Annotated in this window: 53 protein-coding genes, 1 tRNA gene and 1 other RNA gene (2 of these 55 only partly in view); 26 read left to right on the plus strand and 29 right to left on the minus strand. The window is 35.8% G+C overall.

Going from position 1 to position 57671, the window contains the following annotated elements; translation table 11 throughout:
* Together ICG50_RS05250 and ICG50_RS05255 are read right to left on the minus strand one after the other, a co-directional pair.
* Positions 1-2395: the 5' portion of a DUF8202 domain-containing protein gene (locus ICG50_RS05250; protein ID WP_187659860.1), read on the minus strand. The gene continues 791 nt to the left of window position 1, outside the view; 2395 of the gene's 3186 nt are visible here — the first part of the coding sequence; its start codon is at positions 2393-2395; the stop codon falls past the left edge of the window.
* 298 nt (positions 2396-2693) lie between these two features.
* Positions 2694-2767 (minus strand) — tRNA-Met (locus ICG50_RS05255).
* A gap of 143 nt (positions 2768-2910) precedes the next feature.
* Here ICG50_RS05255 and ICG50_RS05260 point away from each other — a divergent pair.
* Both ICG50_RS05260 and ICG50_RS05265 read left to right on the plus strand, forming a co-directional pair.
* Positions 2911-3303: an START-like domain-containing protein gene (locus ICG50_RS05260; RefSeq protein WP_187659861.1), complete on the plus strand. Its 393-nt coding sequence runs from the start codon at positions 2911-2913 to the stop codon at positions 3301-3303.
* A gap of 49 nt (positions 3304-3352) precedes the next feature.
* A complete protein-coding gene (locus tag ICG50_RS05265) occupies positions 3353-4189 on the plus strand; it encodes an aminotransferase class IV (RefSeq protein WP_187659862.1) in 837 nt (278 codons plus the stop codon).
* Here ICG50_RS05265 and ICG50_RS05270 read toward each other — a convergent pair.
* The 5 genes from ICG50_RS05270 to ICG50_RS05290 form a co-directional block, all read right to left on the minus strand.
* A complete protein-coding gene (locus ICG50_RS05270) occupies positions 4186-4746 on the minus strand; it encodes a YqgE/AlgH family protein (RefSeq protein WP_187659863.1) in 561 nt (186 codons plus the stop codon). The two genes, ICG50_RS05265 and ICG50_RS05270, sit on opposite strands and share 4 nt — an antisense overlap.
* Positions 4747-4867: 121 nt before the next feature.
* Positions 4868-5170 (minus strand): HU family DNA-binding protein, encoded by a 303-nt coding sequence (locus ICG50_RS05275; RefSeq protein ID WP_158592531.1) that lies wholly within the window; start codon positions 5168-5170, stop codon positions 4868-4870.
* Positions 5171-5316: 146 nt separating this feature from the next.
* The gene (gene fmt / locus ICG50_RS05280; RefSeq protein ID WP_187659864.1) at positions 5317-6264 is read right to left on the minus strand and encodes a methionyl-tRNA formyltransferase; all 948 of its coding nucleotides are present in this window, start codon (positions 6262-6264) and stop codon (positions 5317-5319) included.
* Between the two features lie 2 nt (positions 6265-6266).
* The gene (locus ICG50_RS05285) at positions 6267-8159 is read right to left on the minus strand and encodes a RecQ family ATP-dependent DNA helicase (RefSeq protein ID WP_187659972.1); all 1893 of its coding nucleotides are present in this window, start codon (positions 8157-8159) and stop codon (positions 6267-6269) included.
* Positions 8160-8246: 87 nt separating this feature from the next.
* A complete protein-coding gene (locus ICG50_RS05290) occupies positions 8247-8783 on the minus strand; it encodes an AAA family ATPase (RefSeq protein WP_187659865.1) in 537 nt (178 codons plus the stop codon).
* 284 nt (positions 8784-9067) lie between these two features.
* On the opposite strand from ICG50_RS05290, the gene ICG50_RS05295 reads away from it, so the two are divergent.
* The 4 genes from ICG50_RS05295 (at position 9068) to ICG50_RS05310 (ending at position 12273) form a co-directional block, all read left to right on the plus strand.
* Entirely contained in the window at positions 9068-9352 is a 285-nt protein-coding gene (locus tag ICG50_RS05295) for a DUF493 family protein (RefSeq protein ID WP_187659866.1), read from the plus strand.
* The gene (locus tag ICG50_RS05300; RefSeq protein ID WP_187659867.1) at positions 9352-10065 is read left to right on the plus strand and encodes a DUF4290 domain-containing protein; all 714 of its coding nucleotides are present in this window, start codon (positions 9352-9354) and stop codon (positions 10063-10065) included. Before ICG50_RS05295 ends, ICG50_RS05300 begins: the two co-directional genes overlap by 1 nt.
* A gap of 81 nt (positions 10066-10146) precedes the next feature.
* Positions 10147-11457 carry a UDP-N-acetylglucosamine 1-carboxyvinyltransferase gene (gene murA / locus ICG50_RS05305; protein ID WP_187659868.1) on the plus strand — a complete coding sequence of 437 codons (1311 nt, stop codon included), beginning with the start codon at positions 10147-10149 and terminating at the stop codon, positions 11455-11457.
* 48 nt (positions 11458-11505) lie between these two features.
* Positions 11506-12273 (plus strand): sulfite exporter TauE/SafE family protein, encoded by a 768-nt coding sequence (locus tag ICG50_RS05310; protein ID WP_187659869.1) that lies wholly within the window; start codon positions 11506-11508, stop codon positions 12271-12273.
* Here ICG50_RS05310 and ICG50_RS05315 read toward each other — a convergent pair whose 3' ends face one another.
* The 4 genes from ICG50_RS05315 to ICG50_RS05330 form a co-directional block, all read right to left on the minus strand.
* The gene (locus ICG50_RS05315) at positions 12274-12633 is read right to left on the minus strand and encodes a hypothetical protein (RefSeq protein ID WP_187659870.1); all 360 of its coding nucleotides are present in this window, start codon (positions 12631-12633) and stop codon (positions 12274-12276) included.
* A gap of 62 nt (positions 12634-12695) precedes the next feature.
* Positions 12696-15158: a DUF5686 and carboxypeptidase regulatory-like domain-containing protein gene (locus tag ICG50_RS05320; RefSeq protein WP_187659871.1), complete on the minus strand. Its 2463-nt coding sequence runs from the start codon at positions 15156-15158 to the stop codon at positions 12696-12698.
* 18 nt (positions 15159-15176) lie between these two features.
* Positions 15177-15590: a type II 3-dehydroquinate dehydratase gene (aroQ, locus tag ICG50_RS05325; RefSeq protein WP_187659872.1), complete on the minus strand. Its 414-nt coding sequence runs from the start codon at positions 15588-15590 to the stop codon at positions 15177-15179.
* Positions 15591-15662: 72 nt separating this feature from the next.
* Positions 15663-16199 carry a porin family protein gene (locus ICG50_RS05330; protein WP_187659873.1) on the minus strand — a complete coding sequence of 179 codons (537 nt, stop codon included), beginning with the start codon at positions 16197-16199 and terminating at the stop codon, positions 15663-15665.
* 364 nt (positions 16200-16563) lie between these two features.
* Here ICG50_RS05330 and ICG50_RS05335 point away from each other — a divergent pair, with 364 nt between their 5' ends.
* The 4 genes from ICG50_RS05335 to ICG50_RS05350 all read left to right on the plus strand — a co-directional run bounded on the left by ICG50_RS05335 (position 16564) and on the right by ICG50_RS05350 (position 19275).
* A complete protein-coding gene (locus tag ICG50_RS05335; RefSeq protein WP_187659874.1) occupies positions 16564-17103 on the plus strand; it encodes a porin family protein in 540 nt (179 codons plus the stop codon).
* A gap of 115 nt (positions 17104-17218) precedes the next feature.
* Positions 17219-17839: a porin family protein gene (locus ICG50_RS05340; protein ID WP_187659875.1), complete on the plus strand. Its 621-nt coding sequence runs from the start codon at positions 17219-17221 to the stop codon at positions 17837-17839.
* Positions 17840-17914: 75 nt separating this feature from the next.
* Complete coding sequence (gene xerD, locus ICG50_RS05345; RefSeq protein WP_187659876.1) at positions 17915-18814, plus strand: site-specific tyrosine recombinase XerD; 900 nt, start codon at positions 17915-17917, stop codon at positions 18812-18814.
* A 65-nt stretch (positions 18815-18879) separates the two neighbouring features.
* Positions 18880-19275 carry a response regulator gene (locus tag ICG50_RS05350; RefSeq protein WP_187659877.1) on the plus strand — a complete coding sequence of 132 codons (396 nt, stop codon included), beginning with the start codon at positions 18880-18882 and terminating at the stop codon, positions 19273-19275.
* Between the two features lie 45 nt (positions 19276-19320).
* On the opposite strand, the gene rny is transcribed toward ICG50_RS05350, so the two are convergent.
* From rny to ICG50_RS05370, 4 genes are all read right to left on the minus strand, one after another.
* The gene (rny, locus tag ICG50_RS05355) at positions 19321-20883 is read right to left on the minus strand and encodes a ribonuclease Y (RefSeq protein ID WP_187659878.1); all 1563 of its coding nucleotides are present in this window, start codon (positions 20881-20883) and stop codon (positions 19321-19323) included.
* Positions 20884-20933: 50 nt separating this feature from the next.
* Positions 20934-21041: non-coding RNA, 6S RNA (gene ssrS, locus ICG50_RS05360), on the minus strand.
* Positions 21042-21091: 50 nt separating this feature from the next.
* Entirely contained in the window at positions 21092-21388 is a 297-nt protein-coding gene (locus ICG50_RS05365) for a cell division protein ZapA (protein ID WP_187659879.1), read from the minus strand.
* Positions 21389-21391: 3 nt separating this feature from the next.
* Positions 21392-21682, minus strand: a complete 291-nt coding sequence (locus ICG50_RS05370; RefSeq protein WP_187659880.1) for a hypothetical protein — start codon at positions 21680-21682, stop codon at positions 21392-21394.
* A 190-nt stretch (positions 21683-21872) separates the two neighbouring features.
* Between ICG50_RS05370 and ICG50_RS05375 the strand changes: the two genes are divergently transcribed.
* The 3 genes from ICG50_RS05375 to ICG50_RS05385 are packed head-to-tail and all read left to right on the plus strand — an operon-like array spanning position 21873 to position 26811.
* Positions 21873-23570, plus strand: a complete 1698-nt coding sequence (locus tag ICG50_RS05375; protein WP_187659881.1) for a M23 family metallopeptidase — start codon at positions 21873-21875, stop codon at positions 23568-23570.
* Positions 23571-23579: 9 nt separating this feature from the next.
* Entirely contained in the window at positions 23580-26057 is a 2478-nt protein-coding gene (locus tag ICG50_RS05380; protein ID WP_187659882.1) for a TonB-dependent receptor, read from the plus strand.
* A gap of 37 nt (positions 26058-26094) precedes the next feature.
* Complete coding sequence (locus ICG50_RS05385) at positions 26095-26811, plus strand: hypothetical protein (protein WP_187659883.1); 717 nt, start codon at positions 26095-26097, stop codon at positions 26809-26811.
* A 6-nt stretch (positions 26812-26817) separates the two neighbouring features.
* Here ICG50_RS05385 and ICG50_RS05390 read toward each other — a convergent pair whose 3' ends face one another.
* The 5 genes from ICG50_RS05390 to ICG50_RS05410 all read right to left on the minus strand — a co-directional run bounded on the left by ICG50_RS05390 (position 26818) and on the right by ICG50_RS05410 (position 32659).
* A complete protein-coding gene (locus ICG50_RS05390) occupies positions 26818-27519 on the minus strand; it encodes a hypothetical protein (RefSeq protein WP_187659884.1) in 702 nt (233 codons plus the stop codon).
* A gap of 68 nt (positions 27520-27587) precedes the next feature.
* Positions 27588-29414, minus strand: coding sequence for an ABC transporter ATP-binding protein (locus tag ICG50_RS05395; RefSeq protein WP_187659885.1), 1827 nt, complete (start codon positions 29412-29414; stop codon positions 27588-27590).
* Positions 29414-31141 carry a phospho-sugar mutase gene (locus ICG50_RS05400; RefSeq protein WP_187659886.1) on the minus strand — a complete coding sequence of 576 codons (1728 nt, stop codon included), beginning with the start codon at positions 31139-31141 and terminating at the stop codon, positions 29414-29416. The genes ICG50_RS05395 and ICG50_RS05400 overlap by 1 nt, the downstream gene beginning before the upstream one ends.
* Before the next feature lie 30 nt (positions 31142-31171).
* Positions 31172-32131: a glycosyltransferase family 2 protein gene (locus tag ICG50_RS05405; RefSeq protein ID WP_187659887.1), complete on the minus strand. Its 960-nt coding sequence runs from the start codon at positions 32129-32131 to the stop codon at positions 31172-31174.
* The gene (locus ICG50_RS05410) at positions 32132-32659 is read right to left on the minus strand and encodes a DUF4199 domain-containing protein (RefSeq protein WP_187659888.1); all 528 of its coding nucleotides are present in this window, start codon (positions 32657-32659) and stop codon (positions 32132-32134) included.
* A gap of 224 nt (positions 32660-32883) precedes the next feature.
* Here ICG50_RS05410 and ICG50_RS05415 point away from each other — a divergent pair, with 224 nt between their 5' ends.
* The 3 genes from ICG50_RS05415 (at position 32884) to mtaB (ending at position 35877) form a co-directional block, all read left to right on the plus strand.
* Positions 32884-33135, plus strand: coding sequence for a type B 50S ribosomal protein L31 (locus ICG50_RS05415; protein WP_187659889.1), 252 nt, complete (start codon positions 32884-32886; stop codon positions 33133-33135).
* Between the two features lie 114 nt (positions 33136-33249).
* Positions 33250-34425 carry a GlmU family protein gene (locus ICG50_RS05420; RefSeq protein ID WP_187659890.1) on the plus strand — a complete coding sequence of 392 codons (1176 nt, stop codon included), beginning with the start codon at positions 33250-33252 and terminating at the stop codon, positions 34423-34425.
* Positions 34426-34548: 123 nt separating this feature from the next.
* Positions 34549-35877: a tRNA (N(6)-L-threonylcarbamoyladenosine(37)-C(2))-methylthiotransferase MtaB gene (mtaB, locus tag ICG50_RS05425; RefSeq protein WP_187659891.1), complete on the plus strand. Its 1329-nt coding sequence runs from the start codon at positions 34549-34551 to the stop codon at positions 35875-35877.
* On the opposite strand, the gene ICG50_RS05430 is transcribed toward mtaB, so the two are convergent.
* Together ICG50_RS05430 and ICG50_RS05435 are read right to left on the minus strand one after the other, a co-directional pair.
* Positions 35874-36215: a hypothetical protein gene (locus tag ICG50_RS05430; protein ID WP_187659892.1), complete on the minus strand. Its 342-nt coding sequence runs from the start codon at positions 36213-36215 to the stop codon at positions 35874-35876. The two genes, mtaB and ICG50_RS05430, sit on opposite strands and share 4 nt — an antisense overlap.
* Positions 36216-36294: 79 nt before the next feature.
* On the minus strand, positions 36295-36606 hold the full coding sequence (locus ICG50_RS05435; protein WP_246448720.1) for a GNAT family N-acetyltransferase: 312 nt from the start codon (positions 36604-36606) through the stop codon (positions 36295-36297).
* A gap of 68 nt (positions 36607-36674) precedes the next feature.
* On the opposite strand from ICG50_RS05435, the gene ICG50_RS05440 reads away from it, so the two are divergent.
* Both ICG50_RS05440 and ICG50_RS05445 read left to right on the plus strand, forming a co-directional pair.
* Complete coding sequence (locus tag ICG50_RS05440) at positions 36675-37343, plus strand: alpha/beta hydrolase (protein ID WP_187659893.1); 669 nt, start codon at positions 36675-36677, stop codon at positions 37341-37343.
* A gap of 63 nt (positions 37344-37406) precedes the next feature.
* Complete coding sequence (locus ICG50_RS05445) at positions 37407-38300, plus strand: lytic transglycosylase domain-containing protein (protein ID WP_187659894.1); 894 nt, start codon at positions 37407-37409, stop codon at positions 38298-38300.
* 118 nt (positions 38301-38418) lie between these two features.
* Here ICG50_RS05445 and ICG50_RS05450 read toward each other — a convergent pair whose 3' ends face one another.
* Positions 38419-38934 (minus strand): DUF2892 domain-containing protein, encoded by a 516-nt coding sequence (locus tag ICG50_RS05450; protein WP_187659895.1) that lies wholly within the window; start codon positions 38932-38934, stop codon positions 38419-38421.
* 156 nt (positions 38935-39090) lie between these two features.
* Between ICG50_RS05450 and rpmH the strand changes: the two genes are divergently transcribed.
* Together rpmH and carB are read left to right on the plus strand one after the other, a co-directional pair.
* Entirely contained in the window at positions 39091-39252 is a 162-nt protein-coding gene (gene rpmH / locus ICG50_RS05455; RefSeq protein ID WP_008464848.1) for a 50S ribosomal protein L34, read from the plus strand.
* A gap of 247 nt (positions 39253-39499) precedes the next feature.
* Positions 39500-42352: a carbamoyl-phosphate synthase large subunit gene (carB, locus tag ICG50_RS05460; RefSeq protein ID WP_187659896.1), complete on the plus strand. Its 2853-nt coding sequence runs from the start codon at positions 39500-39502 to the stop codon at positions 42350-42352.
* 55 nt (positions 42353-42407) lie between these two features.
* Here the strand turns inward: carB and ICG50_RS05465 are convergent, their stop codons facing one another.
* Complete coding sequence (locus ICG50_RS05465) at positions 42408-42809, minus strand: DUF2721 domain-containing protein (protein WP_187659897.1); 402 nt, start codon at positions 42807-42809, stop codon at positions 42408-42410.
* A gap of 109 nt (positions 42810-42918) precedes the next feature.
* Positions 42919-44820, minus strand: coding sequence for a molecular chaperone HtpG (gene htpG / locus ICG50_RS05470; protein ID WP_187659898.1), 1902 nt, complete (start codon positions 44818-44820; stop codon positions 42919-42921).
* Positions 44821-44995: 175 nt separating this feature from the next.
* On the opposite strand from htpG, the gene ICG50_RS05475 reads away from it, so the two are divergent.
* The 4 genes from ICG50_RS05475 (at position 44996) to ICG50_RS05490 (ending at position 48316) form a co-directional block, all read left to right on the plus strand.
* A complete protein-coding gene (locus tag ICG50_RS05475; RefSeq protein ID WP_187659899.1) occupies positions 44996-45469 on the plus strand; it encodes a lipocalin family protein in 474 nt (157 codons plus the stop codon).
* Positions 45470-45476: 7 nt separating this feature from the next.
* Positions 45477-46172: a YiaD family glycine zipper/OmpA-like lipoprotein gene (locus ICG50_RS05480; protein ID WP_187659900.1), complete on the plus strand. Its 696-nt coding sequence runs from the start codon at positions 45477-45479 to the stop codon at positions 46170-46172.
* A 158-nt stretch (positions 46173-46330) separates the two neighbouring features.
* Entirely contained in the window at positions 46331-47002 is a 672-nt protein-coding gene (locus ICG50_RS05485) for a TetR family transcriptional regulator C-terminal domain-containing protein (RefSeq protein ID WP_187659901.1), read from the plus strand.
* Entirely contained in the window at positions 47003-48316 is a 1314-nt protein-coding gene (locus ICG50_RS05490; protein WP_187659902.1) for an ABC1 kinase family protein, read from the plus strand.
* 82 nt (positions 48317-48398) lie between these two features.
* On the opposite strand, the gene ICG50_RS05495 is transcribed toward ICG50_RS05490, so the two are convergent.
* A complete protein-coding gene (locus tag ICG50_RS05495; RefSeq protein WP_187659903.1) occupies positions 48399-49799 on the minus strand; it encodes a hypothetical protein in 1401 nt (466 codons plus the stop codon).
* A 158-nt stretch (positions 49800-49957) separates the two neighbouring features.
* Between ICG50_RS05495 and ICG50_RS05500 the strand changes: the two genes are divergently transcribed.
* The gene (locus tag ICG50_RS05500) at positions 49958-50893 is read left to right on the plus strand and encodes an ABC transporter ATP-binding protein (protein WP_187659904.1); all 936 of its coding nucleotides are present in this window, start codon (positions 49958-49960) and stop codon (positions 50891-50893) included.
* 16 nt (positions 50894-50909) lie between these two features.
* Here ICG50_RS05500 and ICG50_RS05505 read toward each other — a convergent pair whose 3' ends face one another.
* Positions 50910-53321, minus strand: coding sequence for a prolyl oligopeptidase family serine peptidase (locus tag ICG50_RS05505; protein ID WP_187659905.1), 2412 nt, complete (start codon positions 53319-53321; stop codon positions 50910-50912).
* Between the two features lie 213 nt (positions 53322-53534).
* Here ICG50_RS05505 and ICG50_RS05510 point away from each other — a divergent pair, with 213 nt between their 5' ends.
* On the plus strand, positions 53535-54542 hold the full coding sequence (locus ICG50_RS05510) for a 3-oxoacyl-ACP synthase III family protein (RefSeq protein ID WP_187659906.1): 1008 nt from the start codon (positions 53535-53537) through the stop codon (positions 54540-54542).
* A gap of 82 nt (positions 54543-54624) precedes the next feature.
* Here ICG50_RS05510 and ICG50_RS05515 read toward each other — a convergent pair whose 3' ends face one another.
* Positions 54625-57075 (minus strand): TonB-dependent receptor, encoded by a 2451-nt coding sequence (locus tag ICG50_RS05515; protein WP_187659907.1) that lies wholly within the window; start codon positions 57073-57075, stop codon positions 54625-54627.
* 168 nt (positions 57076-57243) lie between these two features.
* A protein-coding gene (locus ICG50_RS05520) for a choice-of-anchor L domain-containing protein (protein ID WP_187659908.1) crosses the window boundary here: on the minus strand, positions 57244-57671 show its 3' end. 4186 nt of this gene lie beyond the right edge of the window; only the last 428 of its 4614 coding nucleotides appear in the window; its start codon lies beyond the right edge, outside the window; it ends in the stop codon at positions 57244-57246.

Raw genomic sequence — 57671 nt, forward strand, 5'->3', positions numbered from 1 at the left:
TAATAAATTTTCTTTGACCGTTATTGAATATAATCGTTCCGCCTGTTTCAGAACCTGTAACAAAAAAGCCTTGACCAACCGGAATGAACCTGTTTGGCACTTTGCTGCTTGACCCTAAACCACTTACATAAGAAGGAGCAACAGGTGCGGTTCCGCCTGTTTTAGTATAAGTGGCATATCCGCCTTGATATTCTTCCGTATAATGTGAAGCATTGGTATCGTAATGTTCCCAAAAGTATAGCGTACCGATTATGCTGGTAGCATTGTCATCAATGAATTGATTAGCATCTATTGCAGAAGGGTAAGGATTTCCACAAAGGTTTAAGTTGTCTGCTGAAACTGTTGAGGTGATTGTACCATTGTTAGGCTTGCCGACAAAAGTATAGTTTTGAGTAGGTGAAGGGGCATTACAACCCTTTAAAGTATATCCGTTTCCGGCTTGAAGAAGTCCGTTTTGGCCAACTGCACTCCAATTAGAAGTACCATCTCCAATTTCCTGAAATTTAAAAATCCAGTAATTGCTCAACGTAATCGGACTTGTTGGAAAACCATCTATACCGGCAGTCCAATTAAGATTTTGTGGGGTTGAGGTTGTTCCGTCTTTCATAACAGCCGCAATAGAAAAACCATGATTGTTGGATAAAGCACTGATAGAAGATACCGGAGATGACCAATAATTATAGTTGTATTGGCTAGATTGTCCTTGTTGATCACGTTCAATATAACCTGCACTTGCCATATCTAATTCACTATTGTCCGTTTGTACCAATTGTGATTTTCCTGTCAAATCTATACTTCCGTCTAACTTTAAGTAATGTGAAATTTCTATTTTAGTATCGTTAGTGGCAGATAATTTGTTATTCATAACAAATAAGCCAAGAAGTGTTTTATTAGCTGATGAATTAATATTATGACTTGTTTTTACTATGTTCCAATCAATTGTAATGGAATTATTTACCAAGGAAGTACTGCAGGGAATTGATTGTATTGATCCGTTAACCCAAGTTGAAGCATTAGACCATAATCCATCAGCAGCAGTTTCATAAGGCATAGGTGCTGATTGCGTCGTCACAGTAACTTGGTTTTGAGCAAATAAACTTCCTCTGTTGTTATTCCATGAATCATCATCAATGTGTGTACCAATAAATGAGTTCATAGAATAATATGCTATAAGACTTGTCCACCTCAAATCGTTTACATCATTTTTAACAATTGAAGACGGTATAATAGTACCGCTGGTTACCGTTCCATTTTGAATTATTTCTTGGTTGATGATAAATCTTAATTGTTTTTCAGTTAATGCTCTATTCCAAAGTCTGAATTCATCTATATCACCTTTGAAGTGGTTTCTGACATCAACTTTACTTCTGTATTCTGCACCAATCGAAAAAGTATTAGTGTTTGAGATTGAGGCTACTGAGGCAACGGTATTATCAAGGACACCATCAATGTATAATTTCATAGTGCCACTAGAATAGAGGATAGTAATGTTACTCCATTTTGTATTTGGTAATCTTATTGATGAAGATATAATTCTGCCACTACTCCATATCATATTAATACGATTGTCATTGGATAAATAAACTCTATAGCCAGTTGAGCCATCATATTTTGAAACAATAGTTCTATCACTGAAAAGTGAGTTTTGACCTGTCGGTCTAATCCAAAACATCATTGTAAAATTAGGGGTCAAATTATTTACAGCGCCAAATTTCACTACATCATTAACGCCATTCAAGCTAATATGTCTTGAAAAATTAGTTTGATGTGCCACGCCAAAAGTGAAGTATTTCGTTCCGTCAAAATCATAATCACCAAGTTGGTTTAAACCGCTTGTTGTAAGGAATACAGTTTCAACATCAGATGAAAAAGAGGCATCACTTGCCACAATCATAACATAGGCATCGTTTCCTGTTAGAGAAGGTAGTCCACTAAAGTCAGATGTTGCCATAGAGATTTTAGTTTTAGCAACATCACCTCCGGTTTCTACCACTTTCCAGCTTTTGTTTGGCAAATCTACATAAGTTGTAACTCCGGATGTGCCACCAAAAGTAATTGTAACGTTAGTCCCAGAATCATTCATTGTTTGTCCGTTATCGCCCCAAACTAAGTAGGTCTTATCAGTGGCAAAAGAATTAGGATTGGCTGCATTTGAAGCAGCTATTGTACCTAAACCCACTTTGGGAATACTAATAGTATTTTGTTTTTCATTTATGCCTATTATATCGTCTCTACCGATTAGGCTAACGTTGTTGTTATAACCAATATTTGCTGTAGCATTCCAGATTATTGTTCCGCTTGAGTCGAAAAGATCTTGGCAAAATACTATTGAAGTTGCCATTAATGCAATTAAAGTGAAGCATACTTTTTCTAGGTTAAGTAGTGTTTTTTTCATAACTTTTGGGGATTAGTTAATGATTATTTTAAATGAAGACTAAAGACTTCACATGTTTATTTGACAGTTCAAAACTAAATAAGAAAATTTATTTTATCGATAAAAGTAACATTATAATCGATGAAATACACAAAAACATTAATATTTAATATAAAAAACTTACAATAATTTATTTAAAATCAGTTTTAGGATCTATTTAACTTATTCAAAAAAAAAGTGGTAATAAAATAAATCTTTTGAAAAAAGTAGTTGTAGGAAAACAAAAAAGGTCCGGAAAAATCCGGACCTTTTGAATTTGTAGCGAGGACGGGAGTTGAACCCGTGACCTCAGGGTTATGAATCCTGCGCTCTAACCGACTGAGCTACCTCGCCATCATAAGCATTCCCTGAATGCGGGTGCAAATATAAAATTAATATTTATGGGTGCAAACTAATAACAGTTATTTTTTTTATTTTCAAAAAACGTTTTTTTTTTGATTTTATATTCTATATATTTCCAAAAAATTTGTTGCATCATGGATAGTAAAATACGTTATGAGCTAGAGTTTCCTTTGAATTCTTCACCTCAATTATTGTATCAATATATTTCAACTCCTTCAGGGTTACAAGAATGGTTTGCTGATAATGTAAATTCCAGAGGTGAATTTTTTACCTTTATTTGGGACGGTGCTGAGGAAAATGCAAGACTTGCTTCCAAAAAAACCGGTGAAAAAGTAAAGTTTAAATGGGTTGATGATAACAAAAAAGATACAGAATATTATTTCGAATTGAGAATTTTAGAAGATGAAATTACTAAAGACGTCTCTTTAATGGTAGTAGATTATGCTATTGAAGACGAATTAGAAGAATCCAAACTTTTATGGGAAAACCAAGTTTCCGATTTAAAACACGTAATAGGTTCGATATAAATATTTTTATTACAGTATATTTGTCCCGCTAAAAAACGGGACTTTTTTTATGGTAAATTTTAACGGTGATATTCTGGATTCTGAATTGCAATTAACGGTTTCTAATCGTTCATTTCTTTATGGCGACGGTGTTTTTGAAACCTTAAAAGTAGTCGATAATAAAATTTTATTTTTCGAAGACCATTATTTCAGGCTGTTAGCTTCCATGAGAATTATCAGAATGCAAATCCCGATGTCATTTACTTTAGAATTTCTTGAAAGCCAGATTCTCACTTTGGTTAAACAACAAAATATCCAAGATTCCGCTCGAGTAAGATTGACTGTTTTCAGAAATGAAGGTGGTTTTTATTCTCCCACAGACCATTCGGTTTCCTTTGTAATCCAAGCAAGTGAGTTGCTTAATAAACAGTATGTCATTCAAAATAAGTCTTTTGAAGTAGATTTGTATAAAGATTTTGCAGTCATCAAACAATTGCTTTCGACATTAAAAACCAACAATAAAATTATCCAAATCACCGCCAGTATTTTTGCTCAAGAAAATCAATTGGATTCGTGTTTGTTGATTAATGAAGATAAAAATGTAATCGAAGCTACCAACGGAAACTTGTTTATGTTATGGAATAACCAATTGATTACACCACCAATTTCAGAAGGTTGTTTGAACGGAATTATGCGCAAGCAAATCCTAAAATTGGCCAAAGAGCTTGACAATATTGAAGTGATAGAAAAAGAAATTTCTCCTTTCGATTTACAAAAAGCAGATGAATTGTTCCTAACCAATGTGATTGTCGGTATCCAACCAATAACTAAATACCGCAAAAAGGAGTTTGAAACAAAATTGTCCAATGAGTTGTTGGCAAAACTAAATCAGTCGATTGACATTTAGTTCAAGATAGGATTTTCGGGTGCGTTGGACCAAATGAGGTATTCACCGCCCAATTCAATGATTTTTTCTTTCCAAAAGTGAACCGAAGCTTTGCTTAAAATTTTATTTTCATAAACATTTTTAGTCAATATCCATGAATTGGATAGCATTTCAGTTTCCAATTGCTCTGAATCCCAACCGGTATAACCCAAAAAGAAACGAATGTTTTTCTTTTTCAACAATCCTTTATTGATTAAATCTTTGGTCAAGTCAAAATCACCACCCCAAAATATCCCGTTAGAAATCTCTATGCTATTCGGAATCAAGTTAGGAACATTATGAATAAAGTATAGATTGTCTTGTTCCACCGGACCGCCATTGTAGATTTTAAATTTAGCGTCAATTTCCGGAAGCAAATCTTTGATGGTGTATTTTAAAGGTTTGTTCAAAATGAACCCAACCGAACCTTCCTCATTATGGTCGGCCAATAAAATTACAGATCTGTTAAAAGATAAATCACCTATGATAGATGGCTCAGCTATTAATAATTGACCTTTTTGTAATTTTTCTGAGATCATTTACAACTAATTTTTATTAAAGTTGAGATTTTTTTTTCAAATAACCAAATGATTTTAGTAAAAACAAAAAAACCATCCCAGATTAATGAGATGGCTTTTGTATATCAGAAGAACTAATTAATTAGTTTACTGCTCCGTCTAATTCAGCACCAGCTTTGAATTTAACTACATTTTTAGCAGCAATTTTGATAGTTTTTCCTGTTTGAGGATTTCTTCCGTCTCTTGCAGCTCTTTTAGATACTGACCAAGAACCGAATCCTACTAAAGATACTCTTCCACCTTTTTTCAAAGTACCACCTACATTTCCTAAAAATGATTCTAAAGCTAATTTTGCAGCAGCTTTTGTGATTCCAGCGTCAGCTGCAATTGCATCGATTAATTCTGATTTGTTCATAATGTTAGTTATTAATTGTTGGTTAAACATTTTGTTAATGATAACAAATTTAATAGGAATTCCTTACCACACAAGCGTTTTGGCGTTTTTTTCAACCATTTGTTGATAACTTCGGGCTTTTGTTGATAAACCCTAGTCGTTCATCGATTTTTTTAACTAAAAAACCTCTTGAGACCTTATTCTGCTTGCGCTCTTTCGGAAAAGGTAACCCCATTTAATAGCTCGTGAGCCAGCATTTTTTTCTTTCCGGGAAATTGCAAACTTAAGATTTGTATAAAACCATCTTTCACCGCAACTTTAATTTCTTTTTTAGAAGTAATGATTTGGCCCACTTCAAACAAATGTTGTTCCAATATTACTTTAGCCTCATAAAGTTTTACATTCCATTCTTCGTTCTTATCTTTAAAGAAACACCAGGCCGAAGGATAAGGCGACAATCCGCGAATTAAATTATGAATTTCAGCCGCCGATTTAGTCCAATCGACTTTACAATTTTCACGATTGAGTTTGTAAGCCGTTTTGATTTCTGAATGGTCTATTTGAATAGTTGTGGTGACATTACCTTTTTCTATTAAGGCCAAAGTTTCAACAACCGCAGAACTTCCTAATGCCATTAATTGGTCATGAAGTTCGCCTGCATTTTCGTCAGCACTGATTTCAATTTCTTTGCTTAAAATCATCGCACCGGTATCAATCTTATCATCAATAAAGAAAGTAGTCACACCGGTTTTGGTTTCCCCGTTAATAATCGCCCAATTGATTGGCGCCGCGCCGCGATAATTAGGTAATAAAGATGCGTGAAGATTAAAGGTTCCTAATTTCGGCATACGCCAAACGACTTCCGGTAACATTCTAAAAGCCACCACAACATGTAAATTGGCATTCAGACTTTGCAATTCGGTCAAAAAAGTCTCGTCTTTTAAATTCGAGGGTTGCAATAGTCTTAGATTGTGTTCCAAAGCATATTCTTTGACTGCCGAATATTTAATCTTCTGACCACGACCGGCCGGTTTATCGACAGCGGTAATAACACCAACCACTTCATAATTGTTTTTGATAATGGTGTCCAAAATGCCAACGGCAAACTCGGGAGTTCCCATAAAAACGATGCGTAACTTTTCCATGCTTATTTTAAGGAATATAAATTATTCGAATTGATGCTAATGGTTTCTTCCTCCAATAGCTTTTGCAGCGCAAAGATAACATCGTCTTTCGGAAATTTAGTCAGTTTTTGAATATCTCTCGAATTGAAATCCTGCATTTTCAATAATTCCACAATCTTTTCGGAAATAGTAACCGGGTTTTGCTTCTTTTTGTTTTTGGCAATACAATAGGAGCAAATGCCGCAATCGTCTTTTTGGCTTTCGCCAAAATATTGCATCAATAATTTACTCTTGCAGGTTTTGTTGTCCTTACTATAGTGTAAAACGGCCTGAAGTTGTTCGGTTTTTAATTTGTTCTGTGCTTCCAAATATTTTGAAACGCGGTTAATAGTGCGTTCGTCTTCTCGAACTTCATTTAAGGTAATGGTGGCATCATTGTTTTTGGCAATCATTTCGAGAATGTCTTTCTCCTTTAGTTTTTGCAAAAGCGATAGCACAGCGTTTTCTGTATGATTAGATTTTTTGGCAATCAAGGATAAGTTGAAAGCCGTTTGCATGTCGTAAATTCCGGGATAAGTACGCAAAATGGTCAAAATGATTTCCTCATCATTCGGATTCAAACTCATATACCGAATCACTTCTTTCGACGGAATGATGAATTGTAATGAAATTTTCTCTGAGAATTCCTGAGACAATGTGATAATGCCTTGTCTGTCTAAAAACTGTAAAGCATTATAGGTTTTTAAAGTCGGAAAACCGTATTTAGTACAAAAGTGATTCAGGTTAAAACTAAACTGTTCGTCTATGCCTTCGCCATAAGCGATTTGGAAGTAAGCACACAATTTTGAAAACACCAAATTCAAAAAAGCTTTGTCCGGTAAAACACTGATGAACTGCGCTTCAGCATGTAAAATATCGGAAGGATTGTTTAACAAAACCGCAAAAGCTTTGTCGCCATTTCGACCGGCGCGTCCTGATTCTTGGTAATAATTTTCGAGATTTTGGGGCAAATGCAAATGAATAATTGTTTTGACATTTGCTTTGTCAATCCCCATTCCGAAGGCATTTGTTGCGACCATCACTTGAACTTTTTCGTCCATCCAAAGTTGCATGTGCTTTTCTTTGTCTTTCGATGATAATCCGCCGTGATAAAATGTAGCGGTAAAACCAAGGCTTTCCAACTGATGAACGGTTTCGTTACACGATTTTCTATTGGTCACATATATAATAGAAGGTTGCGGATTTTTATGCAGTATTTGTTGCAACAAATGCAATTTGTCTTCGGTTTCAAAAACCATGTAAGCGATGTTGTCGCGGTAAAATGATTTGGTGAAAATCTGAGGAGTATCGAGTTTTAATTGCGTGATAATATCTTCCTTAACGCGTGGTGTAGCCGATGCGGTCAAAGCTAAAAAAGGTACTTTCGGGAAGAATTCTTTTAGTTGCACAATCTTCAAATACGCCGGACGAAAATCATGTCCCCATTGCGACACACAATGCGCTTCATCAATGGCGATAAGGTTTATCGGGAGGTTTTTAATCCGTTCCAAAATCCAGTCGTTTTGCAAACGTTCCGGGGATAAATAAAGAAACTTGTAATTTCCGTATTGACAATTGTCTAATAAATCTATGATTTCGTCTTGTCGAATGCCTCCGGTCAGAGCGATGGCTTTTATGCCTTTGTTTTGCAAATTTTGTACTTGGTCTTTCATCAAAGCAATCAGCGGTGAAATGACCAAGCAAATGCCTTCCATCATCATACCCGGAACTTGAAAACAAATCGATTTTCCACCGCCGGTTGGCATTAGTGCAAAAGTGTCTTTGCCTCCCAAAACGGAAGCAATAATAGCTTCTTGCGGTTCGCGAAAAGCGTCGTGTTTCCAATGTTTTTCAAGGATTTCTAGGGCTGAATTCAAATTGTGAATGGTCAATTGTGAAGGTGAATGACAAACTAATTCAAATGTATAAAAAAGAATTGGTCTGCTGATATACAAAAAATGTATTTATGCCAGTTGACTCAAGATATATTGGATGCGTTCTTCGACAGTTCCGCGCGGGACTTCAATGAGTTCGTAACCGTATTTTTGATAGGTTTCCAATAAATGGTCGAAGATGAGTTTGGCTTGCTCAAAGTTTTCATATCGGGCTTCATCGCTTTCGTAGATTTCTTCCCAAGGCGGAAGCACAAATATTTTGGAATAAGAATGTTCTCTACAAGCATGATCAAAAAACGCCGGATAACTGTCACCGATGTAATGCATATACGCTAAAATATCCGGAATACCTCGGTCTAAGAAAACCAAATCCGCTACATCTTCTGTGGCTTGTTGGTGTTGTTTTCTTCTGCCTTCGAGTAATAATTCGCTGAAAAGTAAAGGTTTCTCTAAAAACAATTGTTCGATGCCTTGCTTTTTGGCTTCCAAAGTCACTTGTCTTGAAATTTCAGGGAAACACGCATAACCTTGTTCGATGAGCGCATCGATGATGGTGGTTTTTCCCGTGCCCGGACCACCGGTTATGACTATGAGTTCTTTTTTCAAGATTTTTGGAAATAAGGGGCAAATTTATTGAAACAAATTAGAATATTGAAAGGGATTTTGGTTTTTATTTCGGTCGTGGCCAAAAGCGCAAATAGTTTCCTATTTAGCCCCGATTGTAGCAAGTTACCAAGTAACGCGAAAAGCGGGAATATGGCTTACTGAAACCGCCCGAACCTTTCGCTACCGATTTAGATTGGCACAAGTCAAAAAAATAAATAAAACCGATGGAATTCTTCTGTAAAATCTGAAATCAATACTGTATATTTGCTTTTATTTTTTGATTAATGGACAAGAAAACCCAAGAATTTTATACCCGATTGCGAGAAGAGTTGAACAATACTTCAACATGGCCGACAGAATATTTGTATAAATTTATTGTGCCAACAGACCCCAAAAAGGTTGAAGAAGTCGAAAATGCTTTTGATAACATGGGTGCCGTAATCCAAACTACCCAATCCAAAACAGGAAAATATACCAGTCTTTCGATAAACGTGTTGATGGAAAGTCCGGAAAGCGTGGTCGAGAAATACATAGAAGTTTCTAATATAGAAGGAATAATTTCATTATAATGGGCGAGAAATATATAAAAGAGAATGCCAATGATGTGGTGCACCATTTGGAATACAATGCCGAAAGACCGCATTTGCTCATTCCGGAATACGGTCGTCATTTGCAAAAATTGATTGACCAAGCCACGGTAATCGCGGATAGAGAAGAGCGCAACAAAGCGGCCAAATACATCATTCAGGTCATGGGAAGTTTGAATCCGCACTTGCGTGACGTGCCCGATTTTCAGCACAAATTGTGGGATCAGATTTTTATCATGTCTGATTTCAGATTGGATGTTGATTCCCCATATCCCATTCCGACCAAAGATGTAATTCACCTTAAACCGGAGCGTTTGCCTTACCCGCAAAAAAATCCGAAATACCGTTTTTATGGTAACAATATCAAGTATATGATAGATGTGGCAAACAGTTGGGAAGAAGGCGAAATGAAAAACGCTTTGGTCAAAGTCATTGCCAACCACATGAAGAAATCTTATTTGAGTTGGAACAAAGACACCGTAACCGATACCGTGATTTTTGAGCATTTATATGAATTGTCCGAAGGCACTTTAAACTTATTGCAAAGCAGCGAAGAATTGTTGAATACCAACGATTTGATGCGGACCAATAAAAAGATGTCGAACAAAAATATGCCGCCTCAAAACGCTAAGATTAAGAGCAATAAGAACGGGAAGAAGCCGTTTATAAAGAATAATAATAACAATCAGAAATAAAGGTGCTAAGGCGCTAAGGTTCTAAGGTGCTAAGGCCTCAGAACCTAAGAGCCTCAGAGCCTCAGAACCTTAAAAATACATATGGGAACTTTTAAAATTGAAGGTGGAATTTCACTTAAAGGAGATGTCCAACCACAAGGGGCAAAAAATGAAGCGTTGCAAGTTTTGTGTCCGGCATTATTAACCTCAGAAAAAGTTAGAATTACCAACATTCCGGATATTATAGATGTCAATAAACTAATTGTTTTATTGGGGAATTTGGGTGTAAAAATTCAAAAAAACGGGGTTGGCGATTACACTTTTCAAGCCGATGAAGTTAATATTGATTATTTAAAAACCGAAGCGTTCAAGAAAGAAGGCGGTAGTTTAAGAGGTTCTATTATGATTGTTGGACCACTTTTAGCCCGATTTGGTTGTGGCTATATTCCAAAACCTGGTGGTGATAAAATTGGTAGAAGAAGATTGGATACGCACTTTGAAGGTTTTATTAACCTTGGAGCGAAATTCCGTTACGAAAGAGAAGACCATTTCTATGGTGTTGAAACCAAAACCCGTTTGAAAGGCGCGCACATGTTATTGGACGAAGCTTCAGTAACCGGTACAGCGAATATCGTAATGGCAGCCGTTTTAGCCGAAGGAACAACTACTATTTATAACGCAGCATGTGAGCCTTATTTGCAACAATTGTGTAAAATGTTGAACTCGATGGGTGCGAAAATCACCGGTGTTGGTTCGAATTTATTGACAATTGAAGGTGTTGAAAAATTAGGCGGTTGCGAGCACAGAATCCTTCCCGACATGATTGAAATAGGTTCGTGGATTGGATTAGCCGCAATGACTCGCAGTGAGATTACTATTAAAAATGTAAGCTGGGAAAACTTAGGGGTTATTCCAAGTGTGTTTAGAAAACTGGGCATCACTTTAGAGAAAAAAGGAGACGATATTTATATTCCGGCTCATACTAAAGGCTATACTGTAAAAACGGATATTGACGGTTCGATTTTGACTATTGCCGATGCACCTTGGCCTGGATTTACTCCGGATTTATTAAGTATTGTTTTGGTAGTAGCAACACAAGCGAATGGTGATGTTTTGATTCACCAAAAAATGTTTGAAAGCCGTTTGTTCTTTGTAGACAAATTGATTGATATGGGTGCCAAAATTATGCTGTGTGATCCGCACCGCGCCGTAGTTATGGGACATAATTTCCAATCGCAATTAAAAGCAACGACGATGTCTTCGCCGGATATTCGTGCGGGAATTTCGTTATTGATTGCTGCGCTTTCCGCCAAAGGAACTTCAACCATTCAGAACATCGAGCAAATAGACAGAGGTTACGAAAGAATTGATGAAAGACTTAGAGCTTTAGGAGCAAACATCGTAAGAGTTTAACGAATTATACAAAGAGGCGCAAATTGTGCCTCTTTTCATTTTAAGCCTATGGAAACCTACATTATTGTACTGCTTTGTATCGCTTCTTTTTTCGCCGGTTTTGTTGATGCTATTGTTGGTGGTGGCGGTTTAATTCAAACTCCGGTAGCGATGATCTTGATGCCCAATTTATCAGTAGCGAGTATCATAGGTTCGCTCAAAATCCCTGCGTTTAGCGGAACTAGTTTTGCGGCTTTTCAGTATTTGAAGAAAGTTGATATGAACTGGAAGTTACTCGGTATTATGGCGGTTTTGGCTTTTGGTTCGGCTTTTTGTGGTTCGGCACTATTGAATGTGGTTAGCAATGATTTTATGAAACCGCTGTTGTTTTTTATTCTGATAGGTTTGGCGATTTATACTTTCAAAAAGAAAAACTTTGGGCAACACCAAGAAAAAGACCATTCGACTAAAAAGCAAATCATTTATGCCGTTATCATCAGCATTTTGGTTGGTTTCTATGATGGATTTATTGGTCCGGGAACGGGAAGTTTTTTGGTATTAGGTTTTGTGTCAATTTTAGGTTTTGATTTTCTTCACGCTTCCGCGAATGCTAAAATGGTTAATCTGGCAACCAACTTCGGTTCGATTTGCCTGTTTGTATTGAAAGGAAAAATCATTTGGGCTTTTGCTATTCCGATGGCTTTTTCAAATGCTTTGGGTGGATTTATTGGCGCCAAATTGGCCATAAAAAAAGGAAATATTTTTATTAGAAAGTTTTTCCTTTTTGTAGTGATACTGACTTTACTTCGTTTTGGTTATGATGTGTTTTTAAAATAATTACCATTCGCTGAAAACAACACTGTCATTTACCGAAAGACGGGTAATATGTTTACATGTTGTGCCAAATGGTGCCAGCGGTGTCCAACTTTTAGCATAAAACAAAGTTACTTTTTTTTCTTCAAAATCTTTTTTGGCTTTGGCCATTTCAAATCCGTTTTCAAAACCGCGGTTGATGTAATAGCTGGTTTTATGGTTTTCCAATTCAAATACCACATCTTTCACGCCGCCTTCATATATTGATTTTACGGTACCGGAAACTTCAATGGAATTTTCTTTTGAAGTATCGATAGCCGTTGATAAAATGATAAAGAACGCAACGATGTTGCATACGATAAAAATAAATATGGCTTTCTTCATGATTTCATCCGTTTTAGATTAAGCATAAAACGGATAAAATCTGTTTTTAGTATTTAATTCATTTAGAAATTCAAACCAAACATCACGCCATCGCCTTGATACCCATTTTGATAAGTGCGAACGTAATCGATTCTTAAAATTCTGAATTTACCAAAGCCTAAATTACTCAAGCCAACTGAGAATTCTTGGTATGGATTTCTATCGGGAACGGCTAAGTTTTTAAAACCTAAAACTAATTTCGACTGCAATTTGTTCAATAACGGAATTTTATTCATGATAAATCCTTTGTCATTGTATTCCATGTGTGTTTCAAAATAGCTATCGTTGGTACTGGCTAAATAGTATGGTAAAAAGTTGAATTGGTTGGTGTACGAACTGCCAAAAACCACATGCGTTTGGTTGCCGTTAAAGTGGTTGTAATCAACAAACGAGATGCCTTCCGCATTGAAGAACTTTCCGGCTTTGGTATTAATGGCTATTTCACCTTTATTGTCCAAGGTTAAATCATATGTAAGTCTGGCTGAAATTTTATCATAATTGTAATTGTTCTCGCTTCCGCCTAATCCTTTTTCATAATTCAAAGAAACCGTTGGGTATTTGTCGTTTCCAAGATTGTATTTTCCATCCGGACGTGTGATGTATTGTTGGCCGAATTTGATTCGAGCGCCTAAATTCAATTTAACCAAATTATGTCGGTCAATTGCCGATGTAGTATAATCAAATGGTAGTAACGGATTATTCGAAGTATACAAATCATCATTTTTGATAAAAGTGTAATCTGTAGTGTTGAAAATAGGTTTTCTCTCAGAATATTCAAGGCCTAGACTCATGTTTAAACCATTGAACATTTCTCTTGAAAAATTAGCTGCTATATAATTTTTCTCATACAATTTCATAAAATTATTTTTGAAAAATAAAGTGCTTACGGTATTGATTAATTTGGAAATCGGTTCTTCACGGTTGAACTGATTCACAGCATTTCCACCAAAAACAGAAAGATACGATTTGGATTTGTTACTTAGTTTTGATGAAAAATAAGCGGTTGGTCTAAACCTTTCGTCTGAAAAACCGTAGGCCAACGAGGAACCAAACTGATAATAAGTGTTTTTGTCTTCGTTTCTTTTAAAGTAAGACAAACCAATATTGGAGTTCCAACCTTGAACGGTATTGAAAGAAGTATTCATCAACGGGCCATCATAATTAATGGACCATTTTTTATACGAATTCGAATAGCGGTAACCGTTTAAAATATCAGTTAAGCCAAATTTGTTTTTCTTGGCATCGATAGAATCTAAATATACTTTTGATTTTTTCTTTTCCTGAAGCGCATCTTTTTTGAGGTAATCCGTGGTTTCTTCTGAGGTCAATGGTACAGGTCGAATGGTGTTCCAAAAGGTATCATCCTTTTTGTTGGCATTTTCTTCAAATCGAATGACTTCTGCAGTAAAGGTTTTCTTTTCAAACTTTTCCGGAAAAGTGAAATTAGAGAACACGTAGGTGAATCGTCCTGAGATATTTACGCCAAACATTCCGGCATCAAAGTCTAAGGTTTGGGTATTTTTGGCCCATATTTTAGAGTTGTTGTTATAGCTGAAACTTTGTTTTAAAGCGAGTGTGTTCAGCGCGGGATTTTGGATTTGCTTGCCGGTAAAATTAACATCAACGGCATATACGGCATAAGTATCATCAACTATGTAGATATAACCCGACATCACCGGTTCGGATTCTCTTCGAGGTATAATTTTGATTTTATTAATCTGTTGGCGGTTTTCGGTAAAAAAAGAACCTTCAAATTGGTATTTGTAATAGTTGAAAGCATTATCTGCTATAGGTGAAACTACATTGACATCAAATTCTAAATAGTTTTCATAAAAATCGAAATTAGCCGAAGAAGCATCATTAAAACTAAAACCGTTGTCGTTTCCACTTACTTTGGAAGCCAAGATTTCTTCCTTCATTTTATCCGGCTTTTGGAAAGTAACTTTGGAAACCGTTTCGGATAAATATAAAATACCGCTTCGGGTTGAGTCAATTACTTCATCAAAAAAGTCTAATTTCTGTCCTAAGATGGTTTTGGGTAAATTTTTAACTCTGAAAATACCTCTTGAATAAAAATCGGCAGTATACTTTGCAGTTTTGGCTGAGTTTTCTTTTTTGTTTTTGATGGCATTCCGAATGATTTCATTCGCCGGATTGTCTTTAGGATTGATTACTACTTCTTTTAATATAAAATTTTCTTCAACCATTACCATATCTATAACAATAGGTGTTTTGTCAATGGTGACATTTTTCTTGATGGTTTTATAGCCTAAATATTGAAAAATGATGGTGTGATTTCCGGGTGTCTTGATATTTAATTCAAATTGCCCTTGCTCATTTGTGGTTGTGCCGTTATAAGTATTCTCTTCAAATATATTTACGAATGGTAATGGATTTCCTTTTTCATCGGTGACTTTGCCTTTGATTTGGGCAATTGAAATAGTGGTAATTAATAAGGTGAAGGCGTAGAGTAGTTTTTTAAACATCTGTTAAATGGGTTAGGGTTATAAAAAAGAGTGCAAAGCCAATTCGTAACTTTTTAAACCGAAACCAATAATAATTCCTTTAGCATTGGGAGAAATAAAAGATTGATGACGGAAAGTTTCTCGAGCAAATGTATTAGAAATGTGTACTTCAATAACCGGCGTTATGATAGCTTTAACAGCATCGCCTATGCCTACAGAAGTATGCGTGTAGGCTGCAGCATTGAGAATGATGCCGTCATAAGTAAAACCAACTTCCTGAATTTTATCAATTAGTTCTCCTTCGATGTTGCTTTGAAAATAGCTTAACTCAAGTGTAGGATATTTGCTTTTTAAAGTTTCCAAAAAAGAGTCAAAAGTCTCATTTCCGTATACTTCCGGTTCTCGTTTGCCTAATAGATTTAGATTTGGCCCATTGATGATAGCTATTTTCATTGAAAGATTTTTAAGTAAAAATAAAAAACCGCTGCTGATTGAGCAACGGTTTTAGGGTAAAGTTATGATTTTTTAAAATTTAAAGCCAACGGAGAGCTGAATAACCCTATTGGTCACCTCGGCATTTCTTGAAGCTTCTGTCAAACCGGCAATATAACGCGCCTGAAGGAAAAAGTTATCAGTAATATTGTAACCCAAACCACCGGCGATACCAAAATCAAATGTTTCTCCTTCAAATTGGTCGGCTACATTCTCATTGACTAAGAATGAGAATTGCGGACCGGCTTCAAAGCTCAATTTATTTTTCGTTAAGTAAAACTTAGCCATTACCGGTACAGTGATGTAGTTATAATTTATATCATCAAAAGCAGCTTCGTTGATTTTTGTGCCTTGCGAAGAATAAACCAATTCAGGTTGGAGTGACAGATTTTCTAAAAGTTTAAATTCTAAAACAGCACCAAAATGGAAACTGGTATAAGTTGAGCCTTCAATATTGTTGCCTTCAAGAGTAGAAAAGTTGGCACCACCTTTTAGACCCAATTTTAGCATTTGAGCATTTACAGAAGTGAAGCTCGCTAATAGTAATAAAATTCCAATTGCTTTTTTCATGTAAAAATTAATTTAAGTTATAAGTACATTAAGGATTTTAGATTAGAACGAAATTTATTTCAGTTTAGTATATTCTTTTATTACAGAAGTACAAGTTAACTTGATTTAAAAGAAGAAACAGTTTAAATTTAGCTCTATTGTTGCACTTTTTTTATAAGAATTGATTTTCAAATAGTGAAAATAGATGGTTTTTCAACGATAGTACAAAATTTAAATCTTTAGTCTTTTGGGTTATCTGTTTGTATTTTAGTATGTTATGGTGATATATTGTTAATAAAAATGTTGATAAGTGTAAAGATGTCAATGGTGGCTTGAAATGTAATACCTATAAATTTGTTCATATTAATTTTAAAATTAAACAAACATGAAAAAAATTATTTTAACTATGGCTGCTGTATTTGCTGTTTCTTTCGCAAATGCACAAGATTCTAAAGGTGGATCAAGCGACATGAAATTCGGTGTTAAAGCTGGTCTTAACAATTCTAACTACACAGGAGATGCTGATACAGATGCAGCTACTAGCTTCTACATTGGTGGTTTAGTTGATTTTACTATCTCTGAAAAATTCCACGTTCAACCAGAATTATTGTATTCTGTAGAAGGTGCTGATAGTGATTCAATGTCTTTCTTGAGAATACCAATTATGGCTAAGTATTATGTAGCTGAAGGTTTCAGTTTACAAGCTGGTCCAGAGTTTGCTTTTAAAATTGCAACTGAGAATGATATTACTGATGAGTTTACAAAATCATTAGACTACGGTCTAGGAATTGGAGCTGGTTATGAGTTAGAGTCTGGTTTGTTCTTTGACGCTAGATATAACTTAGGTTTAGCTAATATTTCTGATGTTGACGGTTTTGATGTTGGAACTTCTAGCATCCAAGTTGGTTTAGGATACAGATTCTAATATCAATAAATATTACAAGAAAAAGCCTCTCCATTGGAGAGGCTTTTTTTTGAATAAATTTAAAAATATGTATTTAAAATACTACTTTTGTGTAAAAATTAAAAATAATAAACTTATGAGAAAAATTATTATGGCCGCCATTGTTTTGTTTGGGTTAAACTCAATAGAGGCTCAAGTAAAGTATGGTCTAAAAGGAGGTTTGAATATCGCAAATCTTAACATAGATGAAGCCGGATTTCCCAAAACTAGCGCAATTACCAGTTTTCATCTTGGTGGTTTTGCTGAAATCATGTTGAACAAAAAAGTTGCTTTCCAACCGGAATTGATTTATTCTGCGCAAGGAGCTAAATTCGATTTTCTTTTTGATGATGGCAGTGGTAATCTATATGATACTGAAAATACTTTTAAACTCTCTTATGTAAACATCCCGTTGATGATTAAGTACTATCCTCAAAGCAAGTTTTTCCTTGAAGCCGGACCACAAGTTGGGTTTTTAACCTCTGCAAAGTTAAAAGTTGAAGTGGTAGGTTTCGGTTCGGATACGCAAGGCGCAAATCAATTATTTAAGGAGATAGATTTTGGTTTCAATCTAGGAGCTGGATATAATATTTCAAAAAATGCAATGGTTAATGTACGCTATAATTTAGGTTTATCTAACATAGCCGAGACGGAATCGGGAGATACCACAACCATTAATAACAGAGTATTTTCATTATCTGTAGGATATATTTTTTAAGACAAATATAATTTTGATTCATAACCTCTCCTTTGAGAGGTTTTTTTATACCCTTACATTTCGTTTATTTGTAACATGAACTGGAATAGTTATATCAAGAGTTTTCAATCTTATTTAAAAATCGAAAGAGGTTTATCAAAAAACACGATAGCCAACTATACTTTTGATATGGAAAGGTTATGTGCTTTTTTGAATGAAAACAGTATCAGTGTTGCTCCCGAGAAAATAAATGAAGAAATAGTTCAGCAATTCATATATGCGGTTTCTAAAGAAGTTAATGCTCGTTCACAAGCCCGAATTATTTCGGGACTTAAAAGCTTTTTTAACTATTTGATTTTTGAAGATTTTCGTTCGGATAACCCTATGGAGTTGATTGAAGCCCCAAGAATTGGCAGGAAATTACCGGATACACTTTCCGTGGAAGATATTGATAACTTAATTGGTGCCATAAATTTGGCAACACCGGAAGGCGAACGCAACAGAGCCATGCTTGAAACTTTATATGGTTGTGGTTTGCGTGTTTCTGAAATTATAACTTTAAAAATATCTGATTTGTTTTTTGAGGAAGGTTTTATCAAAATTACAGGAAAAGGGAATAAGCAACGATTTGTTCCGATGGCTAAATCTACTCAAAAATATATTGAGCTATATAAAAGTACGATTCGAAGTCACATGACTATAGCCAAAGGTTTTGAGGACACTTTATTTTTAAACCGAAGAGGAAAACAACTCACTCGTGCTATGGTCTTTACCATTATAAAAAACCTAGCGGTAAAGATTAATTTGGCCAAAAATATAAGTCCACACACTTTAAGGCATTCTTTTGCAACGCATTTGCTTGAAAATGGGGCCGATTTACGGTCGATTCAAATGATGCTCGGTCATGAATCAATAACCACAACAGAAATCTACGTGCACTTAGATCGCAAACATTTAACACAAATCATCAATACATTTCACCCGAGAAAGAAGTAGTTAGTCGGTTTTTTTGTTTAATTTTGCCGTGATAAAAAACAATAATCCCCAAATCTGTTTTTAAAATGAAATTCAACAACGTATTTGTTGTAGATGATGACAAGGTGCACCACTTTATCATCAAAAAACTGTTTGAAAAAAATGATATTGCAGTTAATCAGTCTTTTTTTGAGAATGGAAAAGACGCTTTAAGTGATTTAAAAGCCAAACTCAATGATGGCGAAAATCTCCCGGATTTAATCTTACTAGATATTAATATGCCGGTGCTTGACGGTTGGCAATTTTTAGAGGAATTCAATCAAATCAAACCCACTTTTTCAAAAGAAATTGTAATTTATATGGTTAGTTCTTCTGAAGATTATTTTAACGCAGACAGACTTGAACAGTTTAATGCTTTAATAGCGGAATATTTAGTAAAACCCATGACTAGTGAAGTCATTAAAAAGATATTTATGGAATAAAAAAAGGCGACCATTTGGTCGCCTTTTTTTATTCTCAAGCTATTCTTATTTCGCGATATTCACCGCTCTTGTTTCTCGTATTACCGTAATTTTTACTTGTCCAGGATAGGTCATTTCGGTTTGTATTTTTTGTGAAATTTCAAACGATAAGTTAGAAGCCATATCATCGCTTACTTTCTCGCTTTCTACAATTACACGAAGTTCACGTCCGGCTTGAATAGCATAAGCATTTTTTACGCCGTTAAAGCCAAAGGCAATGTTTTCGAGGTCTTTTAACCTTTGTATGTAAGAATCTAAAACCTGACGTCTTGCGCCCGGTCTTGCACCCGAAATGGCATCACACACCTGAATAATCGGAGAAATTAAATATTTCATCTCAATCTCGTCGTGGTGAGCACCAATAGCGTTGCAAACTTCTTCTTTTTCGCCAAATTTCTCAGCCCATTGCATTCCTAATAAAGCGTGAGGCAAATCACTTTCAGTATCAGGCACTTTTCCGATATCGTGAAGCAAACCGGCACGTTTGGCCAATTTTACATTCAATCCTAATTCGGCCGCCATAATACCACAAAGTTTGGCTACTTCACGAGAGTGTTGTAACAAGTTTTGCCCGTAAGACGAACGGTATTTCATTCTACCAACCACTTTAATCAATTCTGGATGTAAACCGTGAATTCCTAAGTCGATTACGGTACGTTTACCTACTTCAATGATTTCGTCGTCAATTTGTTTTGTTGTTTTAGCCACAACTTCTTCAATTCTCGCCGGGTGAATTCTACCATCGGTAACTAATTTGTGTAACGATAAACGAGCGATTTCTCTTCTAACCGGATCAAAACAAGATAAAATGATGGCTTCCGGAGTATCATCAACGATGATTTCAACACCGGTTGCAGCTTCTAATGCACGGATGTTTCTTCCTTCACGACCAATGATTCTTCCTTTTACATCATCCGATTCGATATTGAATACCGATACACAGTTTTCTACTGCTTCTTCGGTACCAACTCTTTGAATGGTATTGATGATTACTTTTTTAGCTTCTTGTTGTGCAGTTAATTTAGCCTCTTCAATAGTGTCTTGAATGTGTGACATTGCCTTGGTTTTGGCTTCTGCTTTTAGGCTTTCTACCAATTGCTCACGAGCATCTTCAGCAGATAATCCGGAAATCACTTCCAATTGTTCTACTTGACTTTTATGTAGTTTTTCGAGTTCTTGTTGTTTCTTGTCAAGTAACTCAATCTTAGCATTGTATTCATTGGTTTTAGCTTCGTAATCGTCGTTCACTTTTTTAGCTTTAGCCAATTCGCTTGATATTTGAGACTCTTTATCACGAGTTCTTTTCTCTACTTCCGCTATTTTTTTGTCTTTGTTTAAAATCTCTTTTTCATGTTCTGATTTTAATTCTAAAAACTTTTCTTTGGCTTGAAGTAGTTTGTCTTTTTTAATGTTTTCTGCTTCAACATTGGCATCTCTCAGGATAGAAGAAGCTTCTTTTTTAGCATTTTTTATCATGTTAGAGACGTTGCTTTTTTCAAGGAATTTTGCAATTCCAAAACCGCCGCCAATTCCTGCGATTAACGCAATTATAATCAGTATAGTTTCCATTTTTTTGTTAGTGTTTATATATAAAAAAAGCCTACATTAGGTGAATGCATAAACTCGTAAGGACAAGTTTTGAGCTAACTCGTTGGTCAAGGATCCACGATAAAAGTGGCATGCTTTAGTAACGACGATTTGCTCATTCTAAATTGTTAGTGTTGAGTTTACCAATTAAAATCTAATGTAGGCGGTATTGTAATCTATGTTAAGAACGTTATTTTTTATCGAGATAATCGAACAATAAATCATTAATCTTTTTTAATCTGTCCAGAGTTTCCGAACCATCTATGGCGTTATCCACTTGCTTTTGTTCTACTTGAGAGGCAAACTGTAAGGCGCACATGGCCAATACATCTTGCTTGTCGCGAACGGCATAGTTTTCTTCGAATTGCTTAATCATGGCATCAATTTTTTTGGAAGCACTTCTCAGTCCTTCTTCTTGCGATAGGTCTACCGTTAACGGATAAACTCTGTCGGCAATTGATAACTTTATTTTAAGCTTATCCTCCATATTTTAGTCTGATAACTGCGCGATACAGTAATCTATCTCTCGGATTAATGAATTTATTTTAAGCTTGGTATCTCTTTTGTTTTCTTCACCGCCTAATAATGAATTGGCCATTTTGAGGGATTCACATTCTGATTTTAATGTTGTGATTTCGTCAGTTTGTTTTTGAATCAACTTTGCAGCTTCATGTAATTCTGTTCTTAATGCCATAGAATTTTTCTCCAAACTGTCTATTTTCATAAAAAGTTTTTCAATCCTATTTTCAACAGAATCAAATATTTCTGCAATTTCACTCATAAATTACTTTATTCATTACTTACTTTACAAAGTTAGGATTCTATTTTGTTTGCACAATATTTTTCACAATTATTTATCCTTACTTTTAAAATGAAATGGTAACATTTTGTTTCTTAATGAGTTATAAATAAAAATTAGAAATCGTAAATTTTAACTTACTTTTTTATACCTTAGCTAAAACATCGCTTTTATGAAATACATTGGGTTATTGTGTTGTTATACTGCTATGCTTTTTGGGCAAAATCAGTATCCGAAGGACTATTTTCGATCTCCTTTGGATATTCCATTGCAACTTTCCGGCAATTTTGGCGAATTGAGACCGAATCATTTTCATTCCGGTTTCGATTTTAAAACGCAAAAAAAAGAAGGTTTCAAGGTTTATGCTGTCGCCGAGGGTTATGTTTCCCGAATTAAAATAGCTGAAAATGGCTATGGAAAAGCCGTATACATTACACATCCAAATGGTTACACTTCTGTTTACGGTCATTTGCAATCAGGTTTTGGTGAAGTCGAAAAGTTGATAAAGAGCTCACAATACCAAGCCAAATCATATGAAATTGATGTAACATTTTCACCCACTGAATTAGTTGTCAAAAAAGAGGATGTCATCGGTCTCACCGGAAATACAGGAGGTTCTGATGGTCCGCATTTGCATTTTGAAATCCGAGATACGACAACCGAAAAGATTATAAATCCTATGTATTTCGGTTTTGACTCGGTTATTACCGATTCTAAGAGACCTATTCTCAATAGTTTATTTGTTTATCCGCTAGATCAAAATTCAATAGTCAATCAATCCAAAAGACCTATAGCGGTTAGTGTTTCGCAACAAGCTGATGGGAGTTATATAGCCGAAAAAGTTTTAGCCACAGGAAAAATCGGTTTCGGAATTACCACTTTTGATTACGATGATGTTTCCTGGAATGCCAATGGAATTTTCAGAGTACAGACTTCTTTAAACGGAAAAGCTGATTTTAAGTATAAGTTCGATACTTTTTCTTTTGATGAAACTCGTTATGTAAATGCATTAATTGATTATGGTCGGTATAAAAAATTAGGGCAACGCGTTCAAAAGCTGTATACTGAAAATCCATATCCGCTTAGCATTATCCAATCCGGAAATACTAATGGAATTATTTCTGTTTCTGCTAACATGACTCAAAACTATAAAATAGAAATAGCCGATTTTAGCGAAAATTTGACTCGTGTTTTTATTCCAATAGAATATTCAACCTTGACTTCAAAAGTCAATGAAGTACCAATTACGTCTAAATATTTGGTGAAAACCAATAAGGAGAATGTTTTCTCTTTGGAAAATGTTACAGTTTCCATTCCGGCAAATACTTTTCTGAAAGATTTCTATATGGATTTTGAAGTCAAGAACGGATTGTTGCATTTGCATGATGATGTTGAGCCGGCTTTTGCCAATATGGCGATTACTTTTGAAGATAGTGTAAGTTCGGAAAAGGATAGGAAAAAAATGTTTATTGGTTCTATTGACGGCAAAAAAATCTATTATTACAATACTAAACGCTATAAAAATTCGTTTACAGTTTATTCCAAATATTTGGGAGATTATAAACTGTTCAAAGACAGCATGCCACCGAAAATTAAGATTGACAAGAAAATCGGAGGCAAATGGATTAGCCAACAAAACGAATTACTATTTACAATTTCCGATGATTTGTCAGGGATCAAAAGCTACGAAGGCATGCTAAACGGCAATTGGATTTTATTAGAATACGAACCCAAAACCAAAAAACTAATCCATCACTTTTCTGATGGAATAGTAGCGGAAGGGAAAAACGATTTAAAAGTCGTCGTTACCGATAATGTTGGAAATTCTACTATCTTTGAAACACAATTTTTTAGAAGTCAAAAACCTTAATCCTATAGTTTGAGAACAAATAAATTCCTTTTTACACTCCTTTTTTTAGCGTTCAATTGCATCGCTTTAGCCCAAAACGCATCAGCTAAAGTTGCCGGAGTCGTACTCGATGAAAACAACAAACCGGTTGAAAATGTTAGTGTAAGCTACCAAACCAAAACCGCTACAACTGATAAAACCGGGTTTTACGAAATAAACGTTCCTGCCAATCAAAAAGTGGTGCTGGTTTTCACTCACAAATCGTTAAGAAACATAACCGCTACTTTTCAATTGAAACCCGGAGAAAATTTGGAATGGCACGTTGTCATGAGTGAAAAAGCAGAACAATTAAGCGATGTAGTAATAACCAGTAGTCGAAGAAGAGTACAAGGAATTACTTCAATTGAACCCGAAACCATCAGAACAAATCCGAGTGCAATGCCCGGCGTGGAAAGTGTTTTGAAAACTTTTGCGGGTGTAAATGCTAATAACGAATTAAGTTCAGGTTACAATGTTCGTGGTGGAAACTATGATGAAAACCTAGTGTATGTTAATGAAATTGAAGTGTATCGTCCGTTCCTAGTCCGTTCCGGTCAGCAAGAAGGACTGAGTTTTACCAATACGGATATGGTGCAAAAAATTGATTTCTCCGCCGGTGGATTTCAAGCCAAATACGGCGATAAAATGTCATCCGTTCTAGACATTACTTATAGAATTCCCAAAAGATACAGCATTATGGCCGAAGCCAGTTTCTTAGGTGGAAGTATAACGGGAGAAGGTATTTCTAAAAATAAAAAATGGTCCGCCATTACCGGGATTCGTTACCGCGATAATTCCCTTTTCGTCAACAGTCAGGAAACGCAAACCAATTTCCGACCAACCTTTATGGACGTGCAAACCAATGTGAATTTTAGTCCAAATAAAAGATGGCAGTTCAGTTTCTTGGGCAATGCATCACAAAACAGATATAACTATCAGCCTTTAACACGCCAAACTAACTTTGGAACTATCGACGAACCTATCGCGTTGCAAATTTTTTACGATGGTCAGGAAAAAGACCGATATCAAACGCTTTTTGGTGCTTTCAAAACAACATTTGCCAAAGACGACAACAATATTTTCAGATTCATAAGTTCGGTTTATCATACCCAAGAGCAAGAGTACTTTGATATTTTTGCCGCTTATTTTTTAGGCGAAGTCGATACCAATATCGGGTCGGAAACTTTAGGAGAAGTAACTTTTAGCCAAGGCGTTGGGTCGCAATTAAATCATGCGCGAAATGATTTAGATGCTTTATTTATTAATGCTGAAGTCAAAGGAACGCATTTCATCAATAATAAAAAACACCAAATTGATTGGGGTTTCAAATACACCCGTGAAAATATTCGTGACCGCATTGTTGAATGGGAAGTCATTGATTCTGCCGGGTTTTCTTTAAATCCGCCTCAAATTGATTTCCCTAATGACCAACCTTACAATCCATATGTTGGCCCATTAGTGCCTTTCCAAAATGTAAGAGCCACCAACTTCATTGATATTGACCGATTTTCCGGGTTTGCCCAATGGAATACGAAAACTGAAATTGGTAACCATCAGTTATGGATTACTGCCGGAGCTCGTTTTCACAATTGGACCGTTTCAGGAGACGGTATTTCAAATGCAAAGAGTCAAACCGTTATCAGTCCGAGAGCTCAGTTTGCTTTAAAACCTGATTGGGATAAAGACATGATATTTCGTTTTGCAGCCGGTTTTTATCACCAACCGCCATTGTATCGTGAATTGCGTGATATGAATGGAGTGGTAAATCCGAATGTGAAAGCCCAGCAATCCATTCATTTTGTGTTGAGCAATGATTATAATTTCAAGATGGCCAAGCGTCCTTTTAAATTGGTTACGGAAGCCTATTACAAAACCATGACTGATGTGAATACATATACATTAGAAAACGTAAGAATTCGGTACCGAGCCAATAATGAGGCGGAAGCTTATGCTTATGGTTTAGACATGAGATTAAACGGAGAGTTCGTTCCCGGAACAGAATCTTGGTTGAGTTTTGGTTATATGAAGACCGAAGAAAATCAAAATAATCGTGGGTTTATAGCGCGTCCGACGGATCAAAGATTGAAAGTCGGTATTCTTTTTCAAGATTATATGCCCAATTTACCTAACATGAAATTATACTTGAATTTGGTTTACAATACCGGTTTACCAGGTGGTTCGCCTTCTTATGCCGATGCTTACACTTACCAAACGCGTTTGCGTGATTACCGTCGTGCGGATGTTGGGTTTTCCTATGTGTTGACCGAAAAGAACAATGAAAGAGCGAATGGACATTGGTTGAAAAAATTTGAAGATTTATCCATAGGTTTTGAAATTTTTAATTTGTTTAACAACCAAAATGCCATTACCAATACATGGGTGCGTGATGTGTATACCAAAAACCAATACGGAATTCCAAACTATATGACCACGCGTGTTTTCAATGTGAAACTGACTGCGAAATTGTAGAAATAAATCACTATTTTTGATAACAAATTATTTTGAGATGAAAAATTTCACTTTCTATATTTCCTTGATTTTGATGGTAACTTTAGTAAGTTGCAAAAAAGAAGAATCACCCAAACCCAAAGTGATTTACCAAGACACTTCAAAAGCAAAAACCGAAGTTCCGGAAGACACTACACAAATTGAAATCGCCGATTTGCCTATCAACATGGATGGCACCAATTACTTAATTTTTCCAATCGGAACGGTGTCCAGCGACAAAAAAGGCTTAAAATCTTCTTATGATTCCAACACCGGTTACACGGTTTCCAATTATGGGGAATACCAAATTACAGGATTTTTGCAGAATTTGAAGTTTCAGGAAATAGGACAAGACACGATTTATGCGTTGACAGAAAAAAATGTTTTGATTGAAACCGCTACTTATTTAAAAAACATAGCTGTTAAGACTAAAAAGCAATTGATGGTTTTTACTTTGGCAGATTCGGATACTAATAAAGACAATAAAGTAAACAGCAGTGATATTAAATCACTTTACTTGAGTGATATTTCCGGAAAGAGCTTCACTAAGATTTCGACAGATTTTCAAGAATTGATTGATTGGAATATTATTGAATCCCGAAGCAGATTGTATTTCAGAGCTATGGAAGATACTAATAAAAATGGCGCTTTTGATAAAGAAGACACACTCCATTATTACTTCGTTAATCTTTTAGACAAAGAATGGAAAGCCACTGAAATCAAACCTTTGCTTTAAACTATTCTAAATCAGTATATCGCTCTCTAAGTCGGATTTTTCAATTTCAAAATCGAAACCTAATTTGGAAACCAATTCGATGACCAGTTTTTTATACCAGTTCTCCGATTTGGGGTGAATGTAGATTTTTTCAATCATTTGATCAATATCAACATCAATCTTTAAACCGTCATTGATTTTGATGTCTTTGTCCGATAAGTCCGCTATGATTCTGACTTCGCCTTCATACTGAAAACTTTTCCGCTTGAATAAAAAAGGAAAAAACATATCGTCAAACGGAATGTACTCTTTTTTGTAATCGATATAATTGACTTCGCCTATGAATTGGTTGAAGTCTCTCTCAACTTCCAAAGCTTTTTGCAAACGGCCAATCGTGGATTGAATCGCCAAACCTTCACTGTTTTGGGTGAAAATCTGCCACATCGCAAACGATTCGTATTCGTTGATGTGCCAACTGCTTACGACCACTTTTTCACGATGCGATTTGTAAAAGGATAAAAACTCCGGATTGTTTTCGGAAAGCTTTTTGATTTCTTCAAAAGTGGGTTCACTAAAAGTGCCTTCGTATTGGTCTTCAAATTTATCTGAACGCGACATAAATAACTTTCGGGACAACAGTAAATCGAGAAATTTAGACAAGTCCAAATACTTCCAAACTACCGTGTTAGGATCTTCAGGCAGTTTGATATTTGGATTCTTTACATACATTACGAATTACAGTATTTAAAAACTAAATATATTAGCTTAATTTCTTAATAATCCAACAATCTAATAATCTATTCAAAAGATTGCATGGTTACCAATTTGGAATAAGTACCACTCTTGGCTAAAAGTTCATCGTGTGTTCCTTGTTCAACGATTTCTCCTTTTTGCATCACCACGATCATATCCGCTTTTTGAATTGTTGAAAGTCTATGCGCAATTACAACCGAAGTTCGGTTTTGCATCATGTTTTCCAAGGCTTGTTGGACTAATCTTTCGCTTTCGGTATCCAGAGCAGAAGTCGCTTCATCCAAAATCATAATTGGTGGATTTTTTAAAACGGCACGTGCAATCGACAAACGTTGTTTTTGACCGCCTGAAAGTTTGTTACCACTATCGCCAACATTAGCATAAATGCCATCCGGTAAATCTTTGACGAATTCGTAAGCATTGGCAATTTTCAAGGCTTCGATGATTTCTTCATCACTAGCGTCTAATTTTCCTAAAGCAATATTGGCTTTAATAGTATCGTTGAATAGTATAGAATCTTGTGTAACCAATCCCATTAATCCGCGAAGTGAATGTAAATCCATGTCTTTGATGTCGACATTGTCAATGATGATTTTGCCTTCGTTTACGTCATAAAAACGCGTCAGCAAATTGGCAATGGTACTTTTTCCGGAACCGGATTGTCCGACAAGAGCGACAGTTTTACCTTTGGGAACTGTAAGAGAGAAGTTTTTTAAGACGTTTTCTTCTTCGTATCTGAAATTGATGTTTTCTAAAGTGATTCCGGATTCAAAAGTTGATTTATGAACAGCGTCTTTTTTACTTTGAATTGGATTTTCTTGTTCCAATATTTCTAAGATTCTTTCCGCAGCCGCTTCTCCTTTTTTCACACCATAACTGGCTTTTGAAATGGCTTTGGCCGGAGTCAGAATGTTATAAGCCAATCCCATATAGCCAATAAATTTAGCCCCGGAAAGCGTGCCTTCTACTAAAACCATACTTCCGCCATACACTAAAAGAACTGCAATAATAAGGATTCCCAAGAATTCACTCAAAGGAGAAGAAAGGTTTTGACGGTTTAGGATTTTATTGTTTAAATGAAAAAATCTATCGGTTGAATTGGTGAATTTGCCTTGAAAGACTTTTTCGCTGTTGAAGCCTTTGATGACTTTTAATCCGCTAAGTGTTTCTTCTATAATCGATAAAAAATACCCTTGTTCAATGGCTGCTTTATCTGATTTTTTCTTAAGCGATTTGCCGACTTTAGAAATGATAAAACCTGATATTGGTATAAATATAAAGACAAACAGCGTTAGTTTCACGCTAATGAAAAACATCGCGCCAATGGTAAATAAGATGGTCAAAGGTTCGCGGACAATCAATTCCAAAACCGACAGAAAAGAATGCTGAATTTCCAACACATCAGAAGTCATTCTGGAAATTACATCGCCTTTTCGCTTCTCTGAAAAATAGGAGATAGGCAATTCGACCGATTTTTTGTACATCGCATTTCGAATGTCTCTCAAAACCCCATTTCTAAGGAAAGTGATAAAATACATCGCCCAATAATTACACAGGTTTTTTAATAAAAACAAGGTAATTATCAAAGTAATCATTACTAATAAAGTGTATTGCGGACCTTCGGTTTCGTTGAAATGAGTAATGTAATAACCCATAATGTTTTCCACATAATCACCAAAATGTTCAATGCCTTCAAAAACCGGTTTGGTCGTAATTTTATTGTCTTCTTTAAAAAGTACGGATAGCATCGGAATTAATGCCACAAAAGAAACAGCACTAAACAATGCGTAGAAAACATTAAAAAAAATGTTTAAGTAAACATACTTTTTATACGGACGAATAAAGGGGAAAATCTTTTTGATGCTACTCATTAGTTCAACTGCATTTCTGAAATGATAGTGGTGATTTTTTGGTCCAAATAAGCTTCAGCTGCCGGAATTTCTTCCAAGTTTTCAATCGCGGTATTGACACTGAAATAGAACTTAATTTTTGGCTCAGTTCCACTCGGACGCGCACAAATTTTCGAACCGTCTTCTAAATAATAAATCAACACGTCTGATTTTGGAATAGTCAAGTTTTCCGTTTCACCTGATAATAAATTTTTGGCCGTCGAATTTAGATAATCTTCCACCATAATCACGCGTTGTCCGTTGATTTCAGCCACCGGATTGTCGCGCATGTCAATCATCATTTGTTTGATTTCATTCGCACCTTCGATTCCTTTTTTGGTAATCGAAATCAGGTATTCTTTGTAGAAACCAAAATCGACATACATTTGTTGTAAATATTGGTGAACGGAACTCTTATTTTCTTTAGCCTGCGCTGCAATTTCACACATTAATAAAATGGCACCAACGGCATCTTTATCGCGAACAGCATCACCTACCATGAAACCAAAACTTTCTTCGCCACCGCCGATAAATTGCAACTCAGGGAAATCTTTGATGAACTTGGCAATCCATTTGAAACCGGTTAAACCCACTTTACATTCCACACCATAAGCCGAAGCCAATTCCAACATCATAGGCGTTGATACTATAGTCGAACCGATGAATTGTTTGCCATTAAGTCTGTTCGCTTTTTTCCATTGTTCCAATAAATAATTGGTCATCACAACCATCGTTTGATTTCCGTTAAGGAGAATCATTTTATTATTGTTATCTCTAACGGCAACTCCTAAACGGTCGCTGTCAGGATCGGTTCCAAAAACGATATCGGCGTGTAATTTTTCAGCCAAAGCCAAAGCCATAGTTAAGGCTTCCGGTTCTTCCGGATTCGGAGAAACTACCGTTGGAAAGTCGCCATTCGGTTCCGCTTGTTCCGGTACGATATTCACATCCGTATAACCGGCTTTCGCCAAAACACTTGGTACCGATTTGATGGAAGTGCCGTGAAGCGAAGTATAAACAATTTTTAAATTCGCTTTTGCATTTGCTGAAGTATTAAAACTAGCATTCGCAATAGTTGAATCTACAAAAGCATTGTCAATCTCAGTATCGATGTATTCGATTAAACTATTGTTCGCTTCGAATTTGATTTCGCTGTATTTTAAGTCTTCAATAACTTGAATAATTTCTTCATCTTGTGGCGGAACCAATTGGCCACCATCTTGCCAATACACTTTGTAACCGTTGTATTCCGGCGGATTGTGCGAAGCTGTTAGTACAATTCCGGCATGACAGTTTAAATGTTTTAAGGCAAAGGACAATTCCGGTGTAGGTCGCATTTCTGAAAACAAATACACTTTGATGCCGTTGGCCGAGAAAACATCGGCAACTACTTTTCCAAGAGTATCACTGTTGTGACGACAATCATAAGCAATTACAACTTTCAACGCTTCTCCTGGGAATGATTTTTTCAGATAATCGGAAATGCCTTGTGTGTTTTTACCCAAAGTATATTTATTGATGCGATTGGTGCCAACGCCCATAATTCCTCGCATGCCACCGGTTCCGAATTCTAAGTTTTTATAGAAACTCTCCTCCAAGTTTTTGGGAGAAGTGGTCATCATTTCTTTGATTTGGTTTTGGGTGTCAACGTCAAAAGTTGGGGTCAACCATTCGTTTACTTTGTCTAAAATATGTTGTTCGATATGCATGGTAATTGTTTTTGAATTGAATTGAAATCTTTACAGATTCACTTCACTTGAAATTTTATAACGCTCTTCATTGTTTTTAGTTCGCAGAATAATTTCGCCTAAAAACCCGGCTAAGAACAATTGAGAACCAATAATCATAGAAGTTAAAGCAATATAGAAAAGAGGATTTTGAGCTACTAAAATAGTAGGTTCGTGAAACACAAAGAGTTTCATCAGTTTAATTCCTATGATTAAAAAAGTAGAAATAAAACCAATAATAAACATAATAACCCCAAGTGCTCCAAATAAGTGCATTGGCCGTTTTCCGTATTTGGAAAGAAACCAAATGGTAATCAAATCCAAAAAACCATTGATAAATCGGCTCATGCCAAATTTAGATTCGCCATATTTACGAGCTTGGTGAATCACTACTTTTTCGCCTATTTTTCCGAAACCGGCATTTTTGGCCAAAACCGGTATATAGCGGTGCATTTCTCCTGAAACTTCTATATTTTTAATCACTACATTTTTGTAGGCTTTCAATCCACAGTTAAAGTCATTCAAATGAACGCCTGAAGTTTTTCTCGCTGCCCAATTGAACAATTTAGAAGGTAAATTTTTGGCTACGACCGAATCATAACGTTTCTTTTTCCAGCCGGAAACCAAATCGAAATTTTGATTCATCACCATATTGTATAAACCCGGAATTTCATCCGGACTGTCTTGTAAATCGGCGTCCATCGTGATGACAACATCGCCTTTGGCTTTGGCAAAACCGGCATGTAACGCTTGTGATTTTCCAAAATTTCTGAGAAATCGAATGCCTTTTACATTAGGGTTTTCTTTGGAAAGATTTTCAATTATTCCCCAAGAGTCATCGGTACTACCGTCATCGATGAAAATAACTTCATAAGAATAATTGTGGGTTGTCATGACTTTGACAATCCATTGGTGCAATTCGGGTAAAGATTCCTGCTCGTTAAGAAGCGGAATTATTATGGATAGATTCATCTATAATCCTTGATTCGATTTTGATTTGAAAATGGCGGCTAAAATTAGACCGAAAATGGCTTGAAATACTAGAGCAATAGCTAATCCGAAAAGGATATTTCCAATAGAATAATTGTCAGTCTCCGCCATTTTTTGCATGGTATCATTAATGGCAGCAGCAGGCGTTCCAAATTTTTCCAACATATCAGAGGTATACTTCATTGTAATTTCCTTGATAGTTTCTTTGGCTTGAACATCAATAAAATTAAATAAGATATAATTATAAAGCTGAGAAATGAATGAACCAATTAAGGCAGCAATAAAATATACCGTGAAACCTTCTTTAAAGGTCATCGTTCCCATTTGTTTTTTGGTTTTAGAAACCAAGACAACTCCAATAGCTATTGCTATAGCAAAAGAAGCCAAGCCAATCCACCAACTAGTAAATAGTTGTAGGTCAGTCACATAAATTGCTGTTGTAAAAAGAACCGAAAAAAGTCCCAGGATTATTCCAAAGGTAACGCCGTTTTTCTTAATAATTTCATTCATGGTTTTTAGGTTTTAATTAATTAACAAATATAGTAATTCCACAATTACTTACCAGTAAGTTTAAAACAATTAAAAAAAGTTACAGTTCGCTTTGATTTTTGTAAAAAAGTTGTATTTTTGCACTCTCAATTTAAAAAAGAAATTATTAAAAGTTGTAGCCAGTTTACACCTTTCAAAGTGAAAGCTTCAAAACGAACTACCTCAAAACCATAAAAAGATTTATCATGAAAAAAGGAATCCACCCGGAAAATTACAGATTAGTTGCTTTTAAAGACATGTCAAACGATGATGTTTTTATCACTAAATCAACAGTAGAAACTAAAGAAACTATCATGCACGAAGGTGTTGAATATCCAGTTTTCAAAATGGAGATTTCTAGAACTTCTCACCCTTTTTATACCGGTAAATCTAAACTTATCGATACTGCAGGACGTATTGATAAATTTAAAACTAAATACGCGAAACACGCTAAATAGTCCCGAACCTTCGGGATTAGAGTTCAAATTTTATTAAGACCATTCACGAAAGTGAGTGGTTTTTTTATGCGGTAAACTTTTGTAACTTTGGACTCACAACTGATAACAAACAACATGAACTACATACTTTTTGACGGAACTGTTCGCAATGCCTTATTGCCTTTTACTTTTACACGACCGGTGGCCGATATTCGTGTCGGGATTTTAACCATACGTGAAAAATGGGAGAAACATTTGGGTTACACCACGACAACGTTAACCGAAGAATACCTTTCTGAAAAGTTTCCAATGGTAGAAATGGAAGAAAACGTAATGATTAACGCCTCTTTTTTGCCCAATGATGTTTTGGCGGAAACGATTAAGAGTTTGGAAAAAAACCAAGCCATTTTTCAAGGCGAAGAAGTCGTAGCATTTTTTACCAATGATACGCAGGAAGAAGTCGATTTTGATTCGTATGAAATCATCGAATACAATGAAGATGGGTTGAAAATTGAACATACTTGGGATATTTTTGCCAAAAATGATGCGGCCATTCGAGAAGATTTCGAATTAATCACCGAAGGCAGACATTCCCAACCGATACCGAAAAGTGTCAACGTCATTTCACCCGAAAATATCTTTATCGAAGAAGGCGCAAAGCTGGAATTCGTTACTTTAAACGCCTCAACCGGACCAATTTATATCGGAAAAAATGCTGAAATTATGGAAGGTTCAGTCATTCGCGGCCCTTTTGCTTTGTGCGAATCGGGTAGAGTGAAACTGGCTTCCAAAGTATATGGCGCGACAACCGTTGGACCACATTCTGTCATTGGCGGCGAAGTGAGTAATTCGGTTTTGATGGGGTATTCTAATAAAGGTCACGATGGATTTTTAGGCAATGCTGTTTTGGGTGAATGGTGTAATATCGGCGCCGATAGTAACAATTCTAACCTAAAAAACAACTACGAAGAAGTGCGTTTGTGGAGCTACGAAACAGAAGGTTTTGCCCGAACCGGTTTGCAATTTTGCGGCTTAATGATGGGCGATCATAGTAAATGTGGCATCAATACCATGTTCAATACCGGAACAGTGGTTGGCGTTTCGGCTAATATTTTCGGCTCAGGTTTTCCACGTAATTTTGTGCCGAGTTTTTCTTGGGGTGGCGCATCAGGATTCACAACTTATTTGACCTCCAAAGCTTTTCAAACCGCTAAAATAGTGATGGCAAGACGCCAAGTGGAATTCACCGAAGAAGACGCGAAAATTTTGGAACACGTTTTTGAGGAAACTAAAAAATACAGAAAAGAGTAAATTGCTCAATTTCAAGAGATAGCCATAATTGCGAATGTAGTTATGGCTTTTTTATTTCCATTTATTCTCCTTAAATTTGCGCACTCAATTTTTTGACAACGATTTCATCAATTGAGACAGCTTATGGAAAACAGAAAAAAAGTCGCCTTTTATACTTTAGGGTGCAAATTAAATTTCTCCGAAACCTCTACCATCGCGAGAAACTTCCAAGACGAAGGATTTGATCGCGTCGATTTTGAAGAAGTAGCCGATATCTATGTGATTAATACTTGTTCGGTTACTGAAAACGCCGATAAACAATTCAAACAAGTAGTTAAAAAAGCCATGAAGCTCAACGATAAAGCGTTCGTTGCAGCCGTGGGTTGTTATGCACAATTAAAACCGGAAGAATTGGCGGCAGTTGATGGCGTGGATTTGGTTTTGGGCGCGACAGAAAAATTCAAAATCACCGATTATATCAATGATTTGTCCAAAAATGATATGGGCGAAGTGCATTCGTGCGAAATCGAAGAAGCCGATTTTTATGTTGGTAGTTATTCTATAGGCGACAGAACGCGTGCTTTCTTAAAAGTGCAAGACGGTTGTGATTATAAATGTACTTATTGCACGATTCCTTTAGCGCGTGGAATTTCTCGAAGTGATGCTTTAGATAATGTGTTGAAAAATGCCTTCGAAATTTCGCAGCAAGGCATCAAAGAAATCGTTTTGACCGGTGTGAACATTGGGGATTATGGTAAAGGTGAGTTTGGAAATAAAAAACACGAACATACATTTTTAGATTTAGTAAAAGCTTTAGATGAAGTAGAAGGCATTGAAAGATTGCGTATTTCTTCGATTGAACCAAATTTATTAAAAAACGAAACTATCGAATTTGTCTCTCAAAGCCGAACATTTGTTCCTCATTTTCATATTCCATTACAGTCCGGAAGCAACGATGTTTTAAAGAAAATGAAACGCCGTTATTTGCGCGAAGTTTATTCTGAAAGAGTTTCCAAAATCCGTGAAGTGATGCCGCATGCTTGTATTGGTGTGGACGTAATCGTTGGTTTTCCGGGTGAAACTGATGAGCATTTCTTGGAAACTTATAATTTCTTAAACGAATTGGATATTTCCTATTTGCATGTCTTTACCTATTCCGAAAGAGACAATACTGAAGCGGCCGAAATGGATGGTGTAGTGCCTGCCAATGTGCGCGCCAAAAGAAGTAAAATGCTTCGAGGTTTGTCGGTGAAAAAACGCCGTGCTTTTTATGAAAGCCAAATCGGAACCAACAGAACGGTTTTATTCGAAAGCGAAAATAAAGAAGGTTACATTCACGGCTTTACCGAAAATTACGTCAAAGTAAAAACCCCTTGGAATCCTGAATTGGTCAATACTTTACACGAAATCAACTTATCAAGAATTGATGAAGATGGTAGTGTGAGGCTAGAATTTCTGAATATAGAAGCTTAATATTTATAATGAAATCTGATTTTAGTGATTCTGAAAACGGAATTTCCATAAAGCTCAATAAATTCAAATTTATGCCTGCCTGTTTGTTCAAACCCAATGATTCTGTCAGCTGAAATTTCGTAATACATATTGCGGCCTTCCATCATTAGTTTTTCACCTGTTTTTCTGTAAGCAGAACGAATTAAGTCAAACTCGGATAAGTTCCAAGTCGTCAAATTAGCATCCAGATTTTTCATATCAGTACACAAACCTTCAGTGATTTCTGTTTTAGAACCATAATATTTATCAATGTTTTCGAAGAAAGCAATAATCTCTTGTTGGAAGTCTTTAGTGTTCATTCGTTAAATATAAATAAAATCTATAAAAAAAAGTCGTCCTGATTTCTCAAGACGACTTTTATTTTTAAGTTATGCTCTGTTAGATTTTGATTCCCGGTGGCAATAAATCTCTGTAGGTTGTATTCTTTCTAAAGAAAAGCGCGATTTTGGGTAAAATCGGAACCACTTTTAGTTTGCGTTCATAAGCGATTTCCATGATGTTTTTTAGCAATTCACTAATAAACTCCTCATCATTAAAGCCGTCAAAAGTATTAATTCTAGTCAGGAATATTTTTTTTTCTTGGAAAGAATATTCAACAGAAATCAATTTGCCATCCACCAAAGTTTCAAACTGTCGAGCAAAGGTGTTGTCTTTAATTTCCATTTTTTCTGAAATTAATGTTGTGTTCATAATCAAGTGAAATAAAAGGATTATTTTTATGCAAATTTACTAATAATTAACGAGTTTACAGTTATATAATGTCTAAAATCCATGTTTACTTCATGCCGGGTATGGCAGCCAGTCCGACGATTTTTGAAAGAATCCAATTGCCCGAAGACACTTTTGAAATGCATTTGCTCGAATGGGAGATTCCAAATGTCGGAGAAACTCTAGTTGCTTATGCTCAAAGAATTGCCAAAAAAGTAACACACGAGAATCCAATTTTGATTGGTGTTTCCTTTGGAGGCATTTTAGTGCAAGAGATGAAGCAATTTCTCAATCCGAAGAAAGTCATCATTATTTCGAGTGTAAAATCGAATACAGAATTCCCTAGGCGATTTAAATTGGCTAAAACCACTAAAGCCTACAAACTTATTCCCACCACATTATTTGAAAATATTGAAATGTTGGTCAAGTTTTCCTTTGGTTCTTCAATAGTCAAACAAAGATTAGCTTTGTATGAAAAGTTTTTGGCTGTTCGTGACAAACGTTATTTAGATTGGGCAATAGAACAAATTATCAATTGGAACCGTATAGAAATCGACGAAGAAATCATCCATATTCATGGCGACGCCGACGAGGTTTTTCCACCCAAAAACATCAAAAAATTCATCCCTGTTAAAGGTGGAACTCATATTATGATTTTGAGTAAATACAAATGGCTAAATGAAAATTTGCCTAAAATTTTGTTAGAAGAAAAGGCCTAACGGCTCAAATTTTGTAGCTTTACAATATAAAGTTGTAGTTTTGCAACGTTAATCTATGATATTATGAAAACGAATAAAGCCCTATTATCCGTAGTGACTATTGTAATGCTTTCCGGAATTCTTGTTTTTGGAATTTCAGGCGACAATAAAGATAAACTGTTGCGCGAAGGCACTGCGATGTATTTCCCGACAGAAGTTGATTTTGCCGGTGAAAAAGCACCACTCCAAATCACTGATGTCCGGGAACGTTTAGACAGAGAATTACTCATCAATGCTAATCTTGACGCTACCACAGCGTTGATTATCAAAAGAGCCAACCGTGCTTTTCCTATCATCGAACCTATTTTAGCCAAATATGGTGTTCCCGATGATTTTAAATATTTAGCCGTCATCGAAAGTGGATTGGTCAACGCAGTTTCGTCAGCCGGCGCTCGTGGTGTTTGGCAATTCATGCCCGAAACCGCCAAAGAAAAAGGAATGGAAGTCAACGACATCGTAGATGAAAGATACCATTTGGAAAAATCTACAGAAGCTGCCTGTCGTTATTTGTTAAGTGCTAAAGATAAATTTGGTTCTTGGACATTAGCTGCCGCTTCCTATAACGGTGGCATGAATGGGATTACCAAAAAAATTGACGAACAAAAAGTCAGTAACTATTATGATTTGGCTTTAACAGAGGAAACATCACGTTATGTCTTCAGAATCTTGGCCTTAAAAGAAATCATGAAACAACCCGCAAAATACGGTTTCAGTATTTTCTCAAGTGATTTATATGCGCCAATTCCGACCAAAAAAATCGAAGTCGACAGTACGATAAACGATTTAACCGGTTTCGCAAAATCTCAAGGGATTAATTATAAAATTCTTAAAATCCACAATCCTTGGTTGAGAGATAAGAAATTGGTCAATCCAAATAAGAAAAGATACGAGATAGAAATTCCTTTAGCAGGATATTAATTCAGACTGCTCAGATTATTAGAAAGTTAGACTACTTAGAATCTAAAAATAAAAAACCTCCTTCAAAAATGAAGGAGGTTTTTTATTTTTAGATTCTAAGCCAGTCTAAGAAGTCTAACTAAATTTTCTTCATCTGCTCTTTCATCATCTTAATCTGATCATTCAGCATGTTTTGTTTGTCTAATTTTTTTGCTTCGTTTAACAAAGCAGTAGCTTCCAATTTTCGTCTTCTTGACATGGCGATTCCGGCTAAGTTTAATTTGGCCACCGCCAAATCCATGTCCATACTCAATCCTAATTCAATCGCTTTTTTGAAAAATTTCTCCGATTGGTGCAAATTGGTTTGAGACGTCATCAATCCGTGAAGGTAATTATAATATCCTTGTTGTTTTCTTACCAAAGCCGTTTCCGGATTTTTGATTTTGTCCAACCAAACTTTAGCACCGGCAAAATCCTGCTTTCTCAACTTTAAGAAAGCCAATAAGATAAATTCGTTTTTGTAATATAAAAAGATAGGAATGGCTGTCAATAAAATCAAGAAAATACCGTTTCCAATATTCCCTTCCGTAAATTGCCAAATACCTGCTACGACCATCAATGCCGCTAGGATTAATTTAATAAATCTGTGAAACATGTTTTTGTGTTTTTTAGTGGCACAAAGGTAATAAAATGAATTAAAAATATTTTTAAAAAAGTGCTTGTCGGAAAAAAAAAGGTTTGTATATTTGCACTCGGTTTTAAAACAGCCGTATACCATAGAAATTAAACAAGATTTTAAAGATACAGAGCAATGAGCAAAAGAACGTTTCAACCATCGAAAAGAAAAAGAAGAAATAAACACGGATTTATGGACAGAATGGCTTCTGCAAATGGAAGAAAAGTCCTTGCGCGTCGTAGAGCAAAAGGAAGACATAAGTTGACTGTATCTTCTGAACCAAGACACAAAAAATAATGATTAGCTACTAATCAATATCAAGCCGTTACTTTTATTAGTAGCGGCTTTTTTTTAAACCTGTTCATAAATATTGATAATTTTTAGGAGCTATTTCCCGCTTTACACTCCAATCTTTTTAATTTTAAAGCAAATTAAAAAGGATTTCCGTTGCAATCGGGGCAAGAGCCATGCATAACAAAACAACTAACTAATTCTAAGAAGTCTAACGATCTAAAAATCTAAGAAGTCTAAAAATCTAACTACAATGCCTAAAGACAACTCCATCAAATCGGTTTTAATTATTGGTTCAGGACCTATTGTTATCGGACAAGCCTGCGAATTTGATTACGCCGGTTCTCAATCTGCACGTTCACTCAGAGAAGAAGGAATCGAAGTCATCTTAATCAATTCCAATCCGGCCACGATTATGACAGATCCAAGCATGGCTGATCATGTTTACCTTTTGCCTTTAACCACCAAATCAATCATCCAAATCCTAAAAGAACATCCGCAAATTGATGCGGTATTACCAACCATGGGTGGACAAACCGCTTTGAATCTTTGTTTAGAAGCTGATGAAAAAGGCATTTGGCAAGATTTCGGAGTAAGATTAATCGGGGTTGATATCAATGCCATCAACATTACCGAGGACAGAGAGCAATTCAAACAATTATTGGAAAGAATAGGCGTGCCAACTGCACCGGCGAAAACCGCAACCTCTTTCTTAAAAGGAAAGGAAATTGCCCAGGAATTTGGCTTTCCACTAGTAATTCGTCCATCGTTTACTTTGGGTGGAACCGGAGCGGCATTCGTACACAAAAAAGAAGATTTTGACGACTTATTAACCCGTGGTTTAGAAGCGTCACCTATACACGAAGTCTTAATTGATAAGGCTTTACTAGGCTGGAAAGAATACGAATTAGAATTATTACGCGATCAAAATGACAACGTAGTAATAATCTGTTCCATCGAAAATATGGACCCAATGGGAATCCATACGGGAGATTCTATCACCGTTGCTCCGGCCATGACTTTATCCGATACAACATTCCAAAAAATGCGTGATATGGCAATTCTGATGATGCGCTCTATCGGGAATTTTGCCGGAGGTTGTAACGTGCAATTTGCCGTTTCACCGGATGAAAAAGAAGACATTGTGGCGATTGAAATCAATCCACGTGTTTCTCGTTCTTCCGCTTTAGCGTCAAAAGCAACGGGTTATCCGATTGCGAAAATTGCAACCAAACTAGCTTTAGGATACAACCTAAACGAATTACAAAACCAAATCACCAAATCCACTTCGGCCTTATTTGAACCAACCTTAGATTACGTAATCGTAAAAATCCCGCGTTGGAATTTCGACAAATTTGAAGGTTCAGACCGAACGTTAGGATTGCAAATGAAATCGGTTGGAGAAGTAATGGGCATCGGACGTTCGTTCCAAGAAGCCCTGCATAAAGCGACTCAGTCTTTAGAGATTAAGCGAAACGGAATCGGAGCTGACGGAAAAGGCTATAAAAACTACGAGCAAATTATCGAGAAACTGACTTTCGCGAGTTGGGACCGAGTTTTCGTGATTTACGATGCGATTGCTATGGGAATTCCATTGAGCAGAATCCACGAAATCACTAAAATAGATATGTGGTTCTTGAAACAATACGAAGAGTTGTACTTATTAGAAAGAGAAATCTCCAATTACAAAGTTGACACTTTACCCAAAGAATTATTACTCGAAGCCAAACAAAAAGGTTACGGAGATAGACAAATAGCCCACATGATGGGTTGTTTAGAAAGTCAGGTCTACAAGTTGCGCGACGAAATGAATGTAAAAAGAGTTTACAAATTGGTTGACACTTGTGCGGCCGAATTTAAAGCTTTAACACCATATTATTACTCAACATTCGAAGCCGAAATTCAAACGGCTAACGGAGAAAGATACGTTCACAACGAAAGTATCGTTACTCCGAAAAAGAAAGTCGTGGTTTTAGGTTCGGGACCAAACCGTATCGGACAAGGAATTGAGTTTGATTATTCTTGTGTTCACGGGGTTTTAGCCGCCAAAGAGTGTGGCTATGAAACCATCATGATCAATTGTAATCCGGAAACAGTTTCAACCGATTTTGATACGGCAGATAAATTATACTTTGAACCGGTATTTTGGGAACACATTTACGATATCATTCGACACGAAAAACCGGAAGGCGTAATCGTTCAGTTAGGCGGACAAACCGCATTAAAATTGGCTGAAAAATTAGACCGTTACGGCATCAAAATATTAGGAACTTCTTTCGATGCATTGGATTTAGCCGAAGACAGAGGTCGTTTCTCCGACTTGTTAACCGATTTAAAAATTCCATTCCCACAATTCGGAATTGCTGAAAATGCTGATCAAGCCTCGGCTTTAGCAGATGTTTTGGATTTTCCGCTATTGGTTCGTCCTTCTTATGTATTAGGTGGACAAGGCATGAAAATCGTAATCAACAAGCAAGAATTAGAAGAACACGTAATCGACTTGTTGAAAAACATTCCGGGGAACAAATTGCTTTTAGACCATTATTTAGATGGTGCAATCGAGGCAGAAGCGGATGCTATTTGCGACGGTGAAAACGTATACATCATCGGAATCATGGAACACATCGAACCTTGTGGTGTGCACTCGGGCGATTCGAATGCGACTTTGCCACCGTTTAACTTAGGCGAATTTGTAATGCAACAAATCAAAGACCATACGAAGAAAATTGCTTTAGCTTTAAGAACCGTAGGTTTAATCAATATCCAGTTTGCTATTAAAGACGATATCGTTTACATCATAGAAGCCAATCCGAGAGCGTCGCGTACCGTTCCATTTATTGCGAAAGCGTATGGTGAACCGTATGTAAATTATGCCACGAAAGTAATGTTAGGCGAAAATAAAGTAACCGATTTTACCTTCAACCCACAACTAAAAGGTTATGCGATTAAGCAACCGGTATTCTCTTTCAGCAAATTCCCGAATGTGAACAAAGCACTCGGACCGGAAATGAAATCAACAGGAGAAAGCATCTTATTCATAGATGATTTGAAAGATGACCAGTTCTACGAATTGTACTCGAGAAGAAAAATGTATTTGAGTAAATAGTATTAAGACGAAAATATTAAGTAGTAAGATGAAACCGTTACGACTTGTAGCGGTTTTATTTTTTACTCTCTTCCTCCAAATCACTCAAATGAAGTCTAAGAGCGGTTACCGATATACTAATTTCCCAAAATGATATTGCTAAGGAAGTGAGCAAACACAACAAACTCGCAGCAAAAAGGTAAATTCCGGAGGTTTGCCATTCTACAAATAAACACAACATCGCAAACACGGAAAGAAACAAACACAAAACTCCAAAAAGTTGCATATAGCGAATCAAGGAAAGTCTCAAGTTGAGGTTTCTAATTTGCAGCAATATGCTTTTGGTGTGTACTTCATCATAATGTTTTTTTAAACTGCGTACGATTTGTGCAATCGTCAAAAACCTGTTGGTGTAAGCTAATAATATCAAAGAAGTTGCTGAAAATAAAAGCGCCGGAGTTTCTATGGAAAGTGTCATTTGATGAACGAATTAAGAATTACGAAGTTCGACAATTAATTCTAATAAAAAAACCTGCAAATTTTCACTCACAGGTTTTTTTTACTATTGCTTTTTGGCTAATGCCTAATTACTTGATTAACTCAAAACTTCTCTTAACAAAAGCAGTTAATTCTTCGCCTTTTAATAATCCTTGAGAAATCTTGGCTAAGTCTAAAGCTTGTTTGACTAAGCTTTCTTGAGCTGACTTATCCGGTGTGTTTAAAATGGTTGTGGCCAAATTAGAGTTGGTGTTCACTACCAAATTATACATCTCAGGGAAATTCCCCATACCGAACATACCGCCGCCACCGGTTTGACTCATTTCTTTCATTCTTCGCATGAATTCCGGTTGGGTGATGATAAATGGTGCTGCACCACTTTCCATTGGTTCCAATTGTACCGAATAGTTAGCTTTTGGTACAATTTCTTCCAAAACTGTTTTCAATTGGGTTGATTCTTCCTCTGACAATTTTGAAATTTGAGTGTCCTCTTTTTGAATTAATTTGTCAATATGGTCAGAATCTACTCGAACAAAAGTCAGGTTCTCATTATCGCTTTCTAATTTCTGAATCAAATGCGAAACGATTGGCGAATCTAATAAGACAACTTCATAACCTTTTTCTTTTGCGATTTCAATGTAACTGTGCTGTCCTTCTTTGTTTGAAGTATACAATACCACTAATTTTCCGTTTTTGTCGGTTTGGTTCGTAGCAATGGCTTCTTTCAATTCGGCTAAAGTGTAATATTTGTTATCTACTGTTGGATACAAAACAAAATCACCGGCTTTTTCATAAAATTTTGGTTCCGATAACATACCATATTCCAAAACGATTTTGATGTCATTCCATTTTTGCTCGAAGTCTTCGCGGTTTTCGTTGAATAACGATTTCAATTTGTCAGCGACTTTACGCGTGATATAATTCGAAATTTTCTTCACATTTCCATCGGCTTGCAAATAAGAACGTGACACATTCAACGGAATGTCCGGAGAATCGATTACGCCTTTCAGCATACCTAAAAACTCAGGAACAATTCCTTCAACGTTGTCTGTTACATAAACCTGATTTTGGTACAATTGGATTTTATCTTTCTGTAATTGCAAATCGGCTGACATTTTCGGGAAATACAAAATCCCCGTTAAGTTAAACGGATAATCCACATTCAAGTGAATATTGAACAATGGTTCTTCAAACTGCATTGGGTACAATTCGCGGTAGAAATTTTTATAATCTTCGTCGGTCAAATCTACAGGTTGCTTTGTCCACGCCGGATTCGGATTGTTGATGATGTTGTCAACTTCAACTTCTGTAAAAATGTTGTCTTTATCTTCTTCAGCAACTGATTCTCCTTTTTTCTGTTCGATTTTTTCTTTTCTGGTACCAAATTTAATTGGCACAGGCATGAATTTATTGTATTTGGTCAACAACTCACGAATTCGGTATTCTTCTAAAAACTCTAAAGAATCTTCAGCAATGTGTAAGATGATTTCGGTTCCTCTGTCGGTTTTGTCATGTGGTTCTAATGTAAATTCCGGACTGCCATCACAAGTCCAATGTGCTGCCGGTTCGTCTTTAAATGACTTGGTGATGATTTCTACTTTTTCGGCTACCATAAAGGCAGAATAGAAACCTAATCCGAAGTGACCAATAATGCCTGAATCTTTGGCAGAGTCTTTGTATTTTTCCAAAAACTCTTCCGCTCCGGAAAAAGCCACTTGGTTGATGTATTTTTCGACTTCTTCAGCAGTCATTCCAAGACCTTGGTCAATTAAGTGTAGTTTTTTGCCTTCCTTGTCGATTTTTACTTCAATGATTGGATTGCCATAGTCTATTTTGGCTTCGCCAATACTAGTTAAATGTTTTAATTTTAAGGTTGCATCCGTTGCATTGGATACTAATTCACGCAAGAAAATTTCGTGGTCGCTGTATAAAAACTTCTTGATTAGCGGAAAGATGTTTTCTACTGATACATTAATTTTTCCTGTTGTCATATGATTATTTTTTATGTTAAACAATTTGACATTGGATAGTCAAAACTAATACCAATTGTGTTGTCTATGACAAATTGACGTAGTAACAATTCTACAAGTTTTTGGCGAGATTATGTAAAGATTTAATCAAAAATGCCCGTATATTTGCTTAACAAAATATAAATATATAATTAGGATGAAAAAAATTATTTTACTGAGTTTATTATCTGTTTTGATTTTATCTTGCAAATCGAATTCGGCTACCAGCACCAAGATTGACTCAAATTCTCAGATGGCAATTAAAGGAGAATGGAAAGTTTCTTCGGTTTATTACCCCGGTTCGGAAGTAATTAAAGTTACCTCGTTTGACCTTGCAGATTCCAAGTGTTTTGTTGGAAGTACATGGAAATTTGTTTCTATGAGTAACAAAGGGAATATGGCTTTAAACAGCCCAAGTTGTACAGCTTATTCTACACCAATTTCGTGGTTTATTAACAAAGAAGGCGAATTTGTCTTGAAAATCTTGGACGAATCTAAAGCAAAGACAGTTAAAACAGGTTATGTCTTGAGAGTAGCCAATCAAACTGGCAGTTCTTTTCAGTTGATTGACAAAATCAATGTAGGCGGAACTTTAACGGATGTAGTATACCAATTTGAAAAATTAAATTAAAAGAAAAATGAAAAAATATAGCGCAATTTTATTAGGAAGTTTAATGGTTTTGTCAACGGTCTTTACCAGTTGTGAAGCTGTAAAAAATACCAGTAATTCACAACGTGGCGTAGCGATTGGTGCAGTAGGTGGTGCTGTTTTAGGCGGCGTTTTAGGAAACAATATCGGAAAAGGTGGAAAAGGTGCTTTGGGCGCTGTTCTTGGTGGAATAATTGGAGGTGTTGCTGGAGGTGTTATTGGTAACAAAATGGACAAACAGGCTAGAGAAATTGAAACTGCTTTACCTGGTGCACAAGTGGAAAGAGTAGGTGAAGGTATTCGATTGGTTTTAGGGGAAAATGCAGTGCGTTTTGACACTAATAAATCAACTTTAACTGCCACAGCTAAAGCCAACTTGGATAAATTGGTTCCTGTTTTCAATCAGTATCCGGATACCAACATTCAGATTTATGGTTACACTGATAGTACTGGAAGTCCGGAATACAATTTAACGTTATCTGACCAGAGAGCTGCTTCGGTAAGATCTTATTTGACTGGAAAAGGTTTGTCTTCTACAAGATTTGTAACTACAGGTTTGGGAATTGCAGATCCTATAGCAACTAACGATACTCCGGAAGGAAGAAGTCAAAACCGTCGTGTTGAGTTTGCTATTACCGCCAACGAAAAAATGATTCAGGAAGCTCAAAAAGAGGCCGGAAAATAATAATTTATTTTCTTATACATACGAAAAGCGTTCATTACCCAATGAACGCTTTTTTTATTTTCATTTATTTTGAACAACATTTAACAAAATTTTTTGTTTAATTATTTTTTAAAATGATTAAACGATTGTAAATTTACATATCCTTTAAAAATTATAGTATGGCCACAACGAAACGCGCTAAAACAAACAAAAACATTATCGATGACAATCGTATTATTGAAATGTATATGAATGATGTTTTGGAATCCAATGAGGAACCCAAGAATGCATTTATGTTTTGTAAGAAGCATGAAATAGCTGAAAGTGATTTTTATGCATTCTTTGCTTCGTTGGAAACTGTAAAGCAAACCATTTGGGTAAAGTTTTTTGAAAATGCTACAGCCACCATTGAAAAGGAGTCAGCCTTTGAAAGTTATTCCGATAAAAATAAATTGTTGACACTTTATTTCACGTTGTTTGAAATACTAACACTGAACAGAAGTTATGTTCTTTTTTCACTAAAGGAAAATAAAGAGGGTTTAAAAAACCTTAAAAATTTAAAGCTTTTCAGAAACCATTTTAAAGAATATATCGTAGATGTAGTGAAGTCAAAACCCTCAGAGCAATTCGGGAAAGTGGCGAAAGTAACCGAACCTGTTTTCTCTGAAGGTGCTTGGCTTCAGTTCTTATTCATACTGAAATTTTGGATGGATGATACCTCTAAAAGTTTTGAGAAAACAGATGTATTGATTGAAAAATCTGTGAATACCGTAGTTGATTTATTAGACACAAAACCTTTAGAAAGTTTGTTTGATTTAGGCAAATTTCTTTGGAAAGAAAAAATGCAATAAATGAAAACATTAGATAAAATTCCAACCGGGAAAATTGAACGTGCCAGCCAATTGGTTAAAACGGGAATAAAAGTAGGAGGTAACTATGTCGCATATTATGGTGAAAAAATAGTAAATCCCACGTTGAACCGTGACAAATTGAATGAAAACAACGCAGAGGACATTTATGACGGATTAAAAAACCTCAAAGGCAGTGCTTTGAAAGTTGCCCAAATGTTGAGTATGGACAAAAGCATTATGCCGCAAGCGTATGTAGATAAGTTTTCCTTGTCACAATTTTCGGTTCCGCCTTTATCGGCGCCATTGGTTAGAAAGACATTTAAAAAATATTTAGGGAAATATCCCGAGGACATATACGATTCCTTCACTCCGGATGCTATGAATGCTGCGAGTATCGGTCAGGTACACAAAGCAACTAAAGATGGGGAAAAACTTGCTGTGAAAATCCAATATCCAGGAGTGGCGGATAGTATAAGTTCAGATTTGGCTTTGGTTAAACCATTTGCTGTTAGAATGTTCAATATTAAAGGAAAAGATTCTGATAAATATTTTCAAGAAGTAGAAAATAAACTGCTTGAAGAAACGGATTATATTTTAGAATTGAAGCAGAGCATTGAAGTTTCGGATTGGTGCAGTAAGATAGAGCATTTGCGTTTTCCAAAGTATTATTCTGAGTTCTCTTCTGAAAAAATTTTAACGATGGAATGGATTGATGGTGAACATCTTTCAGAATTTACTTCACACAATGAAGACAGGGCAAAAGGGGATAGAATCGGACAAGCGTTATGGGACTTTTACATGTACCAAATGCACCATTTGAAACAAGTACATGCCGATCCGCATCCTGGAAATTTTTTAATAGATGCTGATGGTAAATTGGTTGCAATAGATTTTGGTTGCATCAAACACGTTCCGGAAGAGTTTTATGTTCCCTATTTTGAATTGGCGATGCCTGAGGTTATAGACAATCCGAAATTATTCAACGAAAAATTATATGAGTTAGAAATATTGCGTCATGATGACAGTAAGCAAGAAATAGAATATTTTACTAAAATATTTCATGATTTACTGAGTTTGTTTACCAAACCCTTTCATGGTGATTATTTTGATTTTTCCGACGAGGAATTCTTTGGTAAGATTGCCCAAATGGGAGAAGATTTTTCTAAAGACACCCAACTCAGAAAAATGAATGGAAATAGAGGTTCAAAACATTTTTTATACATCAACAGAACCTTCTTTGGCCTTTACAATTTATTACATGATTTAAAAGCCCGAATTGACACAAAATCTTATGAGAAATACATAAAGATTTAAAACGTTGTTTTTTTATTGGTTAGGTTGATAAGAGCGACACTCCACGTTTGAGTCCTGTCGCTCTTATCTTTTTAAAACCAATTTAATTACCAATAACAATCCAATCGGTACCATCACTTTGCACCATGTACCTTGTATTTGAATTTAAAGTAGTTATATTGGTATTGGTAACATCATCATAAATAACGCCTCCTGAAGTTGAGAAAATTTTAGGAGTTATAGTATTACTGCCAATGATGATATAGACTTTCCCGGTATTACCGACAGCATCTGGTAATCTCACTTCAGATACACTGCCAAAAACTCTTATGGTATATTCGCTTAATGAAACATTGTAAATTCCTGTGGTTGTTCCGGTAGTTGTGTATGGTTTTACGGTATTTACCGGAATGGTTGCCCAAGTGGTAGCTCCGGCGCCATTGGTTTGTAAGAATTGACCGTTGGTTCCTCGGTTTGTTGGAAAAGCATAACCAATAGTTGCAGGATTACTTATTTGAAGTGTTCCGTTGACTCTTAAAACATCGTTATCAAATTCTCCATAAATCAAAGCATTTGAAGCATCAGCGTTAGAATTTTCTATGTACAATTTATTGCTACCGGCCTCCAATCTTCCGGCTTGGTAACCAATTCCGACATTTCCACTGCCTAAAACACCTCTCAAAGCTTCATACCCTAAAGCGGTGTTGTTTGTTCCGGAAACATTTTGGCGCAAAGCTGAAAAACCTACTGCGGTATTGTTATCACTGTTAGAAGTGGTTAAAGCATTTCTGCCGACAGCTACATTATTGCTAGCTGAAATATTAGAATATAAAGCTCCTGTACCAATGGCTGTATTAGTAATTCCTGTGGTATTTGAGAATAAGGCAAATTCTCCAACACCAACATTCAATCTTCCTGTGGTTAAACCCGGCATAACATTGGTCCCAAATGCCGTATTTCTTACGCCACTTTGCGTTCCAAAATTGATAGTTGGATTGATTAGTGAATTGGCACCAAATGAGGTGTTTCCGTTATTGGAATCAAAAGTGGACAAATTGTAAGTTGGGTCACCAATAAAACCGGCTCTGACATTAAATCGTTTAAAAACAATGTCTTGATTGTCAGTTGTTCCTAGAAAATGGGTGTTTGGATTTGTACTTGCATTTCCTAAAATACTCCAATCTATAGCTGAACTGGTTTGAATTCCAATCCAATTTGTGGTTGGATTATCCCAATAATAAAAACCGGGAACCCTACTAACACTGCTAAATGTAGCCGTTGTGGTTAGATAAACTAACATTCCTTGCTGTAATGCTGTCGGATTGGTAGCAGGAAAGGTGTTAATTTTGGGAATTAAGACGCCATCAGTGTTGGCAGGAGCAACCGGGTTACTGGAGCGAATATCCAATTGCGCCTCCGGGGAACTGGTATTAATTCCCACTTGAGCTGCAATTTTGTTGGTAACAAAAACAAGAATTAGAAAAATAATCAACTTCAATTTCATATTTCAAAGTATATTTGAAAACCGTTCGTATTAAATTATTTTATCCCGTAAATAGCTAATAATCGCAACAAAGTTGAGAAATTTTATAAAAATAACAATAATAAAAGGAGCATAATTGTTTTTTTGCCGTTTTATGACCGAATCAAAATAGTAGCCCTATGCTAAAAGTACAAAATATTTCCTTTGCTTATAAAGACAAGCCAACCTTGAGTGCCATTTCTTTTCAATTAAAAAAGGGAAAAAATTTAGCGGTTATTGGGGAAAGTGGTTGCGGAAAAAGTACATTACTCAAATTGATTTATGGTTTGTATGATTTAAAAGAAGGGCAAATATATTGGAATGAAAATGAAGTTTTAGGTCCGAAGTATCATTTGATTCCCGGAATGGATTTTATGAAATATTTAGCGCAAGATTTCGACCTAATGCCTTTTATAACCGTTGCTGAAAATGTGGGCAAATACCTTTCAAACATTTATGCCGATAAGAAAAAAGAGCGCATTGCTGAATTGTTGAAAATTGTAGAAATGTCTGATTTGGCTAATACCAAAGCCCAATTTTTAAGTGGCGGACAAATGCAACGCGTGGCTTTGGCGAGAGTTTTAGCCCTCGAGCCTGAAGTTTTGTTGTTAGACGAACCTTTTAGTCATATTGATAATTTTAGAAAGAACAGTTTGCGCCGAAAGTTGTTTGCTTATTTAAAAGAAAAAAAAATCACAACTATAGTCGCAACACACGACAGCTCTGATGTATTGTCGTTTTCAGATGAAGTGATTGTCATGCAAAATGGTAAAGTTATTGCAACAGATTCGCCTATTTGTTTATATCAAAATCCTAAAAGCAAATACATTGCTTCTCTTTTTGGTGATGTCAATGAAATAGAGGTTGATGGCAAGACTCAATATGTTTATCCACACCAATTTAAAGTAGTTCCAAAATCGGAATTGCAAGTTGAAATCGTCAATTGTTATTACAAAGGCAGTCATTACTTGGCGGAAGCCCAACGAAACGAAGCCACTATTTTTTTTGAAAACCCAACGGAGATTTCTATCGGAACCAAAATTTATCTCGAAATAAAAAACCCTGAAATCGATTAATTTCAGGGTTTCTTTTTTAGTTTTTCAAATACTTTTCAAGGAATTGATCTTGTTCCCAAAGCAAGTGAAGTATATTGTCTTTGGCCGCATAACCATGACTTTCTTTTGGCAATAATACCAATCGAACCGGTGCGCCTAAATTTTTCAAGGCTTGAAAATAACGTTCAGACTGTAAAGTAAAAGTACCTGGATTGTTATCGGCATCTCCGTGAACTAACAACATAGGTGTTTTCATTTTATCAGCATTCATAAACGGCGACATGCCATTGTAAATTTCAGGAACATCCCAATAATTTCTTTGCTCACTTTGGAATCCGAATGGGGTTAATGTTCTATTGTAAGCACCACTTCGGGCAATACCACAAGCGAATAAATTGGAATGTGTTAATAAATTAGCGGTCATAAACGCACCATAAGAGTGACCGCCAATGGCTACTTTTTTGCGGTTGATGTAACCTAAATTGTCCACAGCATCAATCGCTGCTTCCGCATTGGCAATCAATTGTGGCATAAAAGTATCGTTAGGTTCGGTTTTGCCTTCACCAATAATAGGGAACGAAGCGTCATCTAAAACGGCATAGCCTTTGGTTACCCAATACACAAACGAACCATAATTCGGAAATGTAAATTCATTAGGGTTTTTGTTGTTTTGACCGGCGCTGTTTTTATCTTTGAATTCTTCCGGGTAAGCCCAAATCAATAAAGGTAATTTTTCCGTTTTCTTAGTTCGATCATAACCGGCTGGTAAATACAAAGTTCCGGACAACTCCACACCATCTTTTCTTTTGTATTTAATCACTTCTTTGTATACATTTTTAATGCTTTCAAAGGGGTTTTTGAAGTTGGTGATTTGTGTCAGCTTGCCCGATTTTATGTTTCTGAAGTAGTAATTTGGGAATTCAGTTTTAGACTGAATTTGCACCAAAACATCACCTTTTTTAAAATCTTCTATCGATTGTAAGTCTTCTTTTTTGTCTTTGAAAGTTGAAGTATACAAACGCTTAGATTTTAGGGTAGCCAAATTGAATTCGTCTATAAAAGGAAATTGTCCTTCTTTAGTAAAACCATCACCAATTAAGTAAGTGTTGTTGTTTTCAATGGCCAAAACGTATCGGTTAAATTGGTTTCTTTTGGTTTCAAAATTACCCGGATCGCTGTAAATATCTTGAGAATTTCGGTCCCAAATAATTTTGGGTGCTTGCGCCGGATTTGACGGATTGAACAAATATGTTTTTTGATTTCGGGTATCATACCAATCGTCATAAGCAATAGCCGTGGTTTCGTTGCCCCAAATGATGCCGGCAAAACGTTGTTGGGTTTTCAAAACCGATTTTGGCTCTCCCGAAAATGGCGCATCCCAATTGAAAACTTCATCTCTGAAATCCACTTTTTTAGCCTGGTCACCTTCGTCTAATGCCACAACATAAGACAGTGTTGATGGTTTATCGGTTCTCCAATTCATGCTTCTTTTTCCTTTTCTTACAGAGGAAAAACCTTTAGGAATGACTTCATTCAATGGCACTTCGTTTACCACTTTGATTTCTTTTCCGGTCAAATCATAAACCACTGATTTTTGTGGAAATCGACTTAGCGGAACTATATAGGAATAAGGTTTTAAAATGGTAGTTATCATTAAATAATTGCCATCGGGAGAAAAACTTTCACCGGCATAAATGTCTGCCGATTTGAATAGTTCTGTTTTTCCGGTTAGCGAAACTTTATACAATTCTGAAGTCACTAGGGCATCAAAATTGGCTTCGTCATTCTTATTTTTTAGTAAATCTTGGTAAGTTCTGTTTTGTGATTTTGAACCGTCGCTGGTAGAAACGGTTGGCCCTTTTGGTAAGTCTTTTTTACTGTCAATTAAGGCTTGGCGGTTTTTAGGCAACATTTTTACCAAAAGTGTTTCGTTGTCTTTCATCCAGCTGTATGGATTTCCTAAATTGGCATTCAAATTGGCTTCAGTTATTTTTTGGGCAGAAGCCGAAACCACATCGATCACCCAAAGTTCAACTCCGGTATTGGTGGTGTTGGTGAACCCAATTTTCTTTTCGTTTTGTGACCAAGAAACATTGGCGATTCTGGCATTTTGCGGCAAGCCTGAAACTTGATTTTCTACTTTATCATTGACTTTTCGCAATTTGAGATTATTCACATAGGTAACCGTACTGGAAATATTTGTAATTGGATTGATTCTTAATCCACCCAAACGCATTTCTTCTTGATTTAAGTCATCCAGCGTTTTATAGGTATTTCGATAACTTAAAAGCATGTACTCTTTTTTAGAATCCATACTTACAGATGGAGATCGTTCGTAATCGGCTAATGCCAAAATTTCAGCAGATGGCTTTTGAAAATTCAAATTTTCTTGCGCTAATGCTGAAAAGCCAAGTCCGATTAATAATAGCAGGGTAAATCGTAATTTCATATTCAAGTAATTGGTTAAAATTGATTTTTAAAGTTTGTCTAAATTAAAATATTCCCGTCACAAAAAAGGAAAGATTTTGTTAAACTTGACGGGTATTAGTTTGTAATTGAAGTATTCGATTTTGACAATTTATAAAATTGAAGCTAAAAATAGCTTTTAGAAATATAAGATTGTTAAATTTGCTATTCTCATTTTAGTAAATAAGCAAAGAATATGTACCACTCCAAAATAACAGGCTTAGGTTTTTATGTTCCCGATAATGTTGTAACCAATGATGATTTGGCCAAAATAATGGATACCAATGACGAATGGATTCAGGAAAGAACCGGAATTAAAGAAAGAAGACACATCAAAAGAGGCGAAGATACCACAACCTCTATGGGCGTGAAAGCAGCTAAAATTGCGATTGAACGTTCAGGAATAAGTAACGATGAAATTGATTTTATTGTTTTTGCTACCATTTCTCCGGATTTTTATTTTCCCGGACCGGGCGTTGCTTTACAGAAAGAGTTAGGTTTAAAAACCATAGGTGCTTTAGACATTCGCAACCAATGTTCAGGTTTTATTTATGCGCTATCTATTGCAGATCAATATATTAAAACCGGAATGTATAAAAACATTTTAGTAGTGGCCTCAGAATTACAATCTTTAGGATTGGATATGACGGATAGAGGTAGAGGTGTTTCCGTAATTTTTGGTGATGGCGCCGGAGCGGCGATGATAAGCAGAGAAGAAGATGTGACCAAAGGAATTTTATCAACTCATTTGCATTCAGAAGGTGAACATGCTAAAGAACTTGCCGTTTTAGCCCCGGGAATGGGCGGAAGATGGGTTACAGAAATCTTGGCTGATAACGATCCAAATGACGAAAGTTATTTTCCATATATGAATGGACAGTTTGTGTTTAAAAATGCAGTTGTTCGTTTTAGTGAAGTTATTAACGAAGGATTGCAAGCTAATAATTTGCAGGTTTCCGATATAGATTTGTTAATTCCGCACCAAGCCAATTTGAGGATTTCACAGTTCATTCAGCAAAAATTCAAATTGACCGATGACCAAGTCTTCAATAATATTCAAAAATACGGAAATACAACTGCAGCTTCCATTCCGATTGCTTTGACTGAAGCATGGGAACAAGGTAAAATTAAAGAAGGTGATACTTTAGTTTTAGCGGCTTTCGGTAGCGGCTTTACTTGGGCAAGTGCAATAATTAAATGGTAAAATTTAAAATGCATTAAATAAAAAAAGCCAAACAATTTGTTTGGCTTTTTCATTAACAACTATTCAAATAATTTTGTGATAATTATAAAAGGCCACCACTACCTTGTGTTTCATTTTGATCTCTTTGTTTGCGCTGTAAAGCATTGTTTTTACCACCGCCAAACATGTAGTTAAAGCCTAAGTAGAAGGTTTGACTTTCCCAATAAAAGGCACCAACTTGACGATAAGGAATATTTCCGTCAAAACCAAAGTTCATGGTCTCGAAAACGTCATTTATTCTGGCTGTGATACTTCCTTTTCCTTTTAGTATGGTATATGTGGAACCAATATCCATTCTATACATTGGTTCTCTTTCAAATTGTAATCCTAAATCTCTTCCTCTGTACATGGCGAATAAATTGAATCGTAATTTTTTATTGGCAACAAAGTTATTATTCATTCGAGCGTTAAAGATAACTACATCAGCTTCTGCTCTTTCTTGTTCTTGGGTGTTGGCATTTTGAACGGTTCCTCTAACGGTTTTAAAATAAACATCGGTACTTGCATTTACTGACCACCAAGGCGCTAATTTTAAATTAGCAGAAACTTCGGTACCAAGAGCACTATTGTCATCAAAGTTGTCATAAGAAATAATATCCTGATTGTTATTGTCCGGGTTTTTGTAAATGATTCTGCCGATTTCATCATTGATTTGTCTGTAAAAAACTCCTGTAGTAACCGAACCAATTTTTGAAGTTCTGGTATAGTTTACTTCAAATGAATTCGTGAATTGTGGTTCCAAAGAAGGATTTCCTCTGGATTCAATTAAAGGGGTTGTCCATTCTCTAATTGGACTGATTTGGCCTATACTTGGTCGGTCAACACGTCTGGAATAGTTAAAATTAAAAGAGTCATTGTCACTGGCTTTGTAATTGAAAAACAAAGAAGGATAGACTGAGAAAATATCGTCTTTAATAGTGCTTTGATCATTAATATTTTCAGTTGGATTTGATGAGGTTACCACGTTTTCAAAATCACCGTCTATTTCATATTGCTCCAATCTAACACCGGCTTGGACACTCCATTTTTTCCATTGCTTTCCAAGGTTAGCATAAAACGAATGAATATTTCTGGTGAATTCAAAATAGGAATTCCCTTGTCTGTTATATGTTTCTGATGGTTCACTAATGGTTTCGTCAAAATCGTTCGTAATTTTTTGCAAACGAGTTTCAGCGCCAATTTCTAATTTTACCGTTTCTGATAACGGGTTTACATAATCCAAATTGATTTGCAAATAATCGGTATCGCGTTTGATATCATTATTGGTAAATCTTGTTGAAGTTGGATTGTTTTGAGTAAGTTCGAAATCAGTATCTTCCGGACTTTTGGTATTGGAAAAATTAGCTTGAAAATCTAAAGTTTCGCCTTTTTTAGTAAAATCATGTTTGTAGGCTAAATCATATGTTTGGGTATAATTTTCAGTATCTGAATCTGTTTTTTGCCCAGAATCTCTTAACAAGGCATTTTGAAAATCAGCACTGTTGAAACTAAGGCCACTACCATCAACAATATTTTGATTGGTGTAAAAGGAAAGAGTATTTTTTTCGTCGATGAAATAATCCATGCCCAATTTTATCAAATGTGAGGTATTTAAATTTGTACCACCAAATTCTTGTCTGTTTTCAAAAAGTGGTCGGAAACTATTAATGTAACCATTGTTTTCATTTTGACCATGATTGAATCCATAATTGGTGTAGAAGTTTACTTTTCCAACTTTATAATTAAGATTTAAAGCCGAATTTACTTTTGGTGTTATTCCAAAAGTAACTCCAGAGTTGATGCTTCCGTTAAATCCCTCTTGCGAGTTTTTGTGCAAAATGATATTAATGATTCCGCTCATGCCTTCCGGATTGTACTTGGCCGAAGGATTGGTAATCAATTCAATTTGTTTGATAGAAGAAGAAGGAATTTGTTGTAGTAATTGTGCTGCATCAATGTTAGAAGGTTTTCCGTCAATCAAAACTCTTACATTAGAATTCCCTCTTAAACTCAGTTCTTTGGTTTGAGGGTCAACACTAACGGTCGGAATATTGTTCATGATTTCAGAAGCTGTATTTCCGGAAGCGATTAAATCTTTACCTACATTAACTACTTTTCTATCTATTTTTTGTTCAATGGTTGAGCGTTCTTTGACAATCTCAACTCCGGCTAATTGCACCGCTTCCTCTTCAATAGCAATAGTAGTAAGCGCGATACTTTTGTTGTTTTCTGTTAAAGTAATTTCTTGGGTAACTTTTTTATAACCAATGAATTGAATCTCTACGGTGTATTTTTTTAAGGCCAAACCTTTAATGGAGAAACTACCGTTTTCTTGGGTAATTCCACCTGTGATAATTTTAGAATCTTCTAAAACAGATACATTCACATATGGTAGAGGTTGTTTGGTGTTTTTGTCTATAATTTTTCCCGAGATTACACCGCTGTTTGAAGAACTTTGAGCCATTAGCATAGAAAAGTTACTAACGACTAAAAGAAATAATAATTTAAATTTCATTTTGTTTAAATTGATGATTTAAGTTGAGAGAATGCTGTTTAAGCTAATTCTTAATCAGTTCTTAATTTGATTCAACCAAGTAGACTTGAAAAGCATTTTTTTGTTACAATAAAAACAAAAAAACTCTCAAATATTTTTGAGAGTTTTAATAATTATTTGGAATAAGGATTATCGTTTCATAGCAAAATGCGCCTTGAATTCTTGTTTGTTTTGATTTTCATCGGTATAAGAAACTACAAACCAATAATCATCCGATGGCATCATATTGCCATTGTAGGTTCCATCCCAACCATTTCCACTAGGTCTTATTTGTTTGATGGTTTTCCCATAGCGATCATAGATAGTAATGTTCGCGCCTGGTTGATTTGATAAATTAGAGATATTCCAAGTGTCATTATATCCATCACTATTTGGGGTGAAATATTTTGGATAGTTGATTACAATGGCTTGTATCGTAGTTGAACCACAACCATATTTATCTCTAACGGTTATTGTATGAACACCAGACAAAACATTTTCAAAAACCGGACTGTCTTGGAATGGACCATTATCCAGTTGGTATTCAAAATTATTTCCTTGACCGGTGGCTACAACTG

Source organism: Flavobacterium buctense, assembly GCF_014486695.1.
Lineage (GTDB): Bacteria > Bacteroidota > Bacteroidia > Flavobacteriales > Flavobacteriaceae > Flavobacterium > Flavobacterium buctense.

What these genes read in the sequence shown, in the direction of transcription:
- ICG50_RS05450 (WP_187659895.1), bottom strand. Translation starts at nt 38,934, where the DNA reads ATGTTTCACAGATTTATTAAATTAATCCTAGCGGCATTGATGGTCGTA.
- ICG50_RS05440 (WP_187659893.1), top strand. Translation starts at nt 36,675, where the DNA reads ATGTCTAAAATCCATGTTTACTTCATGCCGGGTATGGCAGCCAGTCCG.
- ICG50_RS05480 (WP_187659900.1), top strand. Translation starts at nt 45,477, where the DNA reads ATGAAAAAATATAGCGCAATTTTATTAGGAAGTTTAATGGTTTTGTCA.
- ICG50_RS05300 (WP_187659867.1), top strand. Translation starts at nt 9,352, where the DNA reads ATGGGCGAGAAATATATAAAAGAGAATGCCAATGATGTGGTGCACCAT.
- ICG50_RS05340 (WP_187659875.1), top strand. Translation starts at nt 17,219, where the DNA reads ATGAGAAAAATTATTATGGCCGCCATTGTTTTGTTTGGGTTAAACTCA.
- ICG50_RS05405 (WP_187659887.1), bottom strand. Translation starts at nt 32,131, where the DNA reads ATGAATCTATCCATAATAATTCCGCTTCTTAACGAGCAGGAATCTTTA.
- ICG50_RS05275 (WP_158592531.1), bottom strand. Translation starts at nt 5,170, where the DNA reads ATGTTTAACCAACAATTAATAACTAACATTATGAACAAATCAGAATTA.
- ICG50_RS05420 (WP_187659890.1), top strand. Translation starts at nt 33,250, where the DNA reads ATGAACTACATACTTTTTGACGGAACTGTTCGCAATGCCTTATTGCCT.
- ICG50_RS05390 (WP_187659884.1), bottom strand. Translation starts at nt 27,519, where the DNA reads ATGTATGTAAAGAATCCAAATATCAAACTGCCTGAAGATCCTAACACG.
- ICG50_RS05395 (WP_187659885.1), bottom strand. Translation starts at nt 29,414, where the DNA reads ATGAGTAGCATCAAAAAGATTTTCCCCTTTATTCGTCCGTATAAAAAG.
- ICG50_RS05350 (WP_187659877.1), top strand. Translation starts at nt 18,880, where the DNA reads ATGAAATTCAACAACGTATTTGTTGTAGATGATGACAAGGTGCACCAC.
- ICG50_RS05485 (WP_187659901.1), top strand. Translation starts at nt 46,331, where the DNA reads ATGGCCACAACGAAACGCGCTAAAACAAACAAAAACATTATCGATGAC.
- ICG50_RS05365 (WP_187659879.1), bottom strand. Translation starts at nt 21,388, where the DNA reads ATGGAGGATAAGCTTAAAATAAAGTTATCAATTGCCGACAGAGTTTAT.
- ICG50_RS05505 (WP_187659905.1), bottom strand. Translation starts at nt 53,321, where the DNA reads ATGAAATTACGATTTACCCTGCTATTATTAATCGGACTTGGCTTTTCA.
- ICG50_RS05410 (WP_187659888.1), bottom strand. Translation starts at nt 32,659, where the DNA reads ATGAATGAAATTATTAAGAAAAACGGCGTTACCTTTGGAATAATCCTG.
- htpG (WP_187659898.1), bottom strand. Translation starts at nt 44,820, where the DNA reads ATGACAACAGGAAAAATTAATGTATCAGTAGAAAACATCTTTCCGCTA.
- xerD (WP_187659876.1), top strand. Translation starts at nt 17,915, where the DNA reads ATGAACTGGAATAGTTATATCAAGAGTTTTCAATCTTATTTAAAAATC.
- carB (WP_187659896.1), top strand. Translation starts at nt 39,500, where the DNA reads ATGCCTAAAGACAACTCCATCAAATCGGTTTTAATTATTGGTTCAGGA.
- murA (WP_187659868.1), top strand. Translation starts at nt 10,147, where the DNA reads ATGGGAACTTTTAAAATTGAAGGTGGAATTTCACTTAAAGGAGATGTC.
- ICG50_RS05335 (WP_187659874.1), top strand. Translation starts at nt 16,564, where the DNA reads ATGAAAAAAATTATTTTAACTATGGCTGCTGTATTTGCTGTTTCTTTC.
- ICG50_RS05400 (WP_187659886.1), bottom strand. Translation starts at nt 31,141, where the DNA reads ATGCATATCGAACAACATATTTTAGACAAAGTAAACGAATGGTTGACC.
- ICG50_RS05260 (WP_187659861.1), top strand. Translation starts at nt 2,911, where the DNA reads ATGGATAGTAAAATACGTTATGAGCTAGAGTTTCCTTTGAATTCTTCA.
- ICG50_RS05310 (WP_187659869.1), top strand. Translation starts at nt 11,506, where the DNA reads ATGGAAACCTACATTATTGTACTGCTTTGTATCGCTTCTTTTTTCGCC.
- fmt (WP_187659864.1), bottom strand. Translation starts at nt 6,264, where the DNA reads ATGGAAAAGTTACGCATCGTTTTTATGGGAACTCCCGAGTTTGCCGTT.
- aroQ (WP_187659872.1), bottom strand. Translation starts at nt 15,590, where the DNA reads ATGAAAATAGCTATCATCAATGGGCCAAATCTAAATCTATTAGGCAAA.
- ICG50_RS05500 (WP_187659904.1), top strand. Translation starts at nt 49,958, where the DNA reads ATGCTAAAAGTACAAAATATTTCCTTTGCTTATAAAGACAAGCCAACC.
- ICG50_RS05430 (WP_187659892.1), bottom strand. Translation starts at nt 36,215, where the DNA reads ATGAACACTAAAGACTTCCAACAAGAGATTATTGCTTTCTTCGAAAAC.
- ICG50_RS05295 (WP_187659866.1), top strand. Translation starts at nt 9,068, where the DNA reads ATGGACAAGAAAACCCAAGAATTTTATACCCGATTGCGAGAAGAGTTG.
- ICG50_RS05415 (WP_187659889.1), top strand. Translation starts at nt 32,884, where the DNA reads ATGAAAAAAGGAATCCACCCGGAAAATTACAGATTAGTTGCTTTTAAA.
- ICG50_RS05465 (WP_187659897.1), bottom strand. Translation starts at nt 42,809, where the DNA reads ATGACACTTTCCATAGAAACTCCGGCGCTTTTATTTTCAGCAACTTCT.
- ICG50_RS05490 (WP_187659902.1), top strand. Translation starts at nt 47,003, where the DNA reads ATGAAAACATTAGATAAAATTCCAACCGGGAAAATTGAACGTGCCAGC.
- ICG50_RS05320 (WP_187659871.1), bottom strand. Translation starts at nt 15,158, where the DNA reads ATGTTTAAAAAACTACTCTACGCCTTCACCTTATTAATTACCACTATT.
- ICG50_RS05475 (WP_187659899.1), top strand. Translation starts at nt 44,996, where the DNA reads ATGAAAAAAATTATTTTACTGAGTTTATTATCTGTTTTGATTTTATCT.
- ICG50_RS05370 (WP_187659880.1), bottom strand. Translation starts at nt 21,682, where the DNA reads ATGAGTGAAATTGCAGAAATATTTGATTCTGTTGAAAATAGGATTGAA.
- ICG50_RS05315 (WP_187659870.1), bottom strand. Translation starts at nt 12,633, where the DNA reads ATGAAGAAAGCCATATTTATTTTTATCGTATGCAACATCGTTGCGTTC.
- ICG50_RS05385 (WP_187659883.1), top strand. Translation starts at nt 26,095, where the DNA reads ATGAAAAATTTCACTTTCTATATTTCCTTGATTTTGATGGTAACTTTA.
- ICG50_RS05435 (WP_246448720.1), bottom strand. Translation starts at nt 36,606, where the DNA reads ATGAACACAACATTAATTTCAGAAAAAATGGAAATTAAAGACAACACC.
- ICG50_RS05445 (WP_187659894.1), top strand. Translation starts at nt 37,407, where the DNA reads ATGAAAACGAATAAAGCCCTATTATCCGTAGTGACTATTGTAATGCTT.
- mtaB (WP_187659891.1), top strand. Translation starts at nt 34,549, where the DNA reads ATGGAAAACAGAAAAAAAGTCGCCTTTTATACTTTAGGGTGCAAATTA.
- ICG50_RS05270 (WP_187659863.1), bottom strand. Translation starts at nt 4,746, where the DNA reads ATGATCTCAGAAAAATTACAAAAAGGTCAATTATTAATAGCTGAGCCA.
- rpmH (WP_008464848.1), top strand. Translation starts at nt 39,091, where the DNA reads ATGAGCAAAAGAACGTTTCAACCATCGAAAAGAAAAAGAAGAAATAAA.
- ICG50_RS05495 (WP_187659903.1), bottom strand. Translation starts at nt 49,799, where the DNA reads ATGAAATTGAAGTTGATTATTTTTCTAATTCTTGTTTTTGTTACCAAC.
- ICG50_RS05510 (WP_187659906.1), top strand. Translation starts at nt 53,535, where the DNA reads ATGTACCACTCCAAAATAACAGGCTTAGGTTTTTATGTTCCCGATAAT.
- ICG50_RS05330 (WP_187659873.1), bottom strand. Translation starts at nt 16,199, where the DNA reads ATGAAAAAAGCAATTGGAATTTTATTACTATTAGCGAGCTTCACTTCT.
- rny (WP_187659878.1), bottom strand. Translation starts at nt 20,883, where the DNA reads ATGGAAACTATACTGATTATAATTGCGTTAATCGCAGGAATTGGCGGC.
- ICG50_RS05265 (WP_187659862.1), top strand. Translation starts at nt 3,353, where the DNA reads ATGGTAAATTTTAACGGTGATATTCTGGATTCTGAATTGCAATTAACG.
- ICG50_RS05375 (WP_187659881.1), top strand. Translation starts at nt 21,873, where the DNA reads ATGAAATACATTGGGTTATTGTGTTGTTATACTGCTATGCTTTTTGGG.
- ICG50_RS05515 (WP_187659907.1), bottom strand. Translation starts at nt 57,075, where the DNA reads ATGAAATTTAAATTATTATTTCTTTTAGTCGTTAGTAACTTTTCTATG.